This window comes from Bradyrhizobium sp. 25ACV, from assembly GCF_054863005.1.
This window is the reverse complement of the sequence record NZ_JAVAYO010000001.1, coordinates 1-56,942: the sequence shown is the minus strand read 5'-3', so window position 1 is coordinate 56,942 and position 56,942 is coordinate 1. Positions and strand designations below refer to the sequence as shown.

51 protein-coding genes and 1 pseudogene (1 of these 52 running past the window's edge) are annotated in these 56,942 nt (G+C 63.9%); 40 read left to right on the top strand and 12 right to left on the bottom strand.

The window, feature by feature from the left end; all coding sequences use genetic code 11:
- Positions 1 to 687 carry the 5' portion of a GNAT family N-acetyltransferase gene (locus RAD04_RS00260; protein ID WP_461622152.1) on the bottom strand. The gene continues 450 nt to the left of window position 1, outside the view, so 687 of the gene's 1,137 nt are visible here — the first part of the coding sequence; the start codon lies at positions 685 to 687; its stop codon lies off the left edge, out of view.
- Positions 688 to 1,342: 655 nt separating this feature from the next.
- On the opposite strand from RAD04_RS00260, the gene RAD04_RS00255 reads away from it, so the two are divergent.
- The 11 genes and pseudogenes from RAD04_RS00255 to RAD04_RS00205 all read left to right on the top strand — a co-directional run.
- Positions 1,343 to 2,503 (top strand): transporter substrate-binding domain-containing protein, encoded by a 1,161-nt coding sequence (locus tag RAD04_RS00255; protein WP_461622151.1) that lies wholly within the window; start codon positions 1,343 to 1,345, stop codon positions 2,501 to 2,503.
- Positions 2,500 to 3,165 carry an ANTAR domain-containing response regulator gene (locus tag RAD04_RS00250; protein WP_028142502.1) on the top strand — a complete coding sequence of 222 codons (666 nt, stop codon included), beginning with the start codon at positions 2,500 to 2,502 and terminating at the stop codon, positions 3,163 to 3,165. The genes RAD04_RS00255 and RAD04_RS00250 overlap by 4 nt, the downstream gene beginning before the upstream one ends.
- Before the next feature lie 11 nt (positions 3,166 to 3,176).
- Positions 3,177 to 4,430: an urea ABC transporter substrate-binding protein gene (locus tag RAD04_RS00245; RefSeq protein WP_461619012.1), complete on the top strand. Its 1,254-nt coding sequence runs from the start codon at positions 3,177 to 3,179 to the stop codon at positions 4,428 to 4,430.
- Positions 4,431 to 4,542: 112 nt separating this feature from the next.
- Positions 4,543 to 5,415, top strand: a complete 873-nt coding sequence (locus RAD04_RS00240) for an ABC transporter permease subunit (protein ID WP_461622150.1) — start codon at positions 4,543 to 4,545, stop codon at positions 5,413 to 5,415.
- A 14-nt stretch (positions 5,416 to 5,429) separates the two neighbouring features.
- Positions 5,430 to 6,494: a branched-chain amino acid ABC transporter permease gene (locus RAD04_RS00235; RefSeq protein WP_461622149.1), complete on the top strand. Its 1,065-nt coding sequence runs from the start codon at positions 5,430 to 5,432 to the stop codon at positions 6,492 to 6,494.
- Entirely contained in the window at positions 6,494 to 7,210 is a 717-nt protein-coding gene (locus tag RAD04_RS00230) for an ABC transporter ATP-binding protein (protein WP_038947971.1), read from the top strand. Before RAD04_RS00235 ends, RAD04_RS00230 begins: the two co-directional genes overlap by 1 nt.
- Positions 7,203 to 7,931, top strand: a complete 729-nt coding sequence (locus RAD04_RS00225) for an ABC transporter ATP-binding protein (protein WP_461622148.1) — start codon at positions 7,203 to 7,205, stop codon at positions 7,929 to 7,931. Before RAD04_RS00230 ends, RAD04_RS00225 begins: the two co-directional genes overlap by 8 nt.
- A gap of 32 nt (positions 7,932 to 7,963) precedes the next feature.
- A complete protein-coding gene (locus RAD04_RS00220; protein ID WP_461622147.1) occupies positions 7,964 to 8,953 on the top strand; it encodes an acetamidase/formamidase family protein in 990 nt (329 codons plus the stop codon).
- A 16-nt stretch (positions 8,954 to 8,969) separates the two neighbouring features.
- Positions 8,970 to 10,709: a nitrilase-related carbon-nitrogen hydrolase gene (locus tag RAD04_RS00215; RefSeq protein WP_461622146.1), complete on the top strand. Its 1,740-nt coding sequence runs from the start codon at positions 8,970 to 8,972 to the stop codon at positions 10,707 to 10,709.
- Between the two features lie 35 nt (positions 10,710 to 10,744).
- Entirely contained in the window at positions 10,745 to 11,506 is a 762-nt protein-coding gene (locus RAD04_RS00210; RefSeq protein WP_461622145.1) for an SDR family NAD(P)-dependent oxidoreductase, read from the top strand.
- Positions 11,507 to 11,601: 95 nt separating this feature from the next.
- A pseudogene (locus RAD04_RS00205) lies at positions 11,602 to 12,276 on the top strand (Bug family tripartite tricarboxylate transporter substrate binding protein); the annotation flags it as partial.
- Between the two features lie 142 nt (positions 12,277 to 12,418).
- On the opposite strand, the gene RAD04_RS00200 reads toward RAD04_RS00205, so the two are convergent.
- The 3 genes from RAD04_RS00200 to RAD04_RS00190 are packed head-to-tail and all read right to left on the bottom strand — an operon-like array spanning position 12,419 to position 14,417.
- A complete protein-coding gene (locus RAD04_RS00200; RefSeq protein WP_461622144.1) occupies positions 12,419 to 12,721 on the bottom strand; it encodes a hypothetical protein in 303 nt (100 codons plus the stop codon).
- A 57-nt stretch (positions 12,722 to 12,778) separates the two neighbouring features.
- Positions 12,779 to 13,273 (bottom strand): flavin reductase family protein, encoded by a 495-nt coding sequence (locus tag RAD04_RS00195; protein ID WP_461622143.1) that lies wholly within the window; start codon positions 13,271 to 13,273, stop codon positions 12,779 to 12,781.
- A 52-nt stretch (positions 13,274 to 13,325) separates the two neighbouring features.
- Positions 13,326 to 14,417, bottom strand: coding sequence for an LLM class flavin-dependent oxidoreductase (locus RAD04_RS00190; RefSeq protein ID WP_461622142.1), 1,092 nt, complete (start codon positions 14,415 to 14,417; stop codon positions 13,326 to 13,328).
- A 149-nt stretch (positions 14,418 to 14,566) separates the two neighbouring features.
- On the opposite strand from RAD04_RS00190, the gene RAD04_RS00185 reads away from it, so the two are divergent.
- Positions 14,567 to 15,481: a LysR family transcriptional regulator gene (locus RAD04_RS00185; protein WP_461622141.1), complete on the top strand. Its 915-nt coding sequence runs from the start codon at positions 14,567 to 14,569 to the stop codon at positions 15,479 to 15,481.
- A gap of 12 nt (positions 15,482 to 15,493) precedes the next feature.
- Here the strand turns inward: RAD04_RS00185 and RAD04_RS00180 are convergent, their stop codons facing one another.
- Positions 15,494 to 16,378, bottom strand: a complete 885-nt coding sequence (locus RAD04_RS00180; RefSeq protein WP_461622140.1) for an SMP-30/gluconolactonase/LRE family protein — start codon at positions 16,376 to 16,378, stop codon at positions 15,494 to 15,496.
- A gap of 108 nt (positions 16,379 to 16,486) precedes the next feature.
- Here RAD04_RS00180 and RAD04_RS00175 point away from each other — a divergent pair, with 108 nt between their 5' ends.
- Positions 16,487 to 17,173 (top strand): TetR/AcrR family transcriptional regulator, encoded by a 687-nt coding sequence (locus RAD04_RS00175; RefSeq protein WP_461622139.1) that lies wholly within the window; start codon positions 16,487 to 16,489, stop codon positions 17,171 to 17,173.
- Between the two features lie 22 nt (positions 17,174 to 17,195).
- Here the strand turns inward: RAD04_RS00175 and RAD04_RS00170 are convergent, their stop codons facing one another.
- Positions 17,196 to 18,176 (bottom strand): tripartite tricarboxylate transporter substrate binding protein, encoded by a 981-nt coding sequence (locus tag RAD04_RS00170; protein WP_461622138.1) that lies wholly within the window; start codon positions 18,174 to 18,176, stop codon positions 17,196 to 17,198.
- A gap of 188 nt (positions 18,177 to 18,364) precedes the next feature.
- Between RAD04_RS00170 and RAD04_RS00165 the strand changes: the two genes are divergently transcribed.
- From RAD04_RS00165 to RAD04_RS00125, 9 genes are all read left to right on the top strand, one after another.
- The gene (locus RAD04_RS00165) at positions 18,365 to 19,135 is read left to right on the top strand and encodes an enoyl-CoA hydratase/isomerase family protein (protein ID WP_461622137.1); all 771 of its coding nucleotides are present in this window, start codon (positions 18,365 to 18,367) and stop codon (positions 19,133 to 19,135) included.
- Position 19,136: 1 nt separating this feature from the next.
- A complete protein-coding gene (locus tag RAD04_RS00160) occupies positions 19,137 to 21,263 on the top strand; it encodes an acetate--CoA ligase family protein (protein ID WP_461622136.1) in 2,127 nt (708 codons plus the stop codon).
- A 63-nt stretch (positions 21,264 to 21,326) separates the two neighbouring features.
- On the top strand, positions 21,327 to 22,544 hold the full coding sequence (locus RAD04_RS00155; protein ID WP_461622135.1) for an ABC transporter substrate-binding protein: 1,218 nt from the start codon (positions 21,327 to 21,329) through the stop codon (positions 22,542 to 22,544).
- 57 nt (positions 22,545 to 22,601) lie between these two features.
- On the top strand, positions 22,602 to 23,156 hold the full coding sequence (locus RAD04_RS00150) for an acyl-CoA dehydrogenase family protein (RefSeq protein WP_461622134.1): 555 nt from the start codon (positions 22,602 to 22,604) through the stop codon (positions 23,154 to 23,156).
- Between the two features lie 11 nt (positions 23,157 to 23,167).
- Positions 23,168 to 23,398, top strand: a complete 231-nt coding sequence (locus RAD04_RS00145; protein WP_461622133.1) for a carboxymuconolactone decarboxylase family protein — start codon at positions 23,168 to 23,170, stop codon at positions 23,396 to 23,398.
- On the top strand, positions 23,395 to 23,862 hold the full coding sequence (locus RAD04_RS00140; RefSeq protein WP_461622132.1) for a tripartite tricarboxylate transporter TctB family protein: 468 nt from the start codon (positions 23,395 to 23,397) through the stop codon (positions 23,860 to 23,862). The genes RAD04_RS00145 and RAD04_RS00140 overlap by 4 nt, the downstream gene beginning before the upstream one ends.
- Positions 23,863 to 23,874: 12 nt before the next feature.
- Complete coding sequence (locus RAD04_RS00135; RefSeq protein ID WP_461622131.1) at positions 23,875 to 25,374, top strand: tripartite tricarboxylate transporter permease; 1,500 nt, start codon at positions 23,875 to 23,877, stop codon at positions 25,372 to 25,374.
- A gap of 31 nt (positions 25,375 to 25,405) precedes the next feature.
- A complete protein-coding gene (locus RAD04_RS00130) occupies positions 25,406 to 25,579 on the top strand; it encodes a hypothetical protein (RefSeq protein WP_461622130.1) in 174 nt (57 codons plus the stop codon).
- Positions 25,580 to 25,754: 175 nt separating this feature from the next.
- Positions 25,755 to 26,210: a potassium channel family protein gene (locus RAD04_RS00125; RefSeq protein WP_461622129.1), complete on the top strand. Its 456-nt coding sequence runs from the start codon at positions 25,755 to 25,757 to the stop codon at positions 26,208 to 26,210.
- 61 nt (positions 26,211 to 26,271) lie between these two features.
- On the opposite strand, the gene RAD04_RS00120 is transcribed toward RAD04_RS00125, so the two are convergent.
- Positions 26,272 to 26,955 (bottom strand): helix-turn-helix domain-containing protein, encoded by a 684-nt coding sequence (locus tag RAD04_RS00120; protein ID WP_461622128.1) that lies wholly within the window; start codon positions 26,953 to 26,955, stop codon positions 26,272 to 26,274.
- Between the two features lie 307 nt (positions 26,956 to 27,262).
- On the opposite strand from RAD04_RS00120, the gene RAD04_RS00115 reads away from it, so the two are divergent.
- Positions 27,263 to 27,886 (top strand): response regulator transcription factor, encoded by a 624-nt coding sequence (locus RAD04_RS00115; protein ID WP_461618944.1) that lies wholly within the window; start codon positions 27,263 to 27,265, stop codon positions 27,884 to 27,886.
- A gap of 195 nt (positions 27,887 to 28,081) precedes the next feature.
- The gene (locus RAD04_RS00110) at positions 28,082 to 28,450 is read left to right on the top strand and encodes a response regulator (protein ID WP_461622685.1); all 369 of its coding nucleotides are present in this window, start codon (positions 28,082 to 28,084) and stop codon (positions 28,448 to 28,450) included.
- Positions 28,451 to 28,465: 15 nt separating this feature from the next.
- Here the strand turns inward: RAD04_RS00110 and RAD04_RS00105 are convergent, their stop codons facing one another.
- From RAD04_RS00105 to RAD04_RS00095, 3 genes are read right to left on the bottom strand one after another with little or no spacing between them, the layout of a single operon-like run.
- Positions 28,466 to 29,050 carry an invasion associated locus B family protein gene (locus RAD04_RS00105; protein ID WP_461622127.1) on the bottom strand — a complete coding sequence of 195 codons (585 nt, stop codon included), beginning with the start codon at positions 29,048 to 29,050 and terminating at the stop codon, positions 28,466 to 28,468.
- A gap of 23 nt (positions 29,051 to 29,073) precedes the next feature.
- Positions 29,074 to 29,964 (bottom strand): alpha/beta hydrolase family protein, encoded by an 891-nt coding sequence (locus tag RAD04_RS00100; RefSeq protein WP_461622126.1) that lies wholly within the window; start codon positions 29,962 to 29,964, stop codon positions 29,074 to 29,076.
- Positions 29,965 to 29,973: 9 nt separating this feature from the next.
- Positions 29,974 to 31,662, bottom strand: coding sequence for an aspartate:alanine exchanger family transporter (locus RAD04_RS00095; protein ID WP_461622125.1), 1,689 nt, complete (start codon positions 31,660 to 31,662; stop codon positions 29,974 to 29,976).
- A 136-nt stretch (positions 31,663 to 31,798) separates the two neighbouring features.
- On the opposite strand from RAD04_RS00095, the gene RAD04_RS00090 reads away from it, so the two are divergent.
- From RAD04_RS00090 to RAD04_RS00070, 5 genes are all read left to right on the top strand, one after another.
- On the top strand, positions 31,799 to 32,479 hold the full coding sequence (locus RAD04_RS00090; RefSeq protein ID WP_461622124.1) for a YoaK family protein: 681 nt from the start codon (positions 31,799 to 31,801) through the stop codon (positions 32,477 to 32,479).
- Entirely contained in the window at positions 32,476 to 34,179 is a 1,704-nt protein-coding gene (locus RAD04_RS00085; protein WP_461622123.1) for a SulP family inorganic anion transporter, read from the top strand. Before RAD04_RS00090 ends, RAD04_RS00085 begins: the two co-directional genes overlap by 4 nt.
- Before the next feature lie 182 nt (positions 34,180 to 34,361).
- Positions 34,362 to 37,115, top strand: a complete 2,754-nt coding sequence (locus RAD04_RS00080) for a decarboxylase (RefSeq protein ID WP_461622122.1) — start codon at positions 34,362 to 34,364, stop codon at positions 37,113 to 37,115.
- Between the two features lie 12 nt (positions 37,116 to 37,127).
- The gene (locus RAD04_RS00075; protein ID WP_461622121.1) at positions 37,128 to 38,828 is read left to right on the top strand and encodes an aspartate:alanine exchanger family transporter; all 1,701 of its coding nucleotides are present in this window, start codon (positions 37,128 to 37,130) and stop codon (positions 38,826 to 38,828) included.
- A 20-nt stretch (positions 38,829 to 38,848) separates the two neighbouring features.
- The gene (locus tag RAD04_RS00070; RefSeq protein ID WP_461622120.1) at positions 38,849 to 39,283 is read left to right on the top strand and encodes a hypothetical protein; all 435 of its coding nucleotides are present in this window, start codon (positions 38,849 to 38,851) and stop codon (positions 39,281 to 39,283) included.
- 54 nt (positions 39,284 to 39,337) lie between these two features.
- Here the strand turns inward: RAD04_RS00070 and ppk2 are convergent, their stop codons facing one another.
- Both ppk2 and RAD04_RS00060 read right to left on the bottom strand, forming a co-directional pair.
- Positions 39,338 to 40,138, bottom strand: coding sequence for a polyphosphate kinase 2 (ppk2, locus tag RAD04_RS00065; RefSeq protein ID WP_018319936.1), 801 nt, complete (start codon positions 40,136 to 40,138; stop codon positions 39,338 to 39,340).
- A gap of 40 nt (positions 40,139 to 40,178) precedes the next feature.
- On the bottom strand, positions 40,179 to 40,631 hold the full coding sequence (locus RAD04_RS00060) for a hypothetical protein (RefSeq protein WP_461622119.1): 453 nt from the start codon (positions 40,629 to 40,631) through the stop codon (positions 40,179 to 40,181).
- Between the two features lie 163 nt (positions 40,632 to 40,794).
- Here RAD04_RS00060 and RAD04_RS00055 point away from each other — a divergent pair, with 163 nt between their 5' ends.
- The 11 genes from RAD04_RS00055 (at position 40,795) to RAD04_RS00005 (ending at position 56,452) form a co-directional block, all read left to right on the top strand.
- A complete protein-coding gene (locus RAD04_RS00055; RefSeq protein WP_461622684.1) occupies positions 40,795 to 41,214 on the top strand; it encodes a hypothetical protein in 420 nt (139 codons plus the stop codon).
- Complete coding sequence (locus RAD04_RS00050; protein WP_461622118.1) at positions 41,207 to 42,439, top strand: HlyD family secretion protein; 1,233 nt, start codon at positions 41,207 to 41,209, stop codon at positions 42,437 to 42,439. Before RAD04_RS00055 ends, RAD04_RS00050 begins: the two co-directional genes overlap by 8 nt.
- 88 nt (positions 42,440 to 42,527) lie before the next feature.
- Positions 42,528 to 44,420 carry a sensor histidine kinase gene (locus tag RAD04_RS00045; protein ID WP_461622117.1) on the top strand — a complete coding sequence of 631 codons (1,893 nt, stop codon included), beginning with the start codon at positions 42,528 to 42,530 and terminating at the stop codon, positions 44,418 to 44,420.
- Between the two features lie 108 nt (positions 44,421 to 44,528).
- On the top strand, positions 44,529 to 45,509 hold the full coding sequence (locus RAD04_RS00040) for an ABC transporter substrate-binding protein (protein WP_461622683.1): 981 nt from the start codon (positions 44,529 to 44,531) through the stop codon (positions 45,507 to 45,509).
- A 111-nt stretch (positions 45,510 to 45,620) separates the two neighbouring features.
- Positions 45,621 to 47,336 carry a DUF3300 domain-containing protein gene (locus RAD04_RS00035; protein ID WP_461622116.1) on the top strand — a complete coding sequence of 572 codons (1,716 nt, stop codon included), beginning with the start codon at positions 45,621 to 45,623 and terminating at the stop codon, positions 47,334 to 47,336.
- Entirely contained in the window at positions 47,333 to 48,250 is a 918-nt protein-coding gene (locus RAD04_RS00030; protein WP_461622115.1) for a DUF2950 domain-containing protein, read from the top strand. The genes RAD04_RS00035 and RAD04_RS00030 overlap by 4 nt, the downstream gene beginning before the upstream one ends.
- Positions 48,234 to 48,704 (top strand): hypothetical protein, encoded by a 471-nt coding sequence (locus RAD04_RS00025; RefSeq protein ID WP_461622114.1) that lies wholly within the window; start codon positions 48,234 to 48,236, stop codon positions 48,702 to 48,704. Before RAD04_RS00030 ends, RAD04_RS00025 begins: the two co-directional genes overlap by 17 nt.
- Positions 48,705 to 49,487: 783 nt before the next feature.
- Positions 49,488 to 51,413, top strand: a complete 1,926-nt coding sequence (locus RAD04_RS00020; RefSeq protein ID WP_461622113.1) for a TonB-dependent receptor — start codon at positions 49,488 to 49,490, stop codon at positions 51,411 to 51,413.
- A 201-nt stretch (positions 51,414 to 51,614) separates the two neighbouring features.
- On the top strand, positions 51,615 to 52,694 hold the full coding sequence (locus RAD04_RS00015; protein ID WP_461622112.1) for a HoxN/HupN/NixA family nickel/cobalt transporter: 1,080 nt from the start codon (positions 51,615 to 51,617) through the stop codon (positions 52,692 to 52,694).
- Positions 52,675 to 54,987 carry a TonB-dependent receptor gene (locus RAD04_RS00010; RefSeq protein WP_461622111.1) on the top strand — a complete coding sequence of 771 codons (2,313 nt, stop codon included), beginning with the start codon at positions 52,675 to 52,677 and terminating at the stop codon, positions 54,985 to 54,987. Before RAD04_RS00015 ends, RAD04_RS00010 begins: the two co-directional genes overlap by 20 nt.
- Before the next feature lie 145 nt (positions 54,988 to 55,132).
- Positions 55,133 to 56,452: a DUF3422 domain-containing protein gene (locus RAD04_RS00005; RefSeq protein WP_461622110.1), complete on the top strand. Its 1,320-nt coding sequence runs from the start codon at positions 55,133 to 55,135 to the stop codon at positions 56,450 to 56,452.
- Positions 56,453 to 56,942 lie beyond the last annotated feature (490 nt).

Below are 56,942 nucleotides of genomic sequence, written 5' to 3'. Positions count from 1 at the left end.
CAGATCTCCGTCGCCTTGCGCCTGAAAGCGCGGACCGCGAAACTTCCTCATCACATCCAGCGCTTCGAGCACGGAGGCGCTGTCGTTGCAGCATGAGAAGCTCAGCGCGCCCTTCTTCTGGAGCTGACGATATTTCTTTGCGAGCTCCTTTTGATAGGAGCGATCGATCGCACTGGCCCGCCATTGCTCGAACGGCGCGACGAGAACCGTCGCGTAGGCATTGGTGTCCATCGATACGCGGCGAGATGCGGCCAGGAGGTTCTCGATCGGAAGCCGCCCGTCGGGCAGCTTGGTCATCCGGAGCAAATCGAAGGGTCGAACGAGGCGCCGAATCTCCGTGCATGCGTCCGCGTCGTCGAGCAGTTGCGAAAACACTTTCTGGCTGCAAACCGGCGCCAGATAGTCGGAGACGCGGAGGTCGGCGAACTCGACGGTTCGGATCGGGCCGCGCCGGATCCGGAGCAAGGGCAGCACCATCGCAAGGGCGCCCGTCGCGCGGTGGCGGACCACGACGACCAGAGGTGTTGCACCCGCATCCGAAGCGAGCCTGGTGTAGAGGCTGTGCAGCCAGATCGGATGCTGGAACGCCGTGGCGGCCGAGCGATCAAACAGCTCGGCATATTCCGGGGACAGAAAGTCGAACGCCTGCTCGATGACGATGTCGAAGGTGTTGCTAAGTTTGTTCATGCGCAATCAGGGAAACCGGATAATTCGCGAAGTCGATCGAGCCGTGGCTACGCTTTATAGCAGGGTCGTTACGGGCTAGACACCGGCGGTGTGCGATTTGCATTAACGCGCTCAACCACGTTCGTATCGTTACCAAATTCTTAAATCCCAGAGCCGTTTGGGCTTGGTCTCAGGATGAGATCGTGCAGAGGCGGCTCGATGCCAGATGGGGCCCCAAGGCAGCTGAAGTTCATCCGCCCCAACGAAACCGACAGCCGGCAGAGACATCCGTCGTTCGTGGCAGCGAGCGTCGATTCCCTCGGCTGTGCACGGGCCTCCTGGCAGCTCGACTCGCAGCTTTCGACAGCGCGCCTCAGGTCTGGAAACCGGACGTCAGGCGCGCCCTGGTATCCCCGCCGCATCGAAGCGGCGCCCGCAGCTCGGCTGCATAGTTTTGCTGCACCACGATATGAATCGCGGCAGCCTTCGCTGCAATAACGCGCTTGACTTCGTAACTGATCTCAACGACCGTATCATGCAAGCGTTGGGCAGTTCAGCCCGTCAACGCAACGAGCTTCAACCATTTCCAACATCACGCTGATTTGGCGTGCTCGGTTGGCGGCGAGGGCGCCCTCGGCTTAACAGCCGGTGGGCGCCTTTTTTTTTGGAACGAGTGATGGCGCGGACGAACTATCGGATCGGCGTGATGCTGTCGACGACGGGCTCGTACAGCGTCGTTGCGCGCTCGATGCTGAACGGGGCGCTGCTCGCGTTTCGCGAAATCAATGCGGGCCATGACGACATTGCCCTGGAGCCGGTCGTGGTCAACCCGTCCGGAGACCTCGCGAGCTATCGTTCGCTCAGCCTTGAGCTGCTCGGTTCCGGCGTCCGGCATGTGGTCGGCTGCTACACCTCGTCGAGCCGCAAGGAAGTGATCCCCTGCTTCGAAAAGTTCGACGGACTGCTGTGGTACCCGTCTCACTACGAAGGATTCGAGAGCTCTGACAACGTCATCTATACCGGCGCGGCGCCGAACCAGCACGTGCTGCCGCTCGTTGATTATCTGGCATCCCGCGTCGGCTCGCGCGCCTTCTGCGTCGGCTCCAATTACATCTGGGCCTGGGAAAACAATCGCATCTTCCGGGAGGCACTCGCCGCGCGCGGTGGCACCGTGCTTGCCGAGCGATATCTCTCGGTCGGCGACACCGAGGTCGACCAGGTGATTGCGGCGATCATCGATCAGCGTCCGGACTTCGTCTTCAACAATTTGATCGGCACCAGCGCTTACGCCTTCTTCCGGGCGTTCCGGGCCGCCTGCCGTGCGCGTGGCATCGATCAGGCGGCTGAAATCCCGGTCGCGAGCTGCACGCTGTCGGAGCCGGAATTGCCGGAAATCGGGCCGGATGCTGTCGACGGACATCTGTCCTCGAGTGTTTACTTCTCCTCGCTGAACTCGGCGGAAAACGGCGCCTTCATTCGCGCCTACACCACGTCCTTTCCGGACGGACCGGTCTCGTCGGCAGACGCCGAAGCGTCCTACATCGCCGTCAAGCTGCTTGGAGCGGCCCTGTCACAAGCCGGCACGGACGACGCCCGCACCGTACGCGCCGCCGTGGCAGACCAGCGGCTGTGCGCTCCGCAGGGCGAGGTCCGCATCGACCGCCAGACCTTCCACGCTTGGCTCACGCCCCGGATCGGCCGGTCGACGGTCAGCGGGCAATTCGAAGTGCTGCTGGAATCGCGTGAGCCGATCGCGCCGGATCCCTATCTCGTTCAGTCGTCACCGCGCTTTGCCAGCGCAATGCGCTCTCCGCTTTTGAAGGTGGTGCAATCATGAGCTCCCGACTGCTACAGAACTTCAAGGGCGGCCGTGCCATCGTCGTCACCCGGCGAGGCGGATGGGAGAGCGCGCTCGAAACGACGCTGGCCAAGCTTGGCGTCTCCACCGAATATCCGGAGATCATCGACGGTCGTGCGCAGATTGATGTCGCAAGCCTTCAGGCCGAGCGGGACATCCTGTTCATCGACGGCGATCTCGAAGGCGCGGTAGCGATCGAGGTCAATCCCGGCTCGCGCTTGCCGCCGGTGCCGGTGATCGGCCTCGTCGGAGTGGAGGCACCGAGCCGGCTCAAGGCGCTCGTCAATCTCGGCGCAACCTCGTTCCTGCGTAAGCCCGTGCATGGCGGCGCGGTCTACACCTCCCTGTTCATGGGCATCAACCAGTTCCTGCTGCGCGCGGAGATGTATGAGCGCCTTCAGGGCCTCGAGGAGCGCCGCCGCGGCCGGCGCGCGGTGATCCGGGCGGTCGTCCTGCTGATGCAGCAAGACGGCCTCGACGAGGAGGGAGCCTATTCCCAGCTCCGGCGCGACAGCATGCGCGCGCGGCAGAACATGGAACTCTATTGCGAGGAGTTCATGAGCAAGCGGGCGAAGCCGCCCGATACGTCCGGCCGCACAACCGGCATCACGCTGCAAGGCGGCAATAAGCAAGCCATTTAGGAGAAGCAAAAATGAGCAAGTCTGTATTACGGGGGCTGCGTGCCGCAGCCCTCACGGGGACGCTTGTCCTCGGATCATCCCTTGGATCGCAAATGGCACTCGCGGCAGAAAATCCGATCAAGCTCGGCGTGCTTGAAGATCAGTCCGGCGACTTCGCCGCGGCCACGATCGGCAAGGTCCACGCCATCCAGCTCGCCGCCGACGAGATCAACAAGGCCGGCGGCATCATGGGCCGGCCGCTCGAGCTCGTCGCTTACGACACGCAATCCGACAACACCCGCTACCAGGAGTTCATGCGGCGCGTCCTCCAGCGCGACAAGGTCGATGTCGTGTTCGCGGGCTTCTCCTCGGCCTCGCGCGAGGCGTACCGTCCGATCGTCGACCAGTTCAACGGCTTCGCCTTCTACAACAACCAGTACGAAGGCGGTGTCTGCGACGGCCACATGATCGTGACAGGCGCGGTGCCCGAGCAGCAGTTCTCCACGCTCATTCCCTACATGATGGAGAAGTACGGCAAGAACGTCTACACGCTCGCCGCCGACTACAACTTCGGCCAGATCTCGGCGGAATGGGTGCGCAAGATCGTCAAGGAGAACGGCGGCAAGATGGCCGGCGAGGAGTTCATCCCGCTCGGCGTGTCGCAGTTCTCCCAGAGCATCCAGAACATCCAGAAGGCCAAGCCCGACTTCGTGGTCACCCTGCTGGTCGGCACCGCGCAGGCCTCCTATTACGAGCAGGCGGCCTCCGCCAACGTCAACCTGCCGATGGCTTCCTCAGTCAACGTCGGTCAGGGCTACGAGCACAAGCGCTTCAAGCCGCCGAGCCTGAAGGACATGTACGTCACCACCAACTACATCGAGGAGATCGACTCGCCGAAGAGCAAGGAGTTCTACGCCAAGTTCAAGGCGAAATTCCCGAGCGAGCCCTATGTCAACCAGGAGGCGGAGAACTCCTATCTCGCCGTCTATCTCTACAAGCAGATGGTGGAGCGCGCGAAGTCGACCAAGCGCGAGGACATCCGCAAGGTGATCGCGCTCGGCGATGTCTGCATGGACGCGCCAGAGGGCAAGGTCTGCATCGACCCGAAGAGCCAGCATATGTCGCACACGATCTATCTCGCCAAGGTCGGCGCGGATCACGCGATCTCTTTCCCGAAAGTCTGGGAAGACATCAAGCCGTACTGGCTGGGTGAGGCCGGCTGCGATCTGACCAAGAAGGACCCGATGGCCCAGTACACGCCGTCAAATCCCCCGCCGAAACCCTGACGGCGGCCGGTTGCCCCGGCGTTCCCGGCATGCCTTGGCGTGCCCGGAACGCCGGGGCGACCCCGAACATCTGCGACGGCAGTCTCGCGCCTTCCCACATACTGGTTGTTTCATGGAACTTGCGACCCTCGTCTTCTCTGCGCTTTATCAATTCGGCGACGCTTTCGCGTTCCTGGTGCTCTCGGCCTGTGGGCTCGCGGTGATCTTCGGCATGATGGGCGTGATCAATCTCGCCCATGGCGAGTTCATCATGTGCGGTGCCTATGTGACGGCGGCCACCGTGCATGCCGGCCTGCCGTTGCCGCTCGGAATCCTCGCCGGCACCATCGTGTCGGCGCTGGTCGGCGTCGTGGTGGAACTGGTGGTCATCCGCCATCTCTACGACCGGCCGCTCGACACCATCGTCGCCACCTGGGGCCTCAGCCTGATCGCGACGCAGGGCACGCTGATCATGGTCGGTTCAACCATGGCGGGCGTCGGTACGCCGTTCGGTAGCTTTCAGGTCGGCGACTACTCCTATTCGATCTATCGCATCGTGCTGTTCTGCGCCGCGCTCAGTGTGCTGGCGGGGCTTTATGCACTGTTCAACTGGACCCGCTTCGGCGTGCTGGCGCGCGCCACCATTCAGGTGCCGCATATGGCCGCCGCGCTCGGCGTCGATACACGTTTGATCTATAGCCTCACCTTCGCCTGCGGGGCAGGGCTCGCCGGACTTGCCGGCGGCCTCTACGCGCCTACCATGACGCTGGTGCCGACCATGGGCGCAACCTTCATCATGGAAGCGTTCGTCACCGTCGTGATCGGCGGCGCCGATGTCTTTCTCGGCACGGCGCCTGCAGGCGGCGTGCTTGCAATAGTGAAATCGGTGATGACGTCCTGGCAGGGACAGCTGTTCGGCCAGATCGGCCTCCTGGTTGCCGTCATCATCGTCGTTCGGGTGCTGCCGAAGGGCATTTCCGGCTTCGTGCTGCGCGAGCGCACCTGACGGGGGATGGCGTCGTGACCGGTTTTCTCTCGTTGTTTCGTCGTCTCGAAGGACCGCAGACCGTCGGTCGCGGTCCGGCCTTCTGGGGCCTGTTCGCCGTCGTGCTCGCTGTCGCACTGGCGTATCCGCTGGTGAGCGACGGCTACACCGTCGGCAACACGGTTTACTTCTTCGTCTGGGTGTTCATCGCTCTCAGCCTGTGCCTGATCTGGGGGTATGGCGGCTCGCTGTCCTTCGGCCAGACCGCCTTTTTCGGGATTGCGGGCTACGGCTATGGCATCCTCACCATCAATTTCGGCTCGGCCTATGGCTTCACGCTGGTGGCGCTGGTGGTAGCCGTCGCGATCGCTGCGCTGTTCGCGATCCTGCTCGGCTATTTCATGTTCTTCGGCCGCATCGCCGGTGTCTTCCTCGGCATCGTTACGCTGGCCGTGACGTTGATGCTGGAGCGATTCATGGCCCAGACCGCAGGGCCGGAGTGGCGTATTGGCAGCGCGCGACTGAACGGCTTCAACGGTATGAGCGCGATGCCGCCTCTGACCATCCCCTGGCCGGGTGAGCCGATCGTGCTGTTCGCCGATGTCGGCCTCTATTACTTCGTGCTCGGTCTTCTCATCTTCGTCTATCTGGGCCTGCGCATTCTGATGAACTCGTCGTTCGGCAACGTCATTGTCGCGATCCGGGAGAACCCGGAACGGGCGGAGATGCTGGGCTACGACGTGCGCAAATACCAGCTCATCACCTTCGTCATCGGCGCGGCGCTCGCGGGACTCTCCGGCGTGCTATACACGGTGTGGGGACAATACATCACGCCCTCGAGCATGGGCATGACGGCGGCGGCGTTGCCGCTGATCTGGGTCGCCGTCGGGGGCCGCAGCGACCTGACGTCGACCGTGATCGGCACGCTGATGGTGCTGGCTGCGTTCCAGGCGCTCACGATCTATGGCAGCCAATATGCGCTGGTCTTCATGGGCGTGCTGCTGGTGCTCACGGTGCTGATCGCCCCGAACGGCCTCGTGCTCGGTGCGATGAACTGGCTCGGCAGGTGCGCCGCCCGCCTGACGCAGAGGGCCGGTTGATGTCGCTGCTCGAACTGCGCAAGCTGAACAAGCATTTCGGCGGGTTGCACGTCACCAACGCCGTCGACCTCACGCTTCAGACCGGCGAAATCCATTGCCTGATCGGCCCGAACGGCGCCGGCAAGAGCACGCTGTTCCGTCTGATTCTGGGTGAGCATCATCCCGGCAGCGGCGAAATTGTCTTCGCCGGGGAGAACATCACCTCTCTGAAATCCTTTGCGCGAATTCATCGCGGCCTCTCGGTCAAGTTCCAGGTGCCGGGCGTATTCAAGGGTCTGTCGGTTCGCCAGAACCTCGAGATCGCACTTCAGATCCGTCATCGTGGTGCCGAGCTCGAAGCCGAGATCGACCGGCTGCTCGCCTTCCTCGGGCTCGGGTCCGAGCAGGCCCAGACGGCCGGCAATCTCAGCCATGGCCAGAAGCAATGGCTCGAGATCGGCATGGCGATCAGCCTGAAGCCGCGCCTGTTGCTGCTGGACGAGCCGACGGCCGGCATGTCGCCGGAGGAAACCCATCTGACCGGAGAGATGGTGCAGCGGCTCAATGCGGACGGCATGACGGTGCTCGCGATCGAGCACGACATGGCCTTTGTCCGCCAGGTCGCCCAGCGTGTCACGGTGCTGCATCTCGGCCAGGTCTTCGCGCAGGGCTCGATCGACGAGATCGTGGCGGATGAACGTGTGGCGGCGATTTATCTGGGGCAAGCCCATGCTTGATGTGCCACGCAAGGAAGTCATCCTCTCGACGCTCGCCTTGCGCGCCGGCTATGGCGGCAAGCCCGTGCTCCAGGGCCTCGAGATCGAGGTGCGGGAAGGCGAGATCGTCGCTGTCATCGGGCGCAACGGCGTCGGCAAATCCACGCTGATGAAGAGCCTGATCGGGCTCGTGCCGGCGATGAGCGGGTCGGTCGTCTATCGCGGCGAAGCGGTGGAATCGCTACCGGCGCACAAGCGGGCGCGCCTCGGCATGGGCTATGTGCCGCAGGGACGCGACGTATTTCCACGACTGACCGTCGGCGAGAACGTCGCGGTCGGCGCCGCGATCAAGGGTGGCGGCATTACCGAAGCGGGCCGACGCAGGATCGTCGAGGCATTTCCGATCCTCGCCGAACGCTGGCACCAGCGCGCCGGCACCATGTCGGGCGGCCAGCAGCAGCAACTCGCGATCGGACGAGTCTTGATCGCGAACCCCAGTCTCATCCTGCTCGATGAACCGTCGGAAGGTATCCAGCCCAACATCGTCCAGGATATCGCGCGCAACATGGTCGATCTCAACCGCAGCACGGGCGTGACCATCATTCTGGTCGAGCAGAACCTCGACATGATCCGCGCCATGGCGCAGCGCTGCTACGTCATGGACAAGGGCCGCATCGTCGCAAATCTCGATCGCGCAGCGCTCGACGACGAAGCGGAGATGCGGCGCCATCTCGCCGTTTGAACGCTGGCCTACGACAGAAGGAGAAAAGAAAAATGTCCTGGCACAAAGATTCGATCATGGCTCGCAAGGGCGTGGCCAAGGGAGAGCATGGCACCTCGTATACGATCACCGAAAGCGAGCAGGGCAAGTATCACTATGTCTACGGCCCCTACGTGAATCCGGTGCTGACCGTGGATCCTGGAGCGGTCGTCTCCGCCGAGACCCACGACGCCTTCGAGGGCGCCATCAAGCACGAAACCGACAGCCCTTCGAAGATTCTCAATTTTCCGTTCCTCAATCCGCAGAATGGACCGATCCACGTCAACGGCGCCGAGAAGGGCGACACGCTCGCAGTCTATATCGAGAGCATCGTGCCGCGCGGGCCGCAGCCGTGCGGCACCACCGTGGTCATGCCGGACTTCGGCGGCCTCGTCAGCACGGGGCAGACCGCGCTGCTCAACCCGGCGCTGCCCGAACGGGTCAAGAAGCTGGAGATCGACGCCAAGACCGGCACCAAATGGAACGACAAGATCACGTTGCCCTATGAGCCTTTCATCGGCACGATCGGAACGTCGCCGGAGATCGAGGCGATCTCCTCGCTCGTCCCCGATTATTACGGAGGCAACATGGACCTGCCGGACGTCGGCGTCGGCGCCATCGTCTATCTGCCGGTCAACACCAAGGGCGCGCTGCTCTATCTCGGCGACTGCCATGCCGCGCAGGGGGACGGCGAGCTCTGCGGCGTCGCGATCGAGCACCCGACCGTGACCACGGTACAGGTCGATCTCATCAAAGGCTGGACGATCGCCTGGCCACGGCTCGAGACCAAGGACTTCATCATGACCATCGGCTCGGCGCGGCCGATGGAGGATGCAGCGCGCATCGCCTATCGCGAGCTGTGCCGCTGGATGGCGGCGGACTACGGTTTCGAGGAGATCGACGCCTACATGCTGTTGACCCAGGCCGGACGGGTGCGTCTCGGCAACATGGTCGATCCGAAATACACGCTCGGCGCCTCCATCAAGAAATCCTATCTGCGCTAACGGGGGAACGTCGATCATGCCGTGCGTGCACAAGGTCGCCACTGTTCAGTTCGAGCCGACCATGTTCGAGAAGGAGCGCAACATCGCGCGCCTGCTCGAACTCTGCGAACAGGCAGCGGCGGCCGGCGCGAAGCTCATCGTCACGCCGGAAATGGGAACCACGGGCTATTGCTGGTTCGACCGGGCCGAGGTTCGGCCCTTTGTCGAGAAGGTCCCGGGACCGACCACCGAGCGCTTCGCGGCGCTTGCGCGCAAGCATGATTGCTACGTCGTGGTCGGCATGCCCGAAGCGGACGAGGACGACATTTACTTCAACTCGGCCGTCTTGATCGGGCCCGATGGCGTCGTCGGCCGCCATCGCAAGACCCATCCCTATATCTCGGAGCCGAAATGGGCGGCAGCGGGCGACCTGCACAACCAGGTGTTCGATACGCCGATCGGGCGGATTGCACTCCTCATTTGCATGGACATCCATTTCGTGGAAACCGCGCGGCTGATGGCGCTGGGGGGCGCGGATGTCATCTGCCATATCTCCAACTGGCTCGCGGAGCGAACGCCGGCGCCTTACTGGATCAGCCGAGCCTTCGAGAACGGTTGTTACGTGATCGAGAGCAATCGCTGGGGGCTCGAGCGCACCGTCCAATTCAGCGGCGGGAGCTGTGTGATCGCGCCGGATGGCGAGGTGGTCACGGTCCTCGACAAGGGCGACGGGTTCGCCCTGGCCGAGATCGATCTCGACATCGCTCGTGCGCGCCGCGTGCTCGGCGAGCCGGTCTTCGTTCAGCGTCGGCCCGAGCTGTATCCGGAGCTGCTGACCGATACCTTCAGCTGGAATCCGCGCGAATTCTTCGGTCTCTATGGTCACGAGCCCTGGCCTGAAGGAATGCGCTCGCGCGTCAGCGTGGCCCAATTCGCACCTGGTGACAGCGTTTCAGGAAATCTCGAGGCGATCGCGAATCTTGCCCGCCGGGCCAAGGCCGACGGTGCCAATCTCGTGGTATTCCCGGAACTCGCGGTCACCGGCCTGGCAGGTCCGGCGAAATCGGCCCAGCCGATACCGGGACCTGCCACGGACAGTCTGCACGCGCTCGCTGCGCAGCTCGAGATCTACATCGTTTGTGGGATGGCCGAACGCGCGGGCGATGTCGTTTACAACAGTGCCTGTCTGATCGCGCCGGATGGAAGGATCACGCGCTATCGCAAGACGCATTTGACGGAAGAGGAGCGGAGCTGGGCCACGGCCGGCGATGACTGGGCTGTCGTCGACACGCCGTGCGGGCGTATCGGCCTCCTGATCGGCCACGATGCGGCCTTTCCGGAAGCGGGGAGGGTGCTCGCGCTTCGCGGCTGCGACGTCATCGCGTGCTGCGCAGCCATCAAAGGCCCCTTCGGTTCGCAACATGCGGGGACGGCCGTCCAGCAGGCGGCACCGATTCCGACCGGCGCCGATCCGCATCATTGGCATCACTTCCGCGTCCGCGCCGGCGAGAACAACGTGTTCCTGGCGTTTGCCAACGTGTTCGATCCCGACCATGGCTATCCCGGGCTGAGCGGGGTGTTCGGCCCCGATACGTTCGAGTTTCCGCGCCGCGAGGCGATTGCAGCTGACGATACGGGCCTTGCCACGGCGCTGGTCGACACCACCAATCTCGACAGCGTTTATCCGACCAACGTCGTGCGACGAAAGGATCTCGTTTCGATGCGGATGCCGCACAGCTATCGGGGATTGGTCAGGGCGGTGGCGAATAACCATTGAATGTGTGACACTAAAGAGAAGAAAAGGAGCCGATCATGGATCTAGGACTTTCGGGCGCCAAGGTTCTCGTCACCGGCAGCACCAAGGGGATCGGTCGAGCGATCGCCGAGACCTTTGCGGCGGAGGGCGCGAATGTCGGCATTTGTGCGCGCAGTCAGGCGGACGTCGACACCACTGTTGCAGCGCTCAAGAGCAAAGACGTGGCGGCGTTTGGTGCTTCGGTCGACGTTGCCGATGGTGTGGCGCTCAAGGCCTGGGTGGTCGACATGGCGACCAAACTGGGCGGGATCGACGTCGTCGTGGCGAATGTGAGTGCGCTGGCTATCGGGCAGGACGATGAAAGCTGGGCAAGGGAATTTTCGACCGACATGATGGGCACGGTCCGGCTGGTCAATGCGGCCATGCCCTATCTGGAAAAGAGCGACGCCGGTGCGGTCGTCGCCATATCGAGCGTTTCGGGGCGGGAGGTCGATTTCGCGGCCGGCCCCTACGGCACCTTCAAGGCCGCCATCATCCACTACACGCAAGGTCTCGACAATCAGCTTGCACACAAGGGCATCCGCGCCAACACGGTGTCGCCGGGCAACACCTATTTCGAAGGCGGGGTCTGGAACACGATCAAGGACACCAATCCCGAGCTCTACAAGACGGCGCTTGCGCTCAATCCCACGGGCCGGATGGGGACCCCGCAGGAGATGGCCAACGCGGTCGTATTTCTCGCAAGTCGTGCCGCGAGCTTCATCACGGGAACGAACCTCGTCGTCGACGGTGCCCTGACGCGCGGTGTGCAGTTCTGAGGCGTGACGGCAGCTTCCGTTTTGATCGCGCAACAAGGCAGGCCGCATCCCGCGGGGGCTTGATGTTGCTGCTGCGCTCCGTGCGGGCCGTGTAATCGCCGCAACCCGCCTACGACACGGTTCGCGATTTCCGCGCTATCTATCGCCTGATTACAAGCACGCTTGCATTCGCCGTGCAGCCATCCTTGCCGGTGAAAGATCTGCAGGATTTGATAACCTTTGCGAAGGCTCATCCGGGCAAGCTTTCCTACGGCACCCCAGGCGTCGGCACCGGCAATCATCTCGTCGGGGAAATGTTCAGGCTGCAATCCGGTCTCGCGGCAGACGTCGTCCACGTCCCCTATCGGGGCATGAGTCCCGCCACCAACGACCTGGTCAGCGGCCAGATCTCCGCCGTCATTGCCGTGGTGTCGAGCCAGATCCTGCAGCTGCACCTTGCGGGCAAACTGCGGCTGATCGCCGTGACGAGCGAACAGCGGTTGCGCGGCGCGCCGGAGATTCCGACGGTGGCTGAATCCGGCATGCCGGGCCTCAAATACGCCGGCTGGTTCGGCTTGTTCGCTCCAAGAGCGACCCCGGATACGATCGTGGAGCGGATCGCAGCGGCGACCCACACGGCGATGGCCGATCCTCAGTTGCAGGAAAGCTATCGCTCACAAGGTCTGGAGCCGGACATCGATTCGGGTCCCGACAAGTTTCAGCGCCTGGTCGAGGAAGAACTTGTCCGCCTGGCTCCCATCGTCAGGTCGACCGGGCTCAAGCGCGATTGAGATCGCGCCAGGCCTGCGTGCGAAGCCGGAACGAATGCCGACGGGAGCCGTCGCGGAGCGAGGGCTCTTCGGGATGTTCTGCCGGTCGACGCCGGTGGCGGTCAGTGCCATCAGGTCTGCCAGATGCTTCAAACCGCCAGCCTTACCGCACTCGTTCGATATGAGCCCGGATCGCCAGTCGCTCTGCATCGATCCAGCCATGCTGGCGCGCCTTGGCTACCATCTCCGCATAGCGCCGATCCCAGCTTGCGTCGTCAGGGCGGCCCGCCAGCGTGGGGACCAGATCGATCGAGACAAGCGCATCACGATCGTCGAGAAGCGTGATCCCCTTCCAGCCCTGCGTTTCGGGGTTCGCATCGGCATGCAGCGCCAACTTGAAGTTGCGGAAGTCGAACGGCTCGGTGAGCCGGACAATGCCGCCGTCGAAGCATTCGATGATCACCATGCCGCTCCCGTGTTCTGGCCCTCTGGCGACGATGCCGTTTTGGCGCCGCCGAGCCGCCTATGCCTGAGGCAAGGCCCGCAGCGCGCCCTGGAAATTGACGAGAGGATCGCCGTCCCCGCCGCGTGTCGCCACGATCCTGCCGATGAAGAGACCGTGCGTGCCGACCATCTGGTGATGATGCAGCACGCATTCCAGGGTGCCGATCGCCGGTTCGAGCAGCGGCACGTCGAGGACGCCTTGCGCCCATGGCGCCGTCGCGAAGCGGTCGATGCCCTTGGCGCCGCCGGCGAAACGCAACGCCAGATCTTCCTGTCCGCTACCGAGGAGGCTGATGCCAAAGCAGCCATTGGCGAGGATGGCGGCATGCGTTTCGGAGCTCGCATTGACGCCGGCGAGCAGACAGGGCGGCTCCATGCACAGCGAGGTGACGGAGCTGACTGTCAGCCCGCGCCGTGTGGTCCCTGTTCCCGTCGCCACGATCGCGACGCCGCTCGCGAGGTTGCGCATGGCCAGGCGGAATTCGGCAGCTTCGACTGAGCGGACATCGGTCATTTGAGAGATCTGGCATCCCATGACGTACCTCCGGGCTCGCCCTGGCGCCGCGCTATGCCGAAACCGCATCGCCCGCGATCGTGCCGCGATCGGCAGGGGCGGATTTCAGCTCTTTCCGGATCGCGGGGATGATCCTGCTGCCCCACAATTCGATCTGGCGTAGCATTGTGCGCTGATCGAAATCGCCGAGCTGGGTCTGAAGCGCGATATGGGTCGGCTTGAGAATGCTGATCTCTTCCAGCATACGGTCGATCACCTGATTGACGCTGCCGACGGGCAGGTTGCTGCGCATCGTTTCCAGGCTCATATCGTTCGGGCCGGCTTCTTCCTTGATCAGATAGCCGTCGTCGCTCTGGGCGCGTCGGAATTTCAGGCTTTCGGAGAGCCGGCGCTGGAAGCGCGCATTGTCCAAATAGGACTGGATCTCACTGTCATTGTCGCTGGCATAGGCGCAGCGCAGGAAGCCGAAATGCGTGTCGTCGATGGAACGGCCTTCCTTAGCCGCGATCCCCTCGAGACGTTCGCGCAGCGCCTTGATGGCATCGAGGCCGTTGAGCAGCGCGGTGACGAACAGATTGTGGTTGTCACGGATGGCGCGGCCGAGGGTTTCGCCATGGCCGGACGTGACCCAGATCGGCGGCATCGGTTTCTGCACCGTGCGCACGGCGATCGCGGTCGGCGGCATTCTCAGGTGCTCGCCGTCATAAGAGAAGATGCGCTCGCGCATGCCGGCCTGGAGCACGTCGTAGAACTCGGCGAACAGGGCGTGCGAATGGTCGAGATCGACTCCGAAGCGATCGAACTCGAATTTCTGGTAGCCCGAGCCGATGCCGAGATCGAGGCGGCCGTTCGAGACGGTGTCGGCAAAGCCGATCTCGCCGAGCAGTCGCGCCGGATTGTACAGTGGCAGCACGCAGACCGCAGTGCCGAGGCGGATGCGCCTGGTCAGGCCGGCGCAATGCGCGACCATCATCAGCGGCGAGGGGCAGAGGCTGTAATTGTTGAAATGATGCTCGGCGTACCACGCCGTGTCGAAACCGGCGTGCTCGGCGATAACCGTCTGCTCGACAGCGTTGTTGATGACCTGCTGCGAGCTTTGATGATAGCCGCGTTGCTGCGCCAGAATGAATACGCCGAATTCCATCGATTGCGTCCTCCACCGGATTGCTTCTCGGCCGCGCTTGCGGCCGCTCGTCGCTTTTGCGACGCGTTCTCAGCAAAGCTAGGGGCTTGAGCTTTTTCGAACAATTGACGTAATCTGAGCATGTCCTTTGCAAAATCTGAAAAGATCGAATGAATCGCCTTCAGGCCATGGAATTGTTCGTCAGCGCCGTCCGTGAGGGCAGCTTTTCCGCGGCCGGGCGCCGCGTCGGGCTCTCGCCGGCGTCGGTGTCGCGCTACGTGGGCGAGCTCGAGGCGCAGCTCGGCGTGCAGCTGTTGAACCGCAGCACGCGCCATCTCGGATTGACCGATGCCGGCAAGATCTTCTTCCAGCGCACCGAGCAGGTGCTGCACGGCATCGAAGATGCCGAAGCCGCGGCGCTTGCGCTTCAGACTGCGCCGCGTGGAACGCTGCGGGTGCACTCGCGGACGCTGTTCGGCATCAAGGTGCTTTCGCCCCTGATACCGGGCTTTCAGAAGCTCTATCCGGAGCTGAAGGTGGAGCTGCGTCTGTCCGAGCGGCGTCCCCAGCTTCGCGAAGATGAATTCGACGTCGACTTCCAGATCCAGGCGGCGAAGGACGCGGGCCTCATGCAGCGAAGGCTGCTGAGGAGCGAGCGGATTCTCGTGGCTTCACCGGACTATGTCGGCCGGATGCCGAAATTGCGCGAACCGGAGGACATCACCCGCCACAATTGCCTGACCTACTGGATGGGTCCCGACGACGTGGTCTGGAAGTTCATGCGCAAGAGCAGGCTGCGCGAGATCGTCGTGCCTTCGTCCCTCAGTAGCAACAACGGCGTGGTGCTGTGCGATCACGCCGTTTCCGGGCACGGCATTGCCCTGCTGGACGACTACACCGTGGCGGAGGAGTTGAAGAGTGGGCGTCTGATCCGCCTGCTGCCGGGCTTTCGGGTGACGAACTCCACCTTCGACGAAGGCATCTACGCGACGTTTCTCCAGAGCAGCTATCTGCCGGAGAAGATCAGGGTGTTCGTGGACTACATGGCGGAGAGCGTGCCAAGGCAGATCAAAAGATCGCAGTAACCGAGGCGGCGCTTAGCCCGAAGTAAACCGGTGCGCCGGCAGTCCGCGAACGCCGAGGCCTTCGACCGCGAACAGGCCGCCGGCATCCGGGCGATCGTCGGCGAGCGCGTGGCTGAGCGAGATCGATGTCACGTAGAGAACGTCGAGATCGGGTCCGCCAAAGGTGACGCTGGTCGGGTGACGGATCGGCATGTCGATCGTCCGCACCATCGTCCCGTCAGGCGCAAACCGCGCGATCTTGCCGATGCGCACGAGGACGGACCAAAGGTAGCCTTCCGAGTCGATCGTTCCACCGTCGCAACCCGAGCGTTGCGCCTCCGTATCAATGAAGGCGCGCTTGTTCGCGAGGGGACCATCCGCCCTGTAGTCATAGGCCCAGATAATCCGTCTTGCGCTGTCGGCGAGATAGAACGTTCGGCCGTCCGGGCTGAAGCACGGTCCGTTGCTCACGGCAAGGTCTGTCTCCAGCAGCTCCACCGCGCCTGTTGCGTCCAGCCGGTAGAGACCGCCCAGCGGCGTCTCATCCTGGGCGCGATCACTGTGCATCGTGCCTGCCAGGAAACGGCCATGGGGATCGGCCTTTCCGTCATTCAGCCGCAGCTCCGGGTGGTCGAGCTCGATCGACGGCCCTTCGGTCAGTGTGCGCTTGTCGAAATCGTAACCGGCAAATCCGTGGCGCATGGCCAGCACCGCGCCGCCATCGTCTCGCAGGGCCATCGAACCGATCGGCGCAGGCACGCTGAACGCGTCCGCCACACCGGCGGCGGGATCCCGCATGCGGATCAATCCGGCCAGCGCGTCGATCCAGAAGAGGCACTTCCGTCGCTCATCCCATACCGGGCTCTCGCCGAGTTGGTCCTTTGTCGCGCCGATGCGCGTAATCCGGATCGCGCTCATGGTTCCTCTCGAAGGGGTCGCCGGGCTTGACCGATCGGTCTGTGAAAAACTAGTTTCATTCCAGGGTTCTCTGGTTGGCGCCGGGCCGCCGAATGGATTGCAGGCTTCATGACTGAACTGTCAACGATGAAGGACGGCGTTGCGAACCAGGCGGAGGCCTCCGACCGCGTGCTGCAGATTCTTGCCGAAGCCGGGCGGCTGTTCGCCAGCAAGGGATTCGAGGGAACGTCGATGCGCGACATCGCGCTCGCCTGCGGCATCTCCAAGTCGCTCCTCTACCACCATTTCGCCAACAAGGACGAGATCTACGCGCGCGTGGCGGTCGGCTCGACGCTCGAGCTCTATCTGTTCGTGCGCGATCGCATTCCCGACGGGGCACCCTCGCAGAAGATCCGCGCGTTCATGGTCGCCACGGCCGAGTACTTCCGGCGCTATCGTTGGGCCTGGATCGCCTCCACGACCGCCTTCTGGAACGATCCCGATCGTCACAGGCACAAGGAGCGGCTGACGCGCCGCGACCGTTTCGAGAATTTTCTCCGCGGCCTGATTCAGGAAGCCATCGATGCTGGCGAGATCCGCAAGGTCGACGTTCCCATGACCGGGCGGCTGGTCCTTTCCTCGCTCAACTGGATGCATCGCTGGTACAATCCCAACAAGTCGGCGACCCCCGAGCAGATCGCGGATATCTTCTTCGACATGATCTTCAACGGGCTGCGAAGCGGCGAATTGGTCGAGCTTCCCGGCGCGGTGCCGCCCAAGGAGTCGTCTAAGACAGGCCGGCGCAAGTCGCGCTGAGCGGGCGGCTGGCAGCCGGGCCTCATTCCAACACGATGTTTTGCGCCTTGATCACAGGTCCCCAGAGCGCGGCATCCTTGGTCAACTGCGCGTCGAGCTGGTCCGGTGCGCCGGTATCGGTGATCAGACCGTCGGTCTCGAGTTGCTTTGCGATCTCGGGCTTCTGCATCGCAGCGTTGGCCGCCGCGTTCAGCCGCGCGATCGCATCGCGCGGCGTGCCCGCCGGCGCGTGCAGTGCGGTCCAGAATGATGCCGTCAGGTCGGGATAGCCGGATTCGGCCAGGGTGGGGATCTCCGGGAAACTCGCCATGCGCTTGTCCGAGGAGACCCCGAGGATGCGAAGCTGACCGCTGCGCGCGTGCTCGATGACGGCGGCGGGCGTTGCGAAATTGAGATCGCATTCTCCCGACAGCGTTTCCATGATGGAGGCCGGATTGTTGCGATAGGCGACGTCGGTGACGACAAATCCCATCGTCTTGCTCATCATGATTCCGAACAGATGCGTGACGCTGCCCGGACCGAGGGTGGCATAGAACAGTGGCTTGTCGCGTCCCTTGGCATAGGCGACGAAGCTCTTCACGTCGGAGACGGGCGTCCGCGCGTTGACGGTCAGCGACAGCGGGCCGTTGCAGAGCATGGCGACTGAGGCGAAGTCCGCGAGCTTGTAGGGCAGGTTCTTGCGCAGCAGAACGTTCAGCGAGATCGGGCCGGTGCCGCCGGCCAAGAGGACCGATCCGTCCTTCGGCGCGCGCGCGACATATTGCGATCCGACGATGCCGTTGGCGCCGGGCTTGTTGTCGACCAGAACCGGCTGGTCCAGGCTTTCCGCCATCGCCTTCGCGATCGAGCGCATCAGGCTGTCGATGGAGCCGCCGGGCGCATAAGGCACGATGATGAAAACCGTCTGCGAGGAGCGCGCTCTCACGATGCCAGGTGCGGCAAGCGGAGCGGCGAGGGCGCCGGCGATCAGAGTTGCCGCCTGGCGTCGGCTGATCCTGGGCATGCGAGTCCTCCTCAAGGTCGTTCTTTGATTACATGTGAATCTATCGGCTGACCGATCGGTCGGTCAATAGAAGATCGGCAGGATATTGCCAGCTGCGACGTTCGGTGCTATCACCGCGAAAAGCTGACCGATCGGTCAGGCGCCAAGAAGCAAGACAAACCAGGCAAGCAGAAGCCCAGGAGGAAGCCATGTCAGAAGATATCGTCACTCTCGAAGTGTCCGACCAGATCGCGCTGGTGACGCTGAACAGGCCTCCCGTGAATGCGCTCGATCGCGCGATGCGCGATCGCATCGTGGCGGTGTTCGACGAGATTTCCGAGCGCAGCGACGTCAGGGTCGCAATCCTGACCGGAGCCGGAAAGGTGTTCTGCAGCGGTGCGGATCTGAAGGATCGTCCCGATCCGACCAAGATCGGCGCGTTCCACAGCCACAACCGGATCACGCGCGAGACCGGCAATTGCATCCGCGAATGCTCAAAGCCTGTCATTGCGGCAATCAACGGCGTTGCGCTGGGGGCCGGTGTCGGCCTGATGGCCTCCTGCGACATCTTCTACGCCAGCGAAGAGGCCGTGTTCGGCATGCCCGAGATCAATGTCGGGCTCGCCGGAGGTGCGGCCATGCTGAACACCTTGTTCGGCCGCTCCCTGATGCGCCGCATGTTCTTCACCGGCTATCGGGTGCCGGCCGCCGAGCTCTACCGCCTCGGCATCATCGAGGCCTGCACGACCAGGGAAAACCTCATCCCCGAAGTGATGAAGCTCGCCCGGGAGATCGCATCCAAGAGCCCGATCGCGATGGAATACGCCAAGAACGCCGCGAACATGGTCGAACTGATGCCGCCGCGCGACGCTTATCGCTTCGAGCAGAACATCACCATGGCGCTGTCGAAGACCGAAGACGCCAAGGAAGCGCGGATGGCGTTCCTGGAGAAGCGCGCACCGGTGTTCAAGGGGCGCTGAGATGCGGCCGGGAGAAGGTCTCGACGCGCTGATGTCGCCAAGTTCGATCGCGATCATCGGCGCCTCGCAGGAGGCGACCAAGATCGGTGGCCGGCCGGTCGATCTGCTGCGCCGTCACGGCTATGCAGGCCGCATCTATCCGGTCAACCCGAAGGCCGCGATGGTGCAGGGCCTGAAGGCCTATGCCTCCGTTGCCGAGGTGCCGGAGGCGCCGGATCTCGCCATCATCGCGGTCGACGCGGAGCGCGCGGGCGAGGCCGTGGAGCAGTGCGCCGCGCGTGGCGTCCGCAGCGTCGTCGTGTTCTCGTCCGGTTTTGCCGAGCTCGGCGAGCAGGGCCGCGCGATGCAGGAGCGGCTGCGCGTTGCCGCGCGCAACGGCGGCATGCGCCTGCTGGGGCCGAACTGCCTCGGCGCGGTCAGCATCGCCGAGAAGAGCATCGCGACGTTTTCGATCGTGCTCGAGCACAGCATGCCGGTTGCCGGCTCGCTCGGAATCGTGTCGCAGAGCGGCAATCTCGGCAGCTACACCATGCGGCTCGCCAGCGAGCGCGGTGTCGGCGTCAGCCGTTTCATCACCACGGGCAACGAGTGCGACATCGATGTCGCCGACGGCATCGCCTGGATGGCGCGCGATCCCGCCACCAAGGTGATCCTGTGCTGCCTCGAGGCCTGCCGTGATGCCGGCCGCCTGATCTCGGCCCTGGAGGAGGCGCGCGATGCCGGCAAGCCGGTCATCGCGATGAAGATCGGGACGTCGGCGGCAGGCCAGGCTGCGGCGGCCTCGCACACCGGAGCGATGGCGGGGTCGGACGCCGTGTTCGATGCGCTGTTTGCCCGTTGTGGCGCGGTGCGCGTCCGCAGCGTCGACGAGCTCATCGATCTCGGTCATGCCGCATCGATCCTGCTGCCGGATCGGCTGCCGAAGGGGCCGGGCGTCGCGATCCTCACGGCCTCGGGTGGTTTCGGCGTGCTGCTCGCGGATGCGGCGCAGGCGGTCGGATTGACATTGCCGGAGCTCGGTCAGGAGACGCAGCGGCAGATTCTGGACCTAGTGCCGTTCGCGTCGGCCCGCAACCCGGTCGACGCCACGGCGCAGATGTCGAGCCGCCCGGATCTTCTGGAGAAGATCATGTCCGCCGTCGTGGCGGACGAGAGCGCTGATGCGGTGATCCTGCCGTTGCCGTTCTCGCTGCACCTGCCGCGCCTGCGATCCATCTATATGGACACGCTGCGCAACATCCGCGCCCAATTTCCGCACCGTCCCGTCATCCTGTGCGTCGATGGTCCGGAGGATGCGCTGACCGAGCTGCACGCACTGGGCTTTCCGACGGTGGAAAGTTTCGACGGCTGCTGCGCAGCCATCGCTGCGCTGGTGCGATTGCAGGCGGTGTCGAAGCGTCCGCAGGAGGCGCCCGCGGCAGTCGGGCGAGTAAGACCGCTTGTAGCCGATGCCTTCCGCCACGAACTCGGAGCCAAGCGCGCGCTTGCCGACGCCGGTGTTCCGGTCCTTGTCGAGCATCTTGTGCAGGACGTCGATGCGGCGGCGCGTGCCGCCACCGACATCGGCTATCCCGTGGTACTGAAGATTGCCTCGCCCGATCTGCCGCACAAAACCGAGGCCGGCGGCGTCATCGTGGGTGTCGGTTCGGAAGCCGAGGTCCGGCGAGCCTACGCCCAAATGCGCGATCGCGTCGCCACCAGGGCGCCGCATGCAGCGATTGATGGTGTGATCGTGGCGCCAATGGCCAAGGGCGTCGCCGAGCTCATCCTGGGCAGCCGCATCGATCCGGTGTTCGGGCCGGTGGTGATGGTCGGCCTTGGCGGCATTTTTGCGGAGATCCTCCAGGACTCCGCCGTACAGATGGCGCCGGTGAGCGAGACACAGGCCATGGCGATGCTGAAATCGCTCAAGGCGTTCGCGGTGCTCGACGGCGCGCGCGGCCGGCCGCGGGCCGACCTCGCAGCCGCAGCCTCGGCCGTTGCCGCGTTGTCGCGTTTTGCCGCCGCGCATGCCGATGAGATCGCCGAGATCGACGTCAACCCGCTGCTGCTACGGGCGGAGGGTGAGGGGGCCGTGGCGCTCGATGCGCTGCTGATCCCGCACGGAGAGCGGCCGGTCCCACACTGAATCTAAACGAAGAGAACCGGCAGAAGCCGGTCCAGAGGAAGCGCGTCAAAGCAGGAGGAAACGGTGAAGAGATCGACGATCACTGCGCTCGGCATGATTGCCTTGCTGCTCACGAACGCGCCGCTGTCCGCACAGGGCATCTCCGGCGACGTCGTCAAGATCGGCATCATGAATGACCAGAACGGCCCCTATGCCGACAATTGCGGCCTCGGCTCGGTCGCCGCGGCGAAGCTCGCGGTTGGCGATTCTGGCGGAACCGTCAATGGCAAGAAGATCGAGCTCGTGATCGCTGACGACCAGAACAAGCCCGATATCGGCGTCGCCATCGCGCTGCGCTGGCTCGACAATGAAGGTGTCGACGCCATTGTCGGCTGCTCGGCTTCGTCGATCGCGCTTGCCGTGCAGGACATCATGAAGAACCGCAAGAAGCCTTATCTCCTTGCCGGCACGGCGGGCTCCTTCTTCACCAACGACAAATGCTCGCCGATGACCACGCAGTGGGTGGTTGATACCTATGCCCAGCCGAAGGCCACGGTGAAAGCCCTGCTCGCGCAGGGGATCGACAGCTGGTTTTTCCTGACGGTGGATTATGCCTTTGGCAAGGCCTGGCAGGCGGATGCGACCAAGTTTATCGAAGCGGGGGGCGGCAAGGTGGTCGGCTCGGTGCTGCATCCGCTCAACTCGTCGGATCTCTCCTCGTTCCTGCTGACGGCACAGGCCAGCGGCGCCAAGGCGATTGCGCTCGCCAATTCGGGCGCGGATTTCGCCAATGCGATCAAGCAGGCGCAGGAGTTCGGACTGACCAAATCGCAGCTGCTCGTTCCCCTCGGCCTCATGATCAGCCAGACCCATGGAATTGGCCTCAAGGACCTCCAGAACGTGCGGCTGACGACGCCGTTCTACTGGGACATGACGCCGGAGAGCCGGGCCTTTGCCAAGCGCTATGCCGAGGCGACGAATGGTCAGCTTCTCAACGAGGGCAAGGCCGCCACCTACAGCGCAATCACGCATTATCTGAAGGCGGTCGCTGCCGCCAGTTCCGACGACGGCGACGCCGTGATGCGGCAGATGAAGAACACGCCGATCAACGACTTCGAAATGAAGAATGTCAGCATCAGGGCTGACGGCCAGGTCATGCGACCGCTCTATGTCGCGCGCATCAAGGCTCCGGCGGAATCCAAATACACCTACGATTATTACGACATCACGGGCACGATCGCGCCCGAGGATGCGTGGCGGCCGGCATCGGAGAGCGCCTGCGACCTTCTCAAGTCGCAGTGAAGGACTGGCAGCCGGGCGGGACATGTCGGCAGATATGGCGAAAGCAGGAAGCGTGCGATGAGTGTGGTTGAAGCGGTATCGATGCAAGCCGTCGCGGCGGAGAACCTGACGGGTGAAGCCTATCGCGGCGCGATACGTCGCTGGCTGCATGGCAATCTACCCGCCAGTTTCCGCAGCGACAGCGCCGCATTCGCATCGCCCACACTTCAGCAATCCATTGCCTGGGAGGCGGCGATGTACCGCGCCGGGCTGACGGGCATCACCTGGCCGCAGGCCTATGGCGGGCACGGCCGCTCCTTGCGTGAGCACCTGATCGCCAATCAGGAGATCGGTGCGCTCGCGATGCCCGAAAGCGTCAACTCGATCGGCAAGGAGCTTGCCGGTCCCATCATTCTCGCGGTTGGGACCGAAGAGCAGAAGCAGCGTTTCCTGCCTGCGATCCTCGACATGCGCAACATCTGGTGTCAGGGGTTTTCCGAGCCCGAAGCCGGCTCCGACCTGGCGGGGCTTCGCAGTGGCTGCGACGCGATCCCGGCTATTTTGCCCTCTTGTTCGATCTCCTCCGAGGCGGAACGGCCGGGGAGGGTCTCGACCAACGGTCGCAATGTCTGATCTCGATCGCATTGAACGCCTGCTTCACGGCGCTCAACTCGCAAGGGCTGCGTGTGCAGATTAGACGGGCCCTGCGCCTCGGCATCGCCCAGCGGGAGATCCTTCAGGTTCTCCAGATGGCCGCGCATCTAGGCGTTCATTCCTGCGCCATCGGCATGCCGGTTCTGATGGAAGCCCTCGATGAGCGCGCGTCGAAGGCGGGCGCAAGCGGGGAAGGGCCGGGCGAGGGAGAACGAGCATGAAGGGATTGGCGATCCGCAATCACAGGGCCTTCGCGTCCGGCGCCCTGTTCCTCGCCTTTGCAATCTTCTTCTTCGTGGCGGCGCTAGGCTACCCCGCGGGCACGGCCGCGCGAATGGGGCCGGGCTATTTCCCGCGCCTGCTCGCGATCGTGCTCGCTGCCATCGGCCTCGTCGTGATTCTCAGTGCCATGAAGCCCGCCGCGGAACGGCAGCTGCTGCGCAAATGGGATTTCAAGGGGCTCGCCTGGGTGACCGGGTCCGTGGTCCTGTTCGCAGCCTTGCTGTTTCCGCTCGGTCTGGTCGGCGCCTTGTTCGTGCTGATCATGGTGTCGAGCCGGGCCAGCTCCGAGTTCACCTGGACGGGCGCGCTGGCGAATGCGGCGGTGCTCATTGCGCTCTGTCTTGCCGTCTTCGTCTACGGTCTCGGGCTGCAGCTGCCCGTCTGGCCGTCCCTTCTCAACTGAACGGGCCGACCGATGGATCTCGTCCACAATCTGGCGATGGGCTTTGCGACCGCCGCCCAGCCCGCCAACCTGCTCTACGCCTTCTTCGGATGCCTGCTCGGGACCTTGATCGGCGTGCTTCCCGGCCTTGGCCCGCTCGCAACCATCGCGATGTTGCTGCCGATCACCTATGCGCTGCCGCCGGACGCCGCGCTGATCATGCTCGCCGGAATCTATTACGGCGCGCAGTACGGCGGCTCGACCACTGCCATCGTCGTCAATTTGCCCGGCGAGTCCTCCTCTGTCGTGACCACGATCGATGGCTACCAGATGGCGAAGCAGGGCCGCGCCGGCGTCGCGCTCGCCACCGCTGCCATCGGCTCGTTTTTTGCCGGATGCGTGGCCACGCTTGCGCTGGCCGCCCTTGCAGGCCCGCTGACCGCGACGGCCCTGCTGTTTGGCCCAAAGGAATTCTTCGCGCTCATGATCCTGGGGTTGATCCTCGCCTCGGTGCTGTCGAGCGGCCCGTTCATCGAGGGCATCGGCATGGTCGTGCTCGGCATGATCCTCAGCCTCGTCGGCACCGATCTGAACAGCGGCAGCCAGCGCTTTGCCTTCGGCATTCCCCAGCTGTTCGACGGTCTCGATTTCGTACCGTTGGCGATGGGCATCTTCGGCTTTGCGGAGATCGTCAAGAATCTCGAGCAGGACGACAAGCTGTCGCTGGTCACTCAGAAGATCACCAATCTGTTTCCGACCCGCGACGACTTCCGTCGCATGGTGCCGGCGATGCTGCGCGGCACGGCGCTCGGCACCCTCCTGGGCGTCCTGCCTGGCGGCGGTGCGGTGCTCTCGTCCTTTGCGTCCTATACGCTCGAGAAGAAGCTGTCGCGCCATCCCGAGCAGTTCGGCAAAGGAGCCATCGAAGGTGTTGCAGGGCCTGAATCGGCGAATAACGCAGGCGCGCAGACCTCGTTCATTCCTTTGCTGACGCTCGGCGTTCCCTCCAACGTCGTGATGGCCCTGATGGTCGGTGCCATGAACATCCACAACATCCACCCGGGTCCGGAGGTGATGACGAAGAACCCGACCCTGTTCTGGGGCCTCATCGTCTCGATGTGGGTCGGCAATTTGATGCTGCTGATCCTCAATCTTCCGCTCGTCGGGCTGTGGGTGAAGCTGCTCACCATTCCTTACCGATATCTGTTTCCGGCGATCATGGTGTTCTGCTCGATCGGCGTCTATTCCATCAACAGCGGAACGTTCGAGGTCTACGAGGCCGCAATGTTCTGCGTGTTCGGCTACGTCCTGATCAAGCTGCAATTGCCGGCGGCGCCGCTGCTCCTGGGGCTGGTTCTGGGCCCTGCCATCGAGGAGAATTTTCGCCGCGCCATGGTGCTGTCGCGCGGCGACGTCACCGTGCTGCTCACCTCGCCGCTCTCGGCGAGCCTCCTGGCCGCGGCCGCAATCGCGATTCTCCTGATCATGCTGCCCACGATCCGGGCGCGGCGCGAGGAGGCGCTGCAGGAATGAGACGCACGAGAGGTATCCGAAGGCTCCACCCATGATCCGTGAACTTGCCACCGTCGAGGCCTTGCTGGAGCGGGTGCGCCGGTTTGTCCGCGCCATTGCCATTTCGGCCGAGGCGCGCGTCGAAAGCGGCGATGACGTCCCGGCGGACATCGTCGCCGTCACGCGAGCCGATCTCGCGGGCGGCGTTGAAGCAGCATTGACCTAGATCAACCGCCGCCATGGCCGATCGGCGCGAGTGTCACGTGCTCGCCACGTGAAGTTCCAGGCCTTCGCCGTAGCCGGCGAGGGAAACCGCGGCGGTGCATCGACGGGCGGACCGTTGGCATCGTTTGGCGGGGACGTAAGACGTCCTGGGGTGAATTGAGGGCGGGTGGGTTGCCATGATGCTACAGTTCCTCGCCGGCACGCTGGTCAGCATGATCAATATCGGGCTCCATGCGCTCGTGACGGTCGTCGCCGTCGGGATCGCGCGCAGCGCAGGTCTGCGTCACTTCAAGCGGCCGAAATTGCACCTGATGGGCGTCATGATCGCAACCGCCGTGGTGTTGAAGGTCGCGCACATGCTGGAAGTCCTGGTGTGGGCCGCGGCCTATGGCCTCGTCGAGGCTGCCGCCGCCGACACCGACCTGCTCTACTTTGCTTTCGTCAACTACACCACGCTCGGTTATGGCGACATCACGCCGGTACGCGAATGGCGGCTGATCGGCCCGTTCACCGCCATGAATGGCGTGCTGCTGTTCGGCTGGTCCGCCGCCATTCTTTTCGAGGTGTTGCGCAAGACGCTCGAGCATCTTGGGCTGACTGAAGCGCCTGGCTCAGTTTCACGCCGGCCATGAATGCGGCTGGGGCGAACGGCCCCCCGGATCGTTCGTCAACCGCGATCGACGTTTCGCCGGTTCAAGGATGCAGATCGAGGCTGGCGAGCTGGTCCCGGTCGAGCAACACGATTTGCCGTTGGGTGTTGCCGATGAACCCGAGGATGCCGAGCTCGTGCAGGCGCGACAGAGCGCGCGAGACCGTCTCCAGCGTCAGGCCGAGATAGTCGGCAATATCGCGTCGCGACATCGGGAGCGCGATGACGCCCGCCGCCGTCAGCCGCTTGTCCATTTCGAGCAGGAACGCCGCGACCCGCTCCAGCGAGGTCTTGCGGCCGAGCAACAGCATGTGGTCTTCCGCATGCTGGAGATTGTTCGTGGTCATGCTGAGCAGGTTTTTGGCTACCATGGCATCGCTCTCGGCCACCGTTTCAAGACTTTGTCGCTTGATCAGGCGCACCGTGGTGTCGACGACCGCTTCCGTCGTAAATCGATGCTCCCCCCCGTTCTCGAGCCCAAAGATGTCGCCGGTGAGGTGGAATGCGCCGATCTGCCGGCGACCATCCGACAACAGCTTGTAGCTTCGCACCGCGCCCGCCTTGACCTGATAGACATATTCGGCAGGCTCTTTCTCGCCGTAAATCTCGGTGCCTTTTCTGTACGAAAATTCGCTTAAACTGACGAGCGCATTTGAATCGCTGGTCATGCCGAGGTCACGGAGGGAATTGGGACGCAGTGCGGAATCGGTTGTGATGCGAACAAACATTGGCCAAGTCCTCAGCTCATCGCCGAATTTGGTCCGTCCGACGAGTATTTCCGCTGCTGGGAATGCGCCGCGCTGTTCCGCTCCCGCCGGGTTGATTTACGCCCAAGGCAGTATTTCAATCCATTGTCCCTAGGTTCATTGTACCAAGGGACAGCTCTGGCGCTTGGTGCGCAGAATGAGAAAGCGCTGCTGCTGCGGGGATTTGGCTCATTGCAAGCAGATATTTCGGTTCTCAAACTGTTGAAGCTGATTTTGTCGAGCGAGAGGACGTCGATGGTCCTCGCTGGAACTGGGTGAGAGGTTGAAGGTGTCGGGTCTCGTTCACGTGGTTGATGACGACGAGTCTTTTCGGACCGCGATCGCACGGCGTCTGAAGCTCGCGGGCTATGAGGTCGCGACCTATGCGTCGGCACTGGAGTTGGAGAAGACCGCGCTGGACCCCGAGCAGGCCGGATGCATTTTGCTCGACGTGCGCATACCAGGATTGAGCGGCCCCGATTTGCAGGCGCGATTGATCGCGTCCGGCTCGACGCTGCCGATCATCTTCCTGACGGGGTATGCAGACACGCCGACCACCGTGAGGGCGATCAAGGCGGGTGCGGAAGACTTCCTGACCAAGCCGATATCCTCCGAGCAGTTGATCGATGCGATCGAGCGCGCTCTGGCGGGTCAGCGGACGGCACGCGTTCAGCGCAGCAAGCTGGATACTTTTCGGACTCATCTGGCCACGCTGACGCAACGCGAGCGACAGGTGTTCAATCTCATCGTGCGCGGCCGGATCAACAAGCAGATTGCGCATGAACTCGGGACGACCGAACGCACCGTGAAAGCCCACCGCCATCAGGTAATGGAGAAGATGCAGGTGCATTCGCTTGCGGAACTCGTTTCGATCGCGGAACGGCTCGGAATGCTCGGTACGAACGAGGATTAGCTGCTTCGTCACAGCAAGCCCGGTTCCCACGGTGTAGTTACCCCAAAGGACAATATCGAGGCGTGTTGACAGTGCACGGCGAGGCGTGCGCAATGATGCACAGGCGCCGGGTCGGCAACGCAAAGCAAGCGTGTGCAATATCCCACCGCCGTCACAGCGCTCGCAGTTCGTCCATCTCCCGAAAGGCAGATCGCTTTGCCGCTATGCCCGTCCGTTTTTGTCGTCGATGACGATCAGTCCATGCGGACCAGCCTGAGCAGGTTGCTGCGTGGGCACGGTTTCGACGCCACGCTGTTCGACTCCGCTAGGGCCTTGCTCCAGCACGGCCAATTCTACACCGCGATCTGCATCGTCCTCGACATCGATCTTGGTGGAAAATCCGGCATCGACGTCCGGCGAAGACTGGCTGAGCAGGGCGTCACCGCACCGGTTATCTACATTACCGGCAACGACAGCCCCGCGAACCGCGCTGCGGCGCTTGGGTCCGGCTGCATCGCCTATCTGATCAAGCCCTTTACGGGCAAGTCACTGATCGAGTCCGTCGAACGCGCCGGCACCTCGTAAGTCCGGGTCCAGCGGTCATTCGTCGATCTGCTGCTCGAGCGTCTTGGCTGGCGCTCCCTTGTGGACTGAGGCGAATTGCGCCAGCGGAATCGAAGTCGTCAGGGCCAGGAGGTTCGAATCGACGAGTTCGAGTGTCAGGGTCTTGCCGGATTCCAATTCCCTGATGATCTTCGGCGCCGCCACATCGGCAGCGATGCACAGATTGGTGAGACACCAGGTATAGGGCAGGCGGAAGGGCGCGCCCTGGTCGACGCTCAACCTGGGTGCATGTTGCAGGTACATGCCGACAGGCACGAACAGTTGCAGCCGGGCCGTGGCGGCGTCTTCGCGCTCGATCAGATCGACGCGCACCGCCGTCTGTCCGGTCGCGAATTGGCCGGTGATCGAGGTCCGGCACAGTGTGGGCGCGCCTCCCGCCTTGAAGCAGAGCTTCTGCCAACCGCCGTAGCTGATGTCCTTTGCTTCACGCTGACCACGTGTGGCGGCTTCGGGCGGCGTCTCGGCCTGGGTGCCCTTCGGTGCGGCATGGTCGGGCGCCGCCGTGGCGCCGGCGATGGCGATAAGCAGGAGACTGGCAAGGCAGTCACGGGCATTGGGCATGATTTCACCTACGGATCTGGCATCTATTTCAGCGCGTCGAGGAACGTCGTAACCAGCGGCGACCAGAGCGGGATGGCATCCCTCGAGCCGACGAAGAAATGCCCCTCATTGCCGAACGGCGGCATCAGGTGATACTCGGCCCGGCCGCCGGCGGCGGTGAAAGCCGTATGCATGCGCTTCGACAGGTCGGGGCCGAAGAAAGTGTCGTTCTCGATGTAGATCCACAGCATCGGCACACGCGACGTACGGCCGAAATCCGCGGTGGCCTCAACCAGCCTGTCGGGGGCGCAGTTGTTGTTCGGCTTGCCGCCGACGCGTCCACCACGACCCGCAGCGAAGGTGATGATGGCCTTCACCTGCGGCGGGTTCATGCTCGACAAGGCGATCGAGGCCCAGCCACCGGCGGACTGCCCGATCACGATCACGTCCTTGGGAATGATGCGCTTTTCGGCGGCCAGATAGTCGATGATATCGAGGTCGACCTTGGCGACCGCGAGCCCGGCGTCATGGAAATTGGGATTGCTGCACTTGCCGATCTTGGAGAAGAACGGTCCGTAGATCGCGCGCTCGGGAATGTCGATGGCGACTGCGCCATAGCCGGAGCCGACCGGCGCCACCACGAGGTAGCCGCGCCTTGCGAACCATTGGGCGGCGTCGCGAAATTCGACCAACGGAAAGAAGCTGCGGTCGGTCGGGTTGAGCGAGACGCCGTGGTTCATGATCACGAGCGGGAAGGGGCCGTCGCCGACGGGACGCACCAGATAGGCGAACATCGGAAGCGGTAGTGGCAGCGCCCATATCTCTTCCTGGATGCGGACGTCATCCGCCGCGCGCGCTGCCGCGGCGAAAGCGGCCCACGCGAACAATATGGCCGCAAAACATCCGAGCACCAATCTGGCCGGTCGCCGCATCATGGGTCTCCGTCATCCGCTGTAGGTTGCCGCTACGATGATCGGCCCTAGCACGGTGAGCACCACGTTTCCGACCGCATAGGGCACGGCGACGCCGAGGACCGGCGTCTGGCTCTCGGCCACCTCGCACGCGCCGGTCACCGCGGCATCGACGGTCATGGCGCCGGCCAATGCTCCGCAGGTCACGACCGGGTTCATGCGCAGTACATAGAAGGCAAACAGCGTCGCGACGATCAACGGCACGAGCGTGATGACGAGACCCATGCCGACCAGAAGCAGCCCGTGGGCCTGGATCGCGGCCCAGGCCGCGGCGCCGTTGCCGAGCCCGATCGCCGCGATGAAGCCGCCGAGTCCGAGATCGCTCAGGGTCTGTTGCGCCGCCGGCGGCAATGCGCCCATGGTCGGCTTGCGTGACCGCAGCCAGCCGCAGACGAGGCCCGCGATCAGCGCGCCGCCGCCACCGCCAAGCGTGAGCGCGACGCCGCCGATCCTGAAGCTGACGAGCCCGGCGAGCAGGCCAGCCGCAATGCCGGCGGCAAGAAAGGCAATGTCGGCGCGATCGCCCGACCGCAGGATCTGGCCGATGGCCTTTGCTGCCCGTTCGATATTGCGCGTGCTGCCGACCAGCGTCATGACGTCGCCGACATAGATCCGTGTGTCCGCGCTCAAAGGAACCTCGCGGCCCATGCGGGTGAGGGCGCGTAGAAAAACGCCCCGGGCGTCAGTGCCGACACGCGCCGCGATCTCCTGGATCGAGCGGCCGTGGAGATGGCGATTGTCCACGAGCACCTCCAGCACGTTGCCCGGGACCGCTTTCAAGATTTCGTCGGCGTCGATCTCGGTGCCGATGATCGGCTTGGCGGCGACGATGACCGCAGTCCGGCCGGCGATGACGATGTCGTCGCCGGCCTCGAGCATGGTCTCCAAATGTGGCTCGATGTCCGCGCCTTGGCGGATGATGCGCTCGACGACCGTGCGGCTGCCGATTTCCTCCTCGATCGACTTGACGGTGCGCCCGGCGCCCGCGGTCACGCGATAGGCGCGGGCCTGGAACTTGCGATAAGAGAGGTTTTCGGTTTTGGGCGGTTCGCCGCCGGCAAGCTCCGCCTCGAGCTTCTTTGCCTCAGCCTTCAGGTCGATCCGCATCAATTTCGGCGCGACGAAGGGGACGAACAGCAGCGTCAGGATATAGCCGAGCACATAGGTCACGGCGTAGCCCGCCGCGATGTTCGCCTCCTGCTGGCTCAGCACATCCTTGGGCAGGCCGAGCTGGGCCAATGCGCCTGAGGCGGTGCCGATGACCGACGATTGCGTCAAGGCTCCGGCCGCGATCCCCGAAGCGGTGCCGGGATCAAGCCGGAAGCCGTGGGCAAACAACAGGACGACGACCAGTCCGGTGCCGCCCAGCACCAGCGCCATGGCGACCTGCGCGAGCGTGCGGACGCTCAAGGAGGCGAAGAACTCGGGCCCGGACCGGTAGCCGATCGTGAACACGAACAGGCTGAACAGGATGACGCGGAGCAGCGGCGGGAACGCAAAACTGCCGAGCTGTCCGAGCAGCACGGAAACGATCAGGATGCAGGCCGTGGTCCCGACGGCGAAGCCGCGGATCCGGACTCGGCCCAGGATCGTGCCGATGGCGACGGCCAGCAGCAGAAAGATTTCGGGAGCGGTGGAGATGATCCACCTGACGGTATCCATGTCGCATCTCCCCCGGCGCTTTGCCGTGATCTCAGTCGGGAAATCGCGGGCATTGCTTGATCCAGATCAAGCCCTGCGAGCGGCAAGGCACCGCCTATCGGATGATGCGGAATTCGCGACAGTCGGCATCGTCAACATGAGCGCTCTCGACCTCGCAGCCGGCGCGATCCGCCGCGACGAAACGGTGGAGATCGTTCTGCTGCTCGCGTTCTCGGGCGGCTATATCGACGCCTATACCTGGATCATCCACGGCGTGATGGCGAATGCCCAGACGGCTAACCTGATCTTCCTCTGGGTTTATGCGACGGCCGGCGACTGGACCAAGGCGTTTCACTTCGTGCCGCCCCTTCTCGCCTTTGCCGCCGGTATCGTGATGGCCGCATGGCTGCGCCGCGCTGCGGGCGAGCGGGCCAGCGCAATCAGTACCCTGCTCGAGATATTGCTGCTGATCGCGATCAGCATCCTGCACAACAGGCTGCCGGATCTCGCTGGAACGCTCGGCATCTCGTTCGTCGCCGCGATGCAGACCGCGATCTTCACCAGGGTCGAGGGCGCTGTTTGCAGCACGGTGATGATCACGGGCAACATGCGCCAGGCGATCGAGGCTGTCTTTTTGGCCGCCGCCGGAGGCGCGCCGCTCGGTACGCTGCGCCGCTCGGGCATCTTCTTCGCCTTGTGTGCGGTGTTCGGCTTGGGCGCCGCGGTGGGCGCCTTCGCCACCAAGGCTATTCCGGACCTCGCGCTCGGCATTCCCGTGGTCGCGCTGTTGGTGGTCTTGCTGCGCTGCGAAGCCTCGCATCAGAGGGCGGTCCAATGAGCGCGCCGTCCGAACCTGGATGGATACGGTTCTTCCCGCCGGCCGGCTGGCTTGGCGTCTACCGGCGAGAGTGGTTTTCCTCCGACGCCGTCGCCGGCGTCACGCTGGCTGCTTACGCCATCCCGGTCTCGCTCGCCTATGCCGCGCTGGCCGGCCTGCCGCCTCAGATCGGCGTTTACGGCTATATGCTCGGCGGCATCGGCTATGCGTTGCTCGGCTCGTCCCGGCAACTTGCGATCGGGCCGACCTCGGCGATCTCCCTGATGATCGCGGGCACCGTCGGTGCCCTGGCCGGAGGCGATGCGATACGCTATGCGCAGATCGCAAGCCTTGCGGCCCTTGCAGTGGCGGTGCTGTGCTTCATCGCGTGGTTGTTCAAGCTGAGCGTGCTGGTCCGCCTCGTCAGCGACAGCATCCTGGTCGGCTTCAAGGCCGGCGCCGGGCTCACCATCATCATGAGCCAGCTGCCGAGCCTGCTCGGCGTTGCCGGCGGCGGCCACAATTTCTTCGACCGCGCCATCAAGCTGGCCGGCCAGCTCGGGACCGTCAACCTGCTCGTGCTCGCCGTCGGCGCCGTCGCGCTGCTGCTCCTCCTGTTCGGCGAACGGCTGCTGCCGGGCAAACCGGTCGGCATCACCATCGTCGCGCTCGCGATCGGGACGGCGACGCTCCTCGGCCTGCCGGCGCTCGGCGTGCCCGTCACCGGGAAGATACCGGAAGGTCTCCCGGCCCTGGGCATTCCGACGCTCGGCCTGCTGGACTTCGACGATCTCTTCCCGCTCGCTGCAGGGTGTATCCTGCTGGCCTATATCGAGGGCGTTTCGGCCGCCCGCAGCTTCGCCGCCAAGCACGGCTATCCCCTCGATGTCCGGCAGGAGTTCCTGGGGCTGGGCGCCGCGAACCTCGTCGTCGCCTTCGGCCATGGCTATCCGGTTGCCGGCGGGCTGTCGCAATCAGCCGTCAATGACAGCGCAGGCGCACGGACGCCGCTGGCTTTGGTGATCTGCTCGGTGACGCTCGGGCTGTGCCTTCTGTTCTTCACGGCACTCTTGACCAACCTGCCCAAGGCCGTGCTTGCAGCCATCGTCTTTGCCGCCGTCTACAAGCTCGTCGACGTCCGCGCGCTGGTTCGGATGTGGCAGGTCAGCCGGATCGATTTCTACGCCGCAACGATTGCGCTGGTCTCCGTGCTGTTGCTCGGAATTCTCCAGGGCGTGCTGCTGGCGTCGATCGCGTCGATCTTTTTGCTGCTGGCCCGGGCCTCGCGGCCAAACGTCGCGTTCCTCGGCCGCTTGCCCGGCAGCGGCCGTTATTCGGACAGTTCAAGGCACGCGGACGTCGAGCCCTTGATCGGCGTCATCGCGTTCCGGCCCGAAGCCTCGCTGCTCTACATCAACGCCGAGACGATCCTCGAAACCGTCCTGATCGCGCTTCGGCGCGCGCCCGAGGTCCGGCTGGTGGTCTGCGACCTCTCGGCTTCGCCCTATATCGACCTGGCCGGCGCGGGCATGCTGCACGACCTCCACGACGAGCTCGCCGCGCGAAAGGTCATCTTCTCCATCGTCGGCGCGCACGCGCAGCTCCGCGATCTCTTGCGCGCGGAAGGGCTGGCGGAGAGGACCGATAGCGGCCAGTGGCTGCGATCGCTCGACAGCGTGCTCGGCGACGAGCAGGCCGTGACGGCGCAGCGGACGGCCTGAGCGGGCGTGTTGCAATGCAAATGACCGCTGCGGCCGACGGTCTCGCCAGAATGCGTCCGACCGTTGACTTGGATCAATGGAGCCAGCGGCGCCGAACTCACGATCGCGCTCATCTTCGCCCAATGGGCATCAAATGACCATCGAGTGACCATCAGGGCTTTGCCGAGGATCGGGAGAGACATATGTCCAAGGACACCAAGCCAGCGCAAAAGCGCATCGATCAGTTCTTCTCTGGTCCCGGCAGCCGGGCGGACGAATGGCGCGACCTCGTGGAGGCCGCAAAAGCCTGGGCCCGTGTCGGCAATCGCGCGGTCTACGATGCGGCGCTGGCCGAGCTCTCGGTGACTGAGGAGTTTCACGGCTATCCTGGGCTGCAGCTGATGGCGGCATTGCGGGAGGCCGCGTCCGCGGGCGATGGGGCAACGACGCTCGCCCTTGCGACGCGGATTACCCAGGCCCTGACGACGCGATCCTTCCGTCAGCATGCCGGCGACTGGAGCGCGAAGGATGACGGCAATGGCGACGCGCCCGAGCTGGTGCCACCGACGTTCGGTGCGCACACGGCGCGCCGGCCCTATTTCGAAACCCTGATCGTGACCGGCGTGTCATCCAGTCAGTGGCCGGCGCTCGCCGCCGAATGGCGCAAGTTGCGGCGTCCAATCGATGGCTTCATCTATGAGCCCGTCATCGTCGGCAGCCTGGAAGACGCATTCTGCGCGACCATGCTCAATCCCAATATCGCGGCCGTCATCATCAACGAAGGCTTCGGCCTGCGCTCGCGCCACAACGCACCCGTGCTGCGCTCGATCACGGCTTCGGCCGGCCTCAACGACGAGTCCGACGCCTCTGCGCTCCGGCTCGCCCAGATCATCAAGCGCGTCCGACCTGAGCTCGACCTCTACATGATCTCGAACCGCGACGTCGAGGAGTTGGCTGGAAACCCTGAAGCCAACGTCGTTCGCCGCATCTTCTACTCCGTCGAGGAGCTCCTCGAGCTGCATTTGTCCATCCTCGAAGGCATTCAAGATCGCTACGACACCCCGTTCTTCGACAATCTGAAAAAATATGCGCAGCGTCCGATCGGCACGTTCCATGCGTTGCCGATCGCCCGCGGAAAGTCGATCTTCAAGTCCGACTGGATCCGCGACATGGGCGAATTCTACGGGCCGAACCTGTTCCTGGCCGAGAGCAGCGCCACCACGGGCGGCCTCGACAGCATGCTGGAGCCGACCGGCAACATCAAGAAGGCGCAGGAGAAAGCGGCGAGGGCGCTCGGCGCTGACCGCGTCTTCTTCGTCACCAACGGCACCTCGACATCGAACAAGATGGCGGTGCAGGCGCTGCTCGCGCCGGGCGACATCGCGATCGTCGATCGCAACTGCCACAAGTCGCACCACTATGGAATGGTTCTCGCTGGTGCGCAGCCGCTTTACGTCGAAGCCTTCCCGATGACGGAATACTCGATGTACGGCGCGGTGCCGCTGAAGACGATCAAGCAGGCGCTGCTCGGCGCCAGGGCCGACGGCCGGCTCGACCGCGTCAAGATGATCGACCTCACCAACTGCACCTTCGACGGCCACATCTACAACACCCGCCGGGTGATGGAGGAATGTCTCGCTATCAAGCCGGACCTGATCTTCCTCTGGGACGAGGCCTGGTTCGGCTTCGCGCGTTTCTCGCCGTTCCTGCGCCGCCGCACCGCCATGGGGGCGGCCAACGAGATCGAGGCGTGGATGCACGACCCGAAGTCGGTCGCGGCCTATGAGAAGCAGCAGGCCGAGCTTGGCAAGAACCCGTCGGACGAGATGCTGCTCAAGACCCGGCTCATTCCCGATCCCAGGCAGATCCGCCTGCGGGTCTACCAGACCAACTCGACCCACAAGTCGATGTCGGCGATCCGCCAGGGCTCCATGCTCTCGGTCAAGGACGTCGAATTCCACACGGTCGAGCAGCAGTTCAAGGAGGCCGTGTTCACCCACGCTTCCACCAGCCCGAACCAGCAACTCATCGCCAGTCTCGATATATCGCGGCGGCAGATGGAGCTGGAAGGTTACGGCCTCGTGGCCAATGCGATGGAGATCGCGCTTGCCATTCGCCAGGCGGTCAACAACAACCCGCTGATCTCGAAATATTTCCGCATCCTCGGCGCCGACACCATGGTGCCTGCCCAGTATCGCCAGAGCGGCTTTACCGATTATCTCGCCGCGGGCGTAAATTGGGTCAACACCCTCAAGAGCCTGGACGAGGACGAGTTCTGCCTCGATCCGACCCGCATGACATTGGTGTGCGGCATGGCCGGTTATGACGGCACCCAGTTCAAGGGTATCCTCGCCAACGAGTACAACATCCAGGTCAACAAGACCTCGCGCAACTCGGTCCTGGTCCAGTCCAACATCAACAACACCCGCAGCGACGTCGCGCATCTCATCCGCGTCCTCGCCGAGATCGCGGGCGAGGTCGATCGCGGGTTGGCGCAGGGCGGTGCCAATGCGAAGAAGACGTTCGAGGCACGGGTCAAGAGCCTGATGACCGACGTGCCTGATCTGCCCAACTTCTCGCATTTCCACCCGAGCTTCCGCGGGGATGCCGGCAGCAAGACCAATGAAGGCGACATTCGCAGCGGCTTTTACGCGGCCTACGACGTGGCGGGTTGCGAGCACATCCGCCTCAACGATCCCGAGATCGATCGCCGGCTCAAGTCGGGACCAGAGCTCGTCTCGGCCAATTTCGTGATCCCGTATCCGCCGGGCTTCCCGATCATGGTCCCCGGTCAGGTCATCACGCAGGAGACCATCGACTTCATGCGCAAGCTCGATGTGAAGGAGATCCATGGCTACGACGCCAAGGAAGGGCTGAAGCTCGTCCGCTCCGAAGCCTTGGCGAAGATCGGCAAGCCCAGGCCCGCCGCGACGCCGAAGTTGAAAGCGGCATCTTAGAGGGGATCGAACATGCAGGGCTTTTTCACGTTCCTGCAGCAGAATCCGTACCTGCTGCTGTTCTTCGTCGTCGGCCTCGCCGTCTATATCGGCCGGGCCAGCATCAAGGGGTATGGCCTCGGCATGGTTGCCGGCGCCATCGTGGTCGGCGCCGGCGTCTCGGTGTGGTCGTCGACCTACGGCGTGAAGCTCGAGCTGAACAATTTCGCCAAGAGTCTGTTCTACTATCTCTTCATGTATGGCGTCGGGTTGCGTGTCGGGCCGTCCTTCATCAACAGCCTGAAGGGTGACGGCCTGAAGTTCTGCATCCTGGCGGTGATATCGAGCGTCATCGGGCTCGCGCTGGTGGTGATCGGCGCCAAGATGTTCTCTCTCCCGCCAGGCGCAGCCGGCGGCATGTTGGCGGGATCGCAGACCATGTCGGCGGCGATCGGCTCGGCCGAGCAGGCCGTCACGTCGGGCGTCGTCAAGCTGCCCGAAGGAATGAAGCCTGAGGAGGCCTCAGGCATGATCGCACTGTCCTACGGTATCACCTACATCTGGGGCACCGTCGGCATCATCCTGATCTGCAAATACCTGCCGCGCTGGTGGGGCGTCGATGCCAGGGCCGCCGCGAAGCAGTACGAGCGGGAATTCGGCGTCAAGGATCTCGAAGGCGGCGGCCTGACCGGCTATCGTCAGTTCGGTCTGCGGGCCTACCGGCTGGAGAACCCGGCGACGGTCGGTATGAGCATCGCGAAGTTCCGCGCGATAAATCCGGAATACCGGATCGTCAATGTCGGGCGGAACGGCGAGCCGCAAGGCGCGGATGCCGACCTCGTGCTGCAGAAGGGCGACATCGTCGCCCTCGGCGGCTCGACCGAGCACCTCACCGAGAAGATGGGCCTGATCGGTCCGGAGGTCCCGGATGCCAAGACGCTCGGCATTCCCATGGACCAGGCGGACATCCTCATCACCAACAAGGAGATGGTGGGGCGCACCTTCGAGTCCTTCCGCGACACCGCGATCGCCGGCCAGCTGCAGGTCACCAAGGTCGAGCGCGGTGGCGTGCAGATTCCGGCGGGTCTCAAGACCAAGCTGGAGCGGATGGACATCGTCTCGGTGGTCGGCCTGAAGTCCGCGGTCAACGAGCTCGGCGAGATGTGGGGCCGCATCGCCCGGTCCAACACGTCGACCGATCTGTTGACGCTGGCGGTCGGGATGATCATCGGCTTCCTGATCGGCAAGATCGAATTCCCGGCATTCGGCGCCAAGGTCGGCCTCGGCAACGCCGGCGGTCTGCTGCTGTCGGGCGTGATCGTATCGTCGGTCGTGTCGCGTCTGCGATTCTTCGGCAACACGCCGAACGCGGCGCGCAACGTGCTCGAGGATCTCGGCCTCGTGGTCTTCGTGGCCATCGTTGGCGTCAATGCCGGCGCGGGACTGCTGTCGCAGCTCACGGGTGCGGTCGCCTTGAAGATATTCCTGGTCGGCTTCATTGCCTGCACGATCCCGCCGTTCATCGTCTGGGCGATCGGCTTCCACGTCTTCAAGATCAACCCGGCCGTGCTCATGGGCGGCGTCGCCGGTGCGCGGTCGCACTCCGGCCCGGCCCGCGAGGCCGCTGTCGAGATCCAGAGCTCCGTGCCCTGGATCGGATTCCCGGTCGGTTATGCCGTCTCGGGCATCTTGCTCACCGTGTTCGGCTACTTCGCGATGATCCTTGCGCAATGATCAAGAGGGGAAAGAAAGTCATGAAGAAACTTGCCGTCGGCGTCGCCCTGGTTGTCTCGATTGCGGCCCTGACCGGTCTCAGCACGCCGTCGCGTGCCGAGACCGGCGAGGTCGCCGTCGTCTTCACCAAGGGCGGCTTCATCGTCGGTGTCGGTGGCGGCGAGGGCGTTCTGCTCCTCAGGGGCAAGAAATATCCCTTCACCGTCTCCGGCATGAGCGTCGGACTTACGGTCGGGGCGTCGACGACCAAATTCGTCGGCCGGGCGCTCAATCTGAAGGGACCAGCATCCATCGAAGGCTCTTACGCCGTGGGCGGAGCGGGCGGAGCCGTGGCCGCGGGCGCCGGCGCCGTTCAGCTGCAGAACGGCAATGGCGTGATCCTTCAGCTCAGCGGTCCGAAGGTTGGCGCGGAAGTGTCGGCGGCGGTCGGCGGCGTCACGATCCGCCTGAAGTGATCCTGAGGGCAATCAGGGCAATCGGGCTGCCTCACCGGCAGCCCTTTTCGCGTCTCAATACCGCTCGGCGACGAAGTTCATCCCCTTCAGGCCGGCCTGGTCGTTGTAGCGGCCCTTCTCGGAGCGCTTCGGCAGCTTGATTTTGTCCTTCTTGATGCGCTTGTAGGGAATTGCGCCGAGGAGATGTGCGATGCAGTTCAACCGCGCCTTGCGCTTGTCATCGGAGCGGATGATGTACCACGGCGCTTCCTTCGTACTGGTCTGCTTGAGCATCAGATCGCGCGCTCGCGAATAGTCGTACCAGCGCCGGTAGGACTCCAGGTCCATCGGGCTCAGCTTCCATTGCCGCACGGGATCATCGATCCGGGCGTGGAAGCGACGCTCCTGCTCGTCCATTCCGACCTCGAGCCAGATCTTGATCAGGATGATACCGCCATCGATGACGTATCTCTCCATCTGCGGGCAGAGAGAGAGGAAGCGCTGGTGCTCGGCGGGCGTGGCAAAGCCCATGACATATTCGACGCCGGCGCGGTTGTACCAGCTCCGGTCAAAGATCACGATCTCGCCGCCGGCCGGAAACTGCTCCATGTAGCGCTGGAAGAAGAGCTGTGTCTTTTCGCGGTCCGACGGCGCCGGCAGCGCCACGACGCGGAACACGCGCGGGCTCACCTTCTCGGTGATCGCCTTGATCGTGCCGCCTTTGCCGGCGGCGTCGCGGCCTTCGAACACGATGATCACCCGGAGCTTGTTCGCCCGCACGTAGTCCTGAAGGTGACAGAGCTCGACCTGGAGCTTTTCCAGCTCCTTCTCATAGTCCTTCCGCTTCATTCGCTCCGCGGGCGCATCCTTGGCCATGCCGGTCCTTTCGCTGCTCAGCTTGTCAATCGCCCCAGAACTAATCGTCCCAGGAGATCGTCACGCCGATATCGCCAGGCACGCCGCCCGGGAATTCGATGATCTGGTAGGCGATGCGATAGCCGCGCGGTTTCAGATAATCGGTCCAGAGCTGGAAGATCTCCTTGGGGATGCCGGTCAGCGTGGTCTCCCAACCCTTTTCCATCTGGTTGATGGCGCGCCCCTTGTCGGTGCAAAGCGAGTTGGGGAAGCGATAGACCAGCACCTCCGTCAGGCCGTTTCGCACCGCACGCTGGATGATGGTCGAGGCGAGCTTGATCTTCTCCTCCTCGCTCTTGCCGGAGGGTTTGCTGAGCCGCTCGATCAGCGCGCGCTTCTCGGCTTCGACCGCTGCGGCGAGGCGGACATACTCCTCGGCCTTCGCGGCCTCCTTGAGAGCGGCTTCCTTCCGAATCTGAGCGGCGTTGGGAATGAGATCGTCTAGGCCGGGCATGGCTGGCGGCTCCTGATGGTTATCCAATCAGCATCCAGGAAACGCTAGGTCCGGCGGAGGATGTTCCCTTGATTCAAATCAAGCAAACCGCGGCCAGCCCGAACACAATATCGCACATGCGCATTTGATCGGGAGAGACGCTTTGAGCGACCAGCTTCATCCGATGGCTCCGCACCATCTGCCGTTTTATCTGGCGCCGGGGAGCGGGACCGATACGCTGATGGTCGTGATGGGGCTGTTCCTGATCGGCACCGTGCTCTGGGTCGGTACCCTCTATTGGAAGCTGCACAGCCTGCCCGAGCGGATGGCGCACAAATCGCAAAAACTGCAGTTCGAGCTCGTCGCGGTGCTCGGCCTGATCTCGTTGTTCACGCATATGCACATCTTCTGGGTCGCAGGCCTCCTGCTCGCGTTGATCGATCTTCCCGATTTCGGCACGCCGTTGCGCAGCATCGCCGGGTCGGTCGAGAAGATTGCAGAGGCAGCGCCGCCCGCCGGTGGCGAAGAGATCCGGACAGAGGCCGCGACGCTTCCGGCAGAGAAGCCGGTATCCGCAAAGGAGAAGGAGCACAGCCATGTTTGAGCTGATGTTCTGCTCGCTGCTGACGATCCTGCCGGACTATCTCTATCGCCGCTACGCCCAGGGCAAGCGTTTCGGAAAGGAGATCACCTTCTTCTCGGTCTGGTACGAGCTGCGCTGGGGCATCACCGGCTGCCTGATGCTGACGGTGTCGCTGATCACCATGATCTTCTACTTCCATCCTTCGACGTCATCGGCGACGCTCTATTTTCGCACCGTGCCGATCCTGCCGGAAGGCTCCGGCCGCGTTGCCGAGGTCAAGGTCGGCTTCACCGCGCCGGTGAAGAAGGGCGACGTGCTGTTCACGCTCGACGCCTCGAAGCAGCAGGCCGCGCTCGAAACCGCCAAGCGGAAGGTCGCGGAGGTCGATGCCGCCATGCAGACGGCACAGGCCGACGTGGTCAAGGCCGAGGCGCAGATCGGGGAAGCAAAGGCGAACTATCAGCAGGCGAAGGACGAGCTCGAGGTCAAGAGCGAGCTGCAGCGGCGCAATCCCGGCATCGTTCCGCAGCGTGATATCGACAAGCTCCAGGTCTTGGTCGATCAACGTCAGTCCGGGATCGATGCCGCGACCGCCGCGAAGCAATCCGTCTCGATGCAGATCTCCATCCTGCTGCCCGCGCAGAAGGCTAGCGCGGAGGCCGCGCTCGACCAGGCCCAGGTGGATGTCGACAAGACCTTCGTCCGCGCCGGTGTCGACGGGCGCGTCGAGCAATTCCTGATCCGCCCCGGCGACGTCGTCAATCAACTCATGCGACCTGCAGGTGTTCTCATCCCGGAGGGAGCCGGCCGCAAGGCGCTCCAGGCCGGGTTCGGCCAGATCGAGGCACAGGTGATGAAAGAGGGCATGGTGGCGGAAGCGACCTGCATCTCCAGGCCATGGGTGATCATCCCCATGGTGATTACGACAGTCCAGGACTTCATCGCGGCCGGACAATTCCGATCCGGGGAGCAATTGGTCGATCCGCAGAACGCCGTCCGCCCCGGCACCATCCTGGTGTTCCTGGAGCCGCTTTACAAGGGTGGCCTTGATGGCGTGACACCGGGCAGCAGCTGCGTCGTCAATGCCTACACCAGCAACCACGAGGAAATCTCGGCCAAGGGGACTTCGACCAGCCGGAAGATCGCCTTGCACGTTGTCGACGGTGTCGGCCTAGTGCATGCCCTGCTCCTGCGCATTCAAGCGCTGCTGCTGCCAATCCAGACGCTGGTGTTGAGCGGGCATTGAGCTGTGGAGCCGCCCCGGGCCTGTCGCGGCGGTGCAATTCCCGCTAGAATTGCCGCGACAGCAGTTGCTGGAGCTGCAAGGATGGAGCATGAGCGGGCGCACGTCCATCTCCAAGGTCAGGCCAAAGGCCGTGGCGGCGCTATTCTGTCTTGCGCTGCTTTCCGCCGTATGCCTGTCGACCGGGCGGGTTGGTGCAGTCGAACGGAGTCTCCGGGGGGAGCTGAAGCGCGTCCTCATATTGCATTCTTTCGGCCGTGATTTTCGGCCGTGGAGCGAGTATTCGCGCGACATCAAGGCCAAGCTCGAACGGCAATCGCCCTGGCCACTCGACATCCAGGAGCACGCACTGCTCACCGCGCGCTTCAATAATCCTGGTCCCGAGGCGCCCTTCGTCGACTATCTGCAATCGCTGTACCAGGGAGCGATGCCCGACATCGTGCTGAGCATCGGCGCGCCGGCGGCCCGGTTTGCGCAGAAATACCGCGGAAGATTATTCCCTGATGTGCCAATGATTCTCTCCGCGGTCGAGCATCGGCTGATCAATCGCGCCGATCTCAGCGACAACGACGTCGTCGTGGCGATCCGCAACGATTTCATGGCCGCATTCGGCAACATCCTTCAGGTTCTGCCAGACACAAAGTCGATTGCGGTCGTGATTGGTGCATCGCCGCTCGAGAAGTTCTGGGTAGAGGAGGTGAAGCGGGAACTGCAACCTTTTGGGGAAGGGATTGAACTCGTCTGGTACTCGGACTTGTCATTCGAGGAAATCCTGAAACGCGCATCAAGGCTGCCGCCGCACACCGCGCTGTTCTGGGGACTGATGTCGGTCGATGCGGCCGGGGTCGTCCACGAGAGCGACATCGCCTTGCGCAGCCTGTACGCGGCCGCGAATGCCCCGATCTTCTCCTACCAGGAGCCGTTCTTCGGTGACGGCACCGTCGGGGGACCGATGCATATGATCGCGGAAACGAGTTCCAGGACCGTCAGTGCAGCGATTGGCATTCTCGGCGGCGCGAAACCAGCGAGCATCAGTTACGAGCCGATCGGCTTCGCCGCGCCGAGATATGATTGGCGCCAGTTGCAGCGTTGGGGCATCAGCGAGAGCCGTTTGCCTCCCGGCAGCGAAATCGTGTTTCGCGAACAGAGCATCTGGGAGCGCTATCGTTGGCAGATGCTGCTGATCGCGTCCGTGATCCTGGTGCAGGCCGGCCTGATCAGCGGGATGCTGCATGAGCGCCGTCGGCGCCAGATCGCCGAAGTCGAGTCCCGCCAGCGTCTGGCCGAGCTCGCTCACGCCAACCGCTATTCGGCCGTTGGCGAGTTGACCACGTCGATCGCCCATGAACTGAACCAGCCGCTCGGCTCCATCCTGACCAACGCCGAGACCGCGGAGCTGATGTTGAAGGCCGCTTCGCCCGACATCGACGAGATCCGGCAGATCCTCGCGGACATCAGGCGCGACGATCAGCGGGCGAGCGAAGTCATTCGCAGGCTACGCAGTATTCTGAGAAAGACGCCGTTCGAGGTCAAGAACATCGAGCTCAACGATATGGTCCGCGAAGCGATCGGCCTTGTGCGGGCCGTCGCCGATGGACGCCGGATCACATTGATCTACACGCCTGTCCTGGCCGACCTGCATGTCAGAGGCGATCCGATCCAGCTTCAGCAGGTCGTTCTCAACCTGATCATCAACGCGATGGATGCGATCTTCGACGCAGATCCCGGAAAACGCCAGGTCAGCGTCTCGACCCTGCGCGTCGGCAACGTAGCGGAGATTCGGGTCTCCGATACTGGTCCCGGGATTGCCGCCTCCGACCTAGCGAACGTGTTCGATCCGTTCTTCACGACCAAGCCGCAGGGCATGGGCATGGGGCTCGCGATCGCCAAAACCATCATCGAGGCCCATCACGGCACGATCTCTGCCGAAAACCAGGCCGCGGGCGGCGCGCTCTTCACGATCCGTCTTCCGATCCTTCACTGATCGCCGGTATCTTGATCTCGATCAAGCCCGCAGGTTCGGCGAAGCCGTTTCCTTCTCGCAATTGCGCGATGACCGGGATGGGGGCGCATGTGGGGAGTGTCGGTGGCGATGAGACGCCGCGAGTTCATGTCGCTGGTTGGTGCGGCGGCTGCGTTCCCGGTCTTGGCTCGGGCCCAGGACAGACCGCCGTTCGTCGTCGTGCTGACCGGCAATGTCGCCGGCGATCCCGGCGCGCAGATGCGTGTCGATGCCTTTCAGCAGGGGCTCACCGATCGCGGCTGGATTGCCAACCAGAACTATCGCTTGGAGGTGCGCTGGCCGGGTCCCAACCCGGCACGCCAGCAATTGGAGGCGCTCGAGCTGATTGCCGCCGGGCCGGACGTGCTGCTCTCGACCAGCACGGGCACGACCCGGGTGCTGCGCGATGCCACGCAGCGAATTCCGATCGTCTTCGTCGGCCTCTCCGATCCCGTCGGGACCGGCCTCGTCGCCAATCTGGCGCGGCCGACCGGCAATCTCACCGGCTTCTCGCTCTATGAGCACTCGATGAGCGGGAAATGGCTCGGTCTGCTGAAGGATATGGTGCCGGGGATGAGCCACGCGGCGCTGCTGTTCAATCCGGAATCGTCGCCCTATGCGCCGTTCTATCTTCAGGCGGCGCACCAGATGGAAAACCGGCTCGGTCTCAAGGTCACCGGTGCCAGTGTCCGGAGCGGGGCCGAGATCGCGGCGGCCATCGAGACCGCGACACGCGACGGCGGCGGCCTCGTCGTGCTCCCTGATGGCGGCTTCTTCGGGACCCAGAGCGCGATGACGATCGCACTGTTGACGCAGCGCCGCGTGCCCGCGATCTTCGCGGTCCGCTTCTACGCGGTGAACGGTGGGCTGATGTCCTATGGCGCCGATCTCACCCAGCAGTTTCGCGACGGCGCCGGCTATGTCGATCGCATCCTGCGCGGCACCGAGATTCGATCGCTCCCGGTGCAATTCGCCACCAGGTTCGAGCTCGTCATCAACATGAAGGCGGCCAATGCGCTCGGGCTGACGGTGCCGGGCCGCCTGCTGATGGACGCCGAACTGATCGAATGACGCGTGGCTCTCGCGCTGCAGCAGCCATGAGGGCCTCGTTTCGTTGATCTCGATCAACAAACGTCTGCGTCCCGGCCCGATCGTCCCCCTGGAAGTGCAAGGGAGGATGCAATGTTTCGCTGCGGCAAGATCCTGATGGCGCTTGCGGTCGTCATGGCGACATCGTTCGCCGCAACGGCGCAAACCAACACGACGCCGGCGGCCCCGTCTCCGCAAGGACAGCCGGCTGCTCCGCCTGCGCCGACGGCCGAGCTTCTGAAGCCGGAGCAGCTCGAGGCCTTGGTGGCGCCGATCGCGCTCTATCCGGACGAGCTCCTTGCCAATGTGCTCGCCGCCTCAACCTATCCGTTGGAGGTGGTGCAGGCCGACCGCTGGCTGAAGGAGCGCAAGACCCTGAAGGGCGATGCGCTGAAGACGGAGGTCGAGAAGCAGGCCTGGGACGACAGCATCAAGGCGCTGGCCAGCACCGCCGATGTGTTGACCATGATGAGCGACCAGCTCGAATGGACCAAGAAGCTCGGTGATGCCTTCCTCGCCCAGCAGCCCGACGTGATGGACGCGATCCAGCGCTTGCGCAACAAGGCCTATGACAACAAGAAGCTGGTCACCACCAAGCAGCAGAAGGTCAGTGTCCAGTCGCAGGAAGGCAAGCAGGTCGTCGTGATCCAGCAGGCCAATCCCGCGGAGATGTACGTGCCATATTACGATCCGGCGACGGTCTATGGCAGCTGGCCCTATGCGGAGTATCCGCCGTATTACTGGGGCTACCCGTCCTATATCGGCGCCGGCGTGGTTGCGGCGGGCCTCGCTTTCGGCACCGCCTGGGCGATCGGGCGCTGGGGCAATTATTGGGGCGGCGGCTGCAATTGGGGCAACCGCAACGTCTACGTCAATCATCGCACCACCAATATCGGCAATGGCTGGCAGCACAATCCGGCGCATCGCGGCGGCGTGCGCTACAACAACAGCAACGTTCAGCAGCGTTTCGGCAACAACAACCTGAAGGCCGGCGTGTCGGACCGGATGGATTTCCGCGGCCGTGACGGCAACCAGGTGCTGCGTCCCAACCAAGGTGCTGGAGACCGGGCCGGCGATCGCGCCGGTGACCGTGCCGGTGATCGTGGTGGTCCCGGAGATCGCGCAGGAGATCGCGCGGGCGATCGTGCGGGTGATCGTGCGGGCAACCGCGGCGATCGGCCCGGCGGGGGCGATCGCGCTGGAGCCGCGGATCGTGCCAAGGGCGGTGGTGACCGCGCCAAGGCTGCAAACAAGGGCGGCGGAGATCGCGCCAAGGCCGCCAACCGCGCCGCCGGCGGTGCGGCAGCCAACCGTGGTGGCGGCAATCGCGGCGGTGCGATGAACGTCTCCTCCGGCCGCTCGGCCGCGGCGGCGTCCGCGCGCGGACGATCCAGCATGGCAAGCATGCCGCGCGGTGGCGGCGGCGGACCGAGCATGGCCGGCCGCGGCGGCGGTGGCGGAATGGCAATGCGGGGCGGTGGCGGCGGTGGATTCCGCGGAGGCGGCGGTGGTGGCGGCCGCGGAGGTGGCGGCGGTGGCCGGCGTTCCGACATCGCGCTGAAGCACGATGTCGTCCTGCTCGGCCATCTCGCAAGCGGCCTCGGCTACTACCGCTTCAGTTACATCGGCAGTGACAAAGCCTATGTCGGTGTCATGGCACAGGAGGTCGAGCAGGTAATGCCTGCCGCCGTGACCCGCGGCAGCGATGGATATCTGCGGGTTCGCTACGAAAAACTCGGACTGACATTCCGCAGCTATGGCGACTGGCTCGCCCGCGGCGCGAAGATCCCTGCGGAGGTGACGCCATGACCGGCTTGAAATCATTCCGTCGCGCGATGTTACCGGGACTCGTGGCGCTGGCGCTGCTCGGCTCGGCATCGCAGGCGCAGCAATCCTTCAAGACGCCGGAAGATGCAGCGGCAGCGCTTGCAGCCGCGGTCAAGAACGGACCAGATGATATCCTGAAAGTGCTGGGCCGCGCCGCAGATGACATCGTCTCGTCCGGCGACGAGATCGCCGACAACGACATCCGCCAGCGCTTCACGTCGATGTATGACACCAAGCACGGCATCAAGGCGGAGGGCAACAAGACTGCGACCCTGATGCTGGGGCCCGATGACTTCCCGTTCCCGATTCCGCTGGTCAATACCAAGGCCGGCTGGGAGTTCGACACCGACGAGGGACGCATCGAGGTGCTGCGCCGTCGCATCGGCCGCAACGAGCTCGACGCGATCCAGACCGCGCTCGCCTTTGTCGACGCGCAGAACGAATACGCCGACAAGGACCGCGGCGAGGGTGCCGGCGTCTATGCGCAGCGCATCGTCTCATCGCCCGGCAAGAAGGACGGCTTGTTCTGGCGCGACGACAGCGACCCGAGCCCGCTCGGCGCGCTCGTGGCCGAGGCTTCGAAGGAAGGCTATCGTGCAGGCGACGTCGGACCTGCGCCCTATCACGGCTACTATTTCCACATCCTCAAGGGCCAGGGCCGCGATGCGCCCGGCGGCGCGCTCAACTACGTCGTCAAGGGCAAGATGATCGGTGGTTTCGCCTTGATCGCCTGGCCCGCGGAGTACGGCAATTCGGGCATCATGACCTTCCTGGTCAATCACGCCGGCACCGTCTACCAGAAGGATCTGGGGGCGAAGACCGATTTCATCGCGCCGCGCACGACAGTGTTCGATCCCGACCAGACTTGGAAGAAAGTCGATGCCGCAAAGCCTTGAACGGATCATGGCATCGCGGCTGCGCGCATGTCGGCTGATTGCGATGCTGGTGCTGGTGATGGGCTTCGCAGTGCCGGCTACGCCGTCCTTCGCGCAAGCCGCCGGTCACGTGCGCGCCAAGATCGTCAAGGCGGGTCTCCTTGTCGGCGGTGGCGCTGGAAGCGGTGTGCTGACCTATCGGGGCAATAAGTATCCCTTCAAAATTACGGGCATGAGTTTCGGCATCACCGCCGGCGCGACGATCGGCCGGCTCGACGGCTGGGCCTCGGGTATCCGCGAGGTCGGCGACTTCGCCGGCACCTACAGCTCCGTCGGTGGCGGCTTCGCTTTGGTCGGGGGCGTCAGCGGCGTCCACCTGCGCAATGAGAAGGGGGTGACGATCGTGATGCAGGGGCCGAAAGCCGGCCTGGAGCTTGCGGCCAACATCAGCCAGATCATGATCTCGCTGAGATAGAGCGTCTCAGCGGCAGATGTCGTCGCGATAAAGGCCGCCGCAACGAAGTGATGATGCCGAAGCGTTCCTGACGAGCGCACTCCGAGCAAGCCTTCCTGCGGCATTTTGACCGCGCCGATCTGGAATCATCCAAAGCGTATTTGAATCGTTCCAGACATTCTCCTCCCAGTTGGCGATGATCGAGGCATTCTAAGCCACGCGCACGCATTTGCGTTGCCGTCACGATGGCGTCTTTTTAAAGAGGCGATGCAGATCGCTGACATTCGGATGTTGCAGCCAAGACGAAGGCAGCAAACGCGCGTGCGCGTCTGCAGAGCAACTGATTGACGGGCCATGCATGCCGGCCGAGCTCGGATACGAAGAGCTGCTCTTCGTTTCATGGTCGTTGCTGGCCAAACGCGGAAGCCGCTTCACGGCGGGCTGCGCGCTATTGATGAAGGACTTTCTGGAATGCGACGTGCGGGTGGGGATAAGACGGTAGCTCGCTTTGGTGCGGCGCTGCTGGGTGGTGTGGCGTGGCTGACGTGGTTCGAATCGCCTGCTCAATCCCAAACGCCTCAGGGCGGCAGCTCCCTTCCGCCCGTGACTGTCGAAGCTCCGACGCAACAGTCGGTTCGCCGTGCGCCAACCAGGCGAAACGACGCGCGGGTCCGATCGACGTCACGGCGCGCCCCGCAAGCCCCGACGGTCGCAGTGCAATCGCAACCGGCTGTCGTCCCGCCATTTGCCGGCGGGCAGGTCGCTCAAGGCGCGCGACTGGGGATGCTCGGAAATACCACCACCATGAAGTCACCCTTCAGCGCGACGAGCTACACGGACAAGTTCATTCGGGATCAACAGGCGGCAACGGGTGCGGATGCCCTGATCCTCGATCCCTCCGTGCGAAGTTCCCACCCGACGGGCGGTATCGTCGATTCCTTCAACATACGCGGCTTCCCGATCAACGAAGGCAATAACGGTGAGTTCGTCTTCGAGGGCCTTTACGGAATCGCGCCGACATATCGAATCTTCACGGACTACGTCGAGCGCATCGAAGTGCTCAGAGGTCCCTCGGCCGCGCTCTCGGGCATGGCGCCCAATGGCGGCGTTGGCGGCGTCATCAATGTCGTGCCCAAGCGCGCGGAAGAAGATCTGACCCGCTTGACCGCGAGCTACGGCTCGACCGCACGTTTCGGCGGTCATTGGGACGTTGCGAGGCGTTACGGCGATGGCAAGGAATGGGGCGTACGCGCCAGTGGAAGCGTCCGCGGCGGCGACACGCCCATCGACCGCCAGTCCGAGACGACAGGTGTCGGATCGCTGGCGCTCGACTATCAAGGCGAAAGGTTCAGATCCTGGCTCTATCTCATCGCCCAGACCGATCGGTTCGACGCGCCGTCACGTCCCTTTCTGATGGCTCCCGGCCTGCAGGTGCCGAAGGCGCCGGACGGCAAGCTGAACGTGACCCAGCCCTGGGAATGGTCGCGCATCAACGACCAGTCCGCCTTGCTGCGGACCGAATACGATCTCACCGAGCAGGTCACGCTGTTCGCGGATGTCGGCGGCTCCAAGACCAACGTCGAGCGGTTCTTCGGTCTTCCGACCATCGTCAACACGAGCGGCAATACGACCTCAACGCCCCAGTACTTCGGCCTCAGCATCGATCGAACTACATATGATGGCGGTGTTCGCGCCCGCTTCGATACCGGCTTCGTCCACCATGCCGTCGCCTTCCAGGCCTCGGTCTATCACGACGCGCTGCACCGGCGGCTCACCAATGGCAGTCTGGTCACCTCGAACATCTACAGTCCGACCGTTGCGCCAACTCAGTTCGCGAACGAGATCAGCGACCGCCCGCGGCTCTCCGATAGCGAGCTTACCGGGCTTTCGATTGCCGACACCTTGTCCGTGCTCAATGAGCGCGTCCTCTTGACTTTGGGCGTCCGGCGCCAGGGCATCGAGGCGAACAACTATTCCTCCAATGTCGGGACACCGACGTCGTCCTATGACAAGAGCGCTGTCACCCCTGTGGTCGGCCTCGTCGTCCGGCCCGTGGACAATATCTCCCTGTACGCGAACTACGTCGAAGGTCTCGCCCGGGGCGACGTGGCTCCTCAGAACGCGTCCAATTTCGGCGAAGTGCTGCAGCCCTACGTCGCCAAGCAGTACGAGGCCGGCATCAAAGTGGAGTTCGGCCGGATCGCAACCACCTTCAGCGCGTTCGAGATATCGAAGGCGAGCGGCGAACTCTCCGCCGGGCGCTTCGCGGCGACAGGCGAACAACGTGTCCGCGGGCTCGAATTCAACGTCTATGGCGAACTCTTGCCGGATGTTCGTGTCCTCGGAGGCATCTCGCTGCTGGACGGCACCCTGACGAAGACCGCCGTCGCGGCCAATGTGGGCAACACGCCGATCGGCGTTCCGAACATACAGGCCAATATCGGCGCGGAGTGGGACCTCCCGTGGATGAGGGGGCTCACCGTGAACGGAGCCGTGATCTACACGGGCAGGCAGTTCGTCGACGCCGCGAACAAGCAGCCGATTCCCGAGTGGACGCGGCTCGACCTCGGCGCTCGCTACACCACCGCGATCAACGGCAAGAAGACGGTTTTCCGCGCAAACATCCAGAACGTGACCGGTGAGAGTTACTGGTCCAGCGTGGCTTCGTTCGGAACGTTCTTCCTGGGAGCACCGCGCACATATCTCCTGTCGATGACCGTGGATATGTGACCGCGCACGCGCTTGCGTGAAACGCAGCCCAGCATTCCGCTCGGGCGCCGTGATGCGCCGGACTAAAAAAGTCTCCATTGAATCAACGAGGTGACTTCCGTCTCGGTGAGCCCTTTCGGCCGCCAGGCCGAAAAGTGGCGCGGCTCTTGCTCTTGCCAGTATGAGGGTTCTTGATAAACGTCATACTGCGGGATCAGGTGGATGGAGCAGGCGGTGAGGCGGACTTCGCGGGCGGTCGAGTCCGGAACGGTGGTGCTGTTCGGGGGGCTGATCGCCGCCAACATCGCCGCATGGGCCTGGGCCTTCGCGCTGTTCGGCGATCGGCCGACGGTGCTGGCGACTGCGCTGCTGGCCTGGGTGTTCGGTTTGCGCCACGCCGTCGATGCCGACCACATCGCCGCCATCGACAACGTCGTGCGCAAGCTGATGCAGACGGGTGGCGCGCCGCGCAGCGTCGGCCTCTATTTTGCGCTCGGCCATTCCACCGTCGTCGTGGTCGCGACCATATTGCTCGCGCTCGGCGTGGTGAGCCTTGGCGGCGACAGCCTGCTCAAGGAGATCGGCGGCCTCATCGGCACGTCGGTGTCGGCGCTGTTCCTGCTCGTGATCGCGGCCATCAATCTCGTCATCTTCGTCGGCCTGTGGCGGACGTTTCGCGCGACGCGGGAGCAGGGGGTTCACGACGCCGAAGGCCTCGAGAGGCTGCTCGCCAACCGCGGCGTCCTCGCGCGACTGCTCGGACCGCTGTTCCGCCTGGTCACACAACCCTGGCACATGTATCCGCTCGGCTTCCTGTTCGGGCTCGGCTTCGACACGGCGACCGAGATCGGCCTGCTCAGCATCTCAGCAACTGAAGCCGCGCGGGGAGCGTCGGTCGCCGACGTGCTGGTTTTCCCTGTATTGTTCGCGTCGGGAATGGCGCTGGTCGACACCGCCGATTCCGCGCTGATGGTGAGCGCCTATCGATGGGCCTTCGTCGACCCCTTGCGAAAGCTCTGGTACAATCTCACGATCACCGGCGCCTCGGTGGCGGTCGCGCTGTTCATCGGCGGTATCGAGGCGCTCGGGCTGATCGCCGACCGGCTCGATCTGTCCGGAGGAGTGTGGACGCTGGTCGACGGCCTCAACGAGTCCCTCGCCAATGTCGGCTTTGCCGTGATCGTGCTGTTCGCGGTCGCCTGGCTCGTCTCGGTCGTGCTCTATCGCCGCGTCTTTGCTGACGGCCGACACCGGGAGCCGACGAAAGCTCTGGCATGCGCCGATGCGACCGAAGTGGCGTGAGCCCTGTCGTGGCGGCGGCGCGCTGACGGCACTCTCGGCCCTGGTTCTGCTCGCGGATGACGGCCGCGCTTTCGCGCAGAGCGAGAGCACCTCACGCGAGCTGCCGCCAATCCAGATCGGCGGCGGCGAGACGGCGGGGCGCAAGAAGCCGGTCGCATCGCGCCGGGCCGGCAGGCCGTCGCCAGCGGATCACCGCATCCCCGTGTATCCGGCAGCGGCGCAAGCGTCGGATGTGCGCAGCGTCGCCTCGGGTGCAAAGGGCCAGCCCAGCATGGCCAGCGAGATCTCCGTCTCGGGCGAGGAGATCAATGCACGCCCTTTCACGCGGCCGGGCGAAGCGCTCGAAGCCGTACCGGGTCTCATCGTGACGCAGCATTCCGGCGAGGGCAAAGCCAACCAGTATTTCCTGCGCGGCTATAATCTCGACCACGGTACCGACCTTGCCATCACCGTTGACGGCGTCCCCGTGAACATGCGCACCCACGCGCACGGCCAGGGCTATGCCGATCTCAACTGGCTGATCCCGGAAACCATCGCCGCAGTGGATGTGCGCAAGGGTCCGTACTTCGCCGACGAAGGCGATTTCGCCTCGGCCGGCAGCGTCCATATCGGTCTGATCGACCGCACCAGGGGAATAGCGCAGGTGACCGCCGGCAGCTTCGGCTATCGCCGCCTGCTCGGCATGGACTCCGCGAAGGCCGGTGACGGCTCCGTGCTCGTGGCCAGCGAGATCGGGACCTACAACGGTCCGTGGGAGAATCCGGACAAATTGCGAAAGCTCAACGGCCTCGTGCGCTTCAGCCAGGGCACCGCGACCGACGGCGTCTCCGTCACCGGCATGGCTTACGCCAACAAATGGAATTCGACGGACCAGGTCCCGCAGCGCGCGATCGCATCCGGCTTTCTCGATCGCTTCGGCTCGGAAGATCCAAGCGACGGCGGCAACACCAACCGCTTCGCGCTCTCGGGCCGCATCGCGCAGAGCGACGATCTCGGCTCCTGGAAAGCCAACGCTTATGTCGTGAAGAGCCAGCTCGACCTCTTCAACAATTTCACCTACTTCCTCAGCGATCCCGTGCTCGGCGACCAGTTCCACCAGCACGACGATCGCCTGATGGCGGGCGCCAACATCTCGCGCACGCTGAACGGCGCGTTGGCGGGCTTGCCGATGCAGACCAGCTTTGGCCTGCAGTCGCGCTATGATGCGATTGATCTCGCGCTCACCAACACCTTCCAGCGCGGCTTCCTTGCCAGCGTTCGCAGCGACAAGGTCGGCGAGGGCAGCGTCGGCGTCTATGCCGAAAACACGGTGCGCTGGACTGACTGGCTCAGGACGACAGTGGGCTGGCGCGGCGACTATTATGCCGCCGACGTCACCTCGCGGTTCAATGCCAACAATTCCGGCCGCACCGACGCCGCGCTCGGCAGCCCGAAATTCAGGATGGTGCTCGGTCCGTTCAACCAGACCGAATTCTTCTTCGGCGCCGGCTACGGCATGCACTCCAACGACGCCCGCGGCGCGACCACGACGGAGGATCCCAGCGACCCCGCGACGGGGCTGACGCCATCGCCGCTCCTGGTGCGCACCAAGGGTGCAGAGGTCGGCGTGCGCAGCAGGATCGTTCCCGGCCTCGACACCTCGCTCAGCCTCTTCATCCTGGATCAGGATTCCGAGATCCTGTTCTCCGGCGATGCCGGGGACACGTCGGCGACCCGCGCCAGCCGCCGCTACGGCTTTGAATGGACCAACCACTACCGGCCCAGATCCTGGATCGACATCGACGCCGATCTCGCAATGACCCATGCACGCTTCCGCGGTTATGACAGCGAGCAGGCGGACGTCTATGCCTCGCTCGCCGGCTATCCCGAGGCGCAGATCGGCAATGCGCCCGGCAACTACATTCCGAACGCGCCGGCGATGGTGGCATCGGCAGGCGTCACGCTGGGCGAGAGAACCGGCTGGTTCGGGACCTTGCGCTGGCGCTATCTGGCGTCGAGCCCACTGACCGAGGACAACGCGTTCCGTTCCTCTGCGACCAGCATTTTCAACGGCCGCCTCGGCTATCGTATCGACAATGGCTGGCGCCTTCAGCTCGACGTGTTGAACCTCCTCAACACGAGGGCGAACCAGATCAGTTATGCCTATGGCTCGCTGCTCAAGACCGATACGCTCTACAACCTCTGCGCATCGGGCACTGCGCCAACTTCAGTCTGTCAGAACGGCGTGATGGACTACGTGCTGCACCCCGTGGAGCCGTTGACGGTCCGTCTTACCATCGCCGGGACGTTCTAGGTCTGGTCAGGTCGTGGGCGGCGAAAGTCTCCGCGGGGAAAAATGGCCTCGCAACGCGCGATGCGTTGCAGGCGAGGTGTGTTGTGGTAGTGAACGGCCAGGTTGGCGGCACATCGCGGCCTGAAAGCCCACCAGGGGACCGTCGATGAACCGTGACCTCGATCTCGCCGACTTCGAACTGCATCCGCAGCGTGGTGCGGTGCTGGCCGAGGTGCATGCGCGTCCATTCACCCGATTGACGGCGCCGGTCACGGTGCTCCGCTTTGCCTTTCTCGGCCAAGGCGAGGTCGCTGCGGCGGACCGGCAGAGCTTCGTGGCATTCTGCATGTCGCACGGGCAGGCGCCGCCGGACGCCGGAACCAAGCATCACCAGGTGACGATCGGTGACACCCAGCTGCGCTGGGAGCAACACTCGGAGTTCAGCACCTTCACCTGGATCCTGAGCAGCCCGCAGGCGCCCGCGCGCCGGTTCGGCGAGATCGGCGACGAGTCGGCCACCTTGATCCGGTCTCTGCGCCAATCCGGCCAATTGCTGGTCGCGGTCAAGCTCGAGGCCGAGCAGACTTCGGCGGCGCTGGAGCGTGCGCAGCAGCTGTTCGAGAGAGGCAGTCTCGCCATCGCTGCGGTCCGCAGCGGACCTGCCGTCGTCGCATCCGACTTTCGCACCGATGATCAGGGCTTCGTCCGCATCCTCGTTTGCAACGACGGCCTCTCGCCCGGCCGGCTCGGTGCCCTCGTGCAGCGTGTGCTGGAGATCGAGACCTATCGCACGCTGGCGCTGCTCGGTCTGCCCGCCGCGCTCGAGCTTGCGCCCTCTGTCGATCATATCGGCCGGCGGCTCGTCGAAGTGCTCGAGGAGATGCAGGGCGCCGAGGATCTCAAGCTCAACAACCATCTCCTGACGGAACTGACCGCATTGGCGGCTTCGCTCGAAAGGGGAGCTGCCGGCAGCTCGTTTCGGTTCGGCGCCAGCCGCGCCTACAACGACATCGTGCAGGCCCGGCTCGCCGTGATCGAAGGCGGCGAGATCGCGGGCTATCCGACGTGGTCCTCCTTCCTCGCCCGCCGCATGGCACCTGCGATGCGCACCTGCGCGACGATGGAGGACCGGCAGGCCGATCTGTCGATCAAGCTCGCGCGCGCGGCTGATCTGTTGCGCACACGCGTCGATGTCGAGCTCGAGGAGCAGAATCGCGATCTGCTGCGCTCGATGGACGAGCGCACCCGGTTGCAATTGAGGCTGCAGAGCACGGTCGAAGGCTTGTCGGTGGCGGCCATCGGCTATTACGTCGTCAGCCTGTTCGGCTACCTCGCCAAGGGCGCCCATGATGGTGGCCTGCATGTCGAGCCTTCGCTGGCAACCGCGATCTTCGTGCCGGTTGCCGTGGCCGTGGTCTGGATCGTCACCCGCAATATCCGCAGGCGGCACTTGAAGCACGACGAAATGTCGGGCGCTCACGACTGAGGGCGCAAACGAGGCTCTTGCGCTTTCGCGCTGCCCGGCTCGATGCCGCTGAACAGGATCCGCGCGTCCGTATCCATCGCCGTGCCGCGACTCGCGCCGATCCCGGATGTCGCTGCGCTCATCCGGGCTGCGGGACCGAGCCTGTGTCGCCCTCTGTCAATCCTCGTCGCCAAAAATATTCCACTTTACCGAAATTCGGTTTCGGCGTATGTGTTGCCCATCCCGGCTCACCCAAGAGGGGCGATCATGTGTCGTCACTGTCGCGAGCCGGGCTTGCGGTGGACGCGGCAGCGTCGGCACGAGAGGCGCGGGCAGGGCGGGTAGTCCCTGTGAGCCCGTAACCGCGTGCGGACGACGGCGCTGCCAGGCTTCGTCTCGTCTGTAAGTTTCCGGCTCCGTCGACGGGGCCTGGAAAAACTGCGGCGAAATGGCGGGCCGTGCGTACGGCAAAACCGTGTGGTCCTGGCCGTCGTTGCTACGGTCAAGTCCT

Excerpts from the sequence above, each read along its gene's own strand:
- RAD04_RS00255 (WP_461622151.1), top strand. The coding sequence starts at position 1,343 with ATGGCGCGGACGAACTATCGGATCGGCGTGATGCTGTCGACGACGGGC.
- RAD04_RS00250 (WP_028142502.1), top strand. The coding sequence starts at position 2,500 with ATGAGCTCCCGACTGCTACAGAACTTCAAGGGCGGCCGTGCCATCGTC.
- RAD04_RS00245 (WP_461619012.1), top strand. The coding sequence starts at position 3,177 with ATGAGCAAGTCTGTATTACGGGGGCTGCGTGCCGCAGCCCTCACGGGG.
- RAD04_RS00240 (WP_461622150.1), top strand. The coding sequence starts at position 4,543 with ATGGAACTTGCGACCCTCGTCTTCTCTGCGCTTTATCAATTCGGCGAC.
- RAD04_RS00230 (WP_038947971.1), top strand. The coding sequence starts at position 6,494 with ATGTCGCTGCTCGAACTGCGCAAGCTGAACAAGCATTTCGGCGGGTTG.
- RAD04_RS00225 (WP_461622148.1), top strand. The coding sequence starts at position 7,203 with ATGCTTGATGTGCCACGCAAGGAAGTCATCCTCTCGACGCTCGCCTTG.
- RAD04_RS00220 (WP_461622147.1), top strand. The coding sequence starts at position 7,964 with ATGTCCTGGCACAAAGATTCGATCATGGCTCGCAAGGGCGTGGCCAAG.
- RAD04_RS00215 (WP_461622146.1), top strand. The coding sequence starts at position 8,970 with ATGCCGTGCGTGCACAAGGTCGCCACTGTTCAGTTCGAGCCGACCATG.
- RAD04_RS00210 (WP_461622145.1), top strand. The coding sequence starts at position 10,745 with ATGGATCTAGGACTTTCGGGCGCCAAGGTTCTCGTCACCGGCAGCACC.
- RAD04_RS00200 (WP_461622144.1), bottom strand. The coding sequence starts at position 12,721 with ATGGTGATCATCGAATGCTTCGACGGCGGCATTGTCCGGCTCACCGAG.
- RAD04_RS00195 (WP_461622143.1), bottom strand. The coding sequence starts at position 13,273 with ATGACCGATGTCCGCTCAGTCGAAGCTGCCGAATTCCGCCTGGCCATG.
- RAD04_RS00190 (WP_461622142.1), bottom strand. The coding sequence starts at position 14,417 with ATGGAATTCGGCGTATTCATTCTGGCGCAGCAACGCGGCTATCATCAA.
- RAD04_RS00185 (WP_461622141.1), top strand. The coding sequence starts at position 14,567 with ATGAATCGCCTTCAGGCCATGGAATTGTTCGTCAGCGCCGTCCGTGAG.
- RAD04_RS00180 (WP_461622140.1), bottom strand. The coding sequence starts at position 16,378 with ATGAGCGCGATCCGGATTACGCGCATCGGCGCGACAAAGGACCAACTC.
- RAD04_RS00175 (WP_461622139.1), top strand. The coding sequence starts at position 16,487 with ATGACTGAACTGTCAACGATGAAGGACGGCGTTGCGAACCAGGCGGAG.
- RAD04_RS00170 (WP_461622138.1), bottom strand. The coding sequence starts at position 18,176 with ATGCCCAGGATCAGCCGACGCCAGGCGGCAACTCTGATCGCCGGCGCC.
- RAD04_RS00165 (WP_461622137.1), top strand. The coding sequence starts at position 18,365 with ATGTCAGAAGATATCGTCACTCTCGAAGTGTCCGACCAGATCGCGCTG.
- RAD04_RS00160 (WP_461622136.1), top strand. The coding sequence starts at position 19,137 with ATGCGGCCGGGAGAAGGTCTCGACGCGCTGATGTCGCCAAGTTCGATC.
- RAD04_RS00150 (WP_461622134.1), top strand. The coding sequence starts at position 22,602 with ATGAGTGTGGTTGAAGCGGTATCGATGCAAGCCGTCGCGGCGGAGAAC.
- RAD04_RS00140 (WP_461622132.1), top strand. The coding sequence starts at position 23,395 with ATGAAGGGATTGGCGATCCGCAATCACAGGGCCTTCGCGTCCGGCGCC.
- RAD04_RS00135 (WP_461622131.1), top strand. The coding sequence starts at position 23,875 with ATGGATCTCGTCCACAATCTGGCGATGGGCTTTGCGACCGCCGCCCAG.
- RAD04_RS00130 (WP_461622130.1), top strand. The coding sequence starts at position 25,406 with ATGATCCGTGAACTTGCCACCGTCGAGGCCTTGCTGGAGCGGGTGCGC.
- RAD04_RS00125 (WP_461622129.1), top strand. The coding sequence starts at position 25,755 with ATGATGCTACAGTTCCTCGCCGGCACGCTGGTCAGCATGATCAATATC.
- RAD04_RS00120 (WP_461622128.1), bottom strand. The coding sequence starts at position 26,955 with ATGTTTGTTCGCATCACAACCGATTCCGCACTGCGTCCCAATTCCCTC.
- RAD04_RS00105 (WP_461622127.1), bottom strand. The coding sequence starts at position 29,050 with ATGCCCAATGCCCGTGACTGCCTTGCCAGTCTCCTGCTTATCGCCATC.
- RAD04_RS00100 (WP_461622126.1), bottom strand. The coding sequence starts at position 29,964 with ATGATGCGGCGACCGGCCAGATTGGTGCTCGGATGTTTTGCGGCCATA.
- RAD04_RS00095 (WP_461622125.1), bottom strand. The coding sequence starts at position 31,662 with ATGGATACCGTCAGGTGGATCATCTCCACCGCTCCCGAAATCTTTCTG.
- RAD04_RS00090 (WP_461622124.1), top strand. The coding sequence starts at position 31,799 with ATGAGCGCTCTCGACCTCGCAGCCGGCGCGATCCGCCGCGACGAAACG.
- RAD04_RS00085 (WP_461622123.1), top strand. The coding sequence starts at position 32,476 with ATGAGCGCGCCGTCCGAACCTGGATGGATACGGTTCTTCCCGCCGGCC.
- RAD04_RS00080 (WP_461622122.1), top strand. The coding sequence starts at position 34,362 with ATGTCCAAGGACACCAAGCCAGCGCAAAAGCGCATCGATCAGTTCTTC.
- RAD04_RS00075 (WP_461622121.1), top strand. The coding sequence starts at position 37,128 with ATGCAGGGCTTTTTCACGTTCCTGCAGCAGAATCCGTACCTGCTGCTG.
- RAD04_RS00070 (WP_461622120.1), top strand. The coding sequence starts at position 38,849 with ATGAAGAAACTTGCCGTCGGCGTCGCCCTGGTTGTCTCGATTGCGGCC.
- ppk2 (WP_018319936.1), bottom strand. The coding sequence starts at position 40,138 with ATGGCCAAGGATGCGCCCGCGGAGCGAATGAAGCGGAAGGACTATGAG.
- RAD04_RS00060 (WP_461622119.1), bottom strand. The coding sequence starts at position 40,631 with ATGCCCGGCCTAGACGATCTCATTCCCAACGCCGCTCAGATTCGGAAG.
- RAD04_RS00055 (WP_461622684.1), top strand. The coding sequence starts at position 40,795 with ATGGCTCCGCACCATCTGCCGTTTTATCTGGCGCCGGGGAGCGGGACC.
- RAD04_RS00050 (WP_461622118.1), top strand. The coding sequence starts at position 41,207 with ATGTTTGAGCTGATGTTCTGCTCGCTGCTGACGATCCTGCCGGACTAT.
- RAD04_RS00045 (WP_461622117.1), top strand. The coding sequence starts at position 42,528 with ATGAGCGGGCGCACGTCCATCTCCAAGGTCAGGCCAAAGGCCGTGGCG.
- RAD04_RS00040 (WP_461622683.1), top strand. The coding sequence starts at position 44,529 with ATGAGACGCCGCGAGTTCATGTCGCTGGTTGGTGCGGCGGCTGCGTTC.
- RAD04_RS00035 (WP_461622116.1), top strand. The coding sequence starts at position 45,621 with ATGTTTCGCTGCGGCAAGATCCTGATGGCGCTTGCGGTCGTCATGGCG.
- RAD04_RS00030 (WP_461622115.1), top strand. The coding sequence starts at position 47,333 with ATGACCGGCTTGAAATCATTCCGTCGCGCGATGTTACCGGGACTCGTG.
- RAD04_RS00025 (WP_461622114.1), top strand. The coding sequence starts at position 48,234 with ATGCCGCAAAGCCTTGAACGGATCATGGCATCGCGGCTGCGCGCATGT.
- RAD04_RS00020 (WP_461622113.1), top strand. The coding sequence starts at position 49,488 with ATGAAGTCACCCTTCAGCGCGACGAGCTACACGGACAAGTTCATTCGG.
- RAD04_RS00015 (WP_461622112.1), top strand. The coding sequence starts at position 51,615 with ATGGAGCAGGCGGTGAGGCGGACTTCGCGGGCGGTCGAGTCCGGAACG.
- RAD04_RS00010 (WP_461622111.1), top strand. The coding sequence starts at position 52,675 with ATGCGACCGAAGTGGCGTGAGCCCTGTCGTGGCGGCGGCGCGCTGACG.
- RAD04_RS00005 (WP_461622110.1), top strand. The coding sequence starts at position 55,133 with ATGAACCGTGACCTCGATCTCGCCGACTTCGAACTGCATCCGCAGCGT.